This is a genomic window from Citrobacter sp. Cf088 (genome assembly GCF_030334295.1).
Taxonomy (GTDB): domain Bacteria; phylum Pseudomonadota; class Gammaproteobacteria; order Enterobacterales; family Enterobacteriaceae; genus Citrobacter; species Citrobacter freundii.
The window spans coordinates 1-51681 of the sequence record NZ_JAOWEE010000030.1; the positions used below are offsets into that span (position 1 = coordinate 1).

The 51681-nt window shown below is 48.3% G+C and carries 63 protein-coding genes and 4 pseudogenes; 50 read left to right on the top strand and 17 right to left on the bottom strand.

The window, feature by feature from the left end; translation table 11 throughout:
- Positions 1 to 54 precede the first annotated feature (54 nt).
- Both OGV71_RS02460 and OGV71_RS02465 read right to left on the bottom strand, forming a co-directional pair.
- A complete protein-coding gene (locus OGV71_RS02460; protein WP_001067855.1) occupies positions 55 to 759 on the bottom strand; it encodes an IS6-like element IS26 family transposase in 705 nt (234 codons plus the stop codon).
- 66 nt (positions 760 to 825) lie between these two features.
- A pseudogene (locus OGV71_RS02465) lies at positions 826 to 1442 on the bottom strand (transposase); the annotation flags it as partial.
- Between the two features lie 394 nt (positions 1443 to 1836).
- Here OGV71_RS02465 and OGV71_RS02470 point away from each other — a divergent pair.
- Positions 1837 to 2493: a quinolone resistance pentapeptide repeat protein QnrS1 gene (locus OGV71_RS02470; protein ID WP_001516695.1), complete on the top strand. Its 657-nt coding sequence runs from the start codon at positions 1837 to 1839 to the stop codon at positions 2491 to 2493.
- 318 nt (positions 2494 to 2811) lie between these two features.
- On the opposite strand, the pseudogene OGV71_RS02475 reads toward OGV71_RS02470, so the two are convergent.
- The 4 genes and pseudogenes from OGV71_RS02475 to OGV71_RS02490 form a co-directional block, all read right to left on the bottom strand.
- Positions 2812 to 3240: pseudogene (locus tag OGV71_RS02475) on the bottom strand (recombinase family protein); the annotation flags it as partial.
- Positions 3241 to 3272: 32 nt separating this feature from the next.
- Entirely contained in the window at positions 3273 to 4664 is a 1392-nt protein-coding gene (locus OGV71_RS02480; protein WP_001493761.1) for an ISKra4-like element ISKpn19 family transposase, read from the bottom strand.
- Positions 4665 to 4700: 36 nt separating this feature from the next.
- Positions 4701 to 5273 carry a recombinase family protein gene (locus tag OGV71_RS02485; protein WP_001493762.1) on the bottom strand — a complete coding sequence of 191 codons (573 nt, stop codon included), beginning with the start codon at positions 5271 to 5273 and terminating at the stop codon, positions 4701 to 4703.
- Between the two features lie 136 nt (positions 5274 to 5409).
- On the bottom strand, positions 5410 to 6000 hold the full coding sequence (locus OGV71_RS02490; RefSeq protein ID WP_012477564.1) for a plasmid pRiA4b ORF-3 family protein: 591 nt from the start codon (positions 5998 to 6000) through the stop codon (positions 5410 to 5412).
- Positions 6001 to 6084: 84 nt separating this feature from the next.
- Between OGV71_RS02490 and OGV71_RS02495 the strand changes: the two genes are divergently transcribed.
- A complete protein-coding gene (locus tag OGV71_RS02495; RefSeq protein ID WP_152922203.1) occupies positions 6085 to 6360 on the top strand; it encodes a relaxase in 276 nt (91 codons plus the stop codon).
- Between the two features lie 31 nt (positions 6361 to 6391).
- Here OGV71_RS02495 and tetR(A) read toward each other — a convergent pair whose 3' ends face one another.
- Positions 6392 to 7042: a tetracycline resistance transcriptional repressor TetR(A) gene (tetR(A), locus tag OGV71_RS02500; RefSeq protein ID WP_001493764.1), complete on the bottom strand. Its 651-nt coding sequence runs from the start codon at positions 7040 to 7042 to the stop codon at positions 6392 to 6394.
- Between the two features lie 105 nt (positions 7043 to 7147).
- Here tetR(A) and tet(A) point away from each other — a divergent pair, with 105 nt between their 5' ends.
- A complete protein-coding gene (tet(A), locus tag OGV71_RS02505) occupies positions 7148 to 8347 on the top strand; it encodes a tetracycline efflux MFS transporter Tet(A) (RefSeq protein ID WP_001493765.1) in 1200 nt (399 codons plus the stop codon).
- Positions 8348 to 8378: 31 nt separating this feature from the next.
- On the opposite strand, the gene OGV71_RS02510 is transcribed toward tet(A), so the two are convergent.
- Both OGV71_RS02510 and OGV71_RS02515 read right to left on the bottom strand, forming a co-directional pair.
- On the bottom strand, positions 8379 to 9263 hold the full coding sequence (locus OGV71_RS02510; protein ID WP_000058717.1) for a DMT family transporter: 885 nt from the start codon (positions 9261 to 9263) through the stop codon (positions 8379 to 8381).
- 137 nt (positions 9264 to 9400) lie between these two features.
- Positions 9401 to 9793 carry a cysteine hydrolase family protein gene (locus OGV71_RS02515; protein WP_001351729.1) on the bottom strand — a complete coding sequence of 131 codons (393 nt, stop codon included), beginning with the start codon at positions 9791 to 9793 and terminating at the stop codon, positions 9401 to 9403.
- A 3-nt stretch (positions 9794 to 9796) separates the two neighbouring features.
- Between OGV71_RS02515 and OGV71_RS02520 the strand changes: the two are divergent.
- Positions 9797 to 11548, top strand: a pseudogene (locus OGV71_RS02520) (Tn3-like element TnAs1 family transposase); the annotation flags it as partial.
- A gap of 98 nt (positions 11549 to 11646) precedes the next feature.
- Here OGV71_RS02520 and OGV71_RS02525 read toward each other — a convergent pair.
- Positions 11647 to 12285, bottom strand: coding sequence for a recombinase family protein (locus OGV71_RS02525; protein WP_024245155.1), 639 nt, complete (start codon positions 12283 to 12285; stop codon positions 11647 to 11649).
- A gap of 274 nt (positions 12286 to 12559) precedes the next feature.
- On the opposite strand from OGV71_RS02525, the gene OGV71_RS02530 reads away from it, so the two are divergent.
- Entirely contained in the window at positions 12560 to 13222 is a 663-nt protein-coding gene (locus tag OGV71_RS02530; protein WP_015058243.1) for a division plane positioning ATPase MipZ, read from the top strand.
- 79 nt (positions 13223 to 13301) lie between these two features.
- The gene (locus OGV71_RS02535; RefSeq protein ID WP_015058244.1) at positions 13302 to 13586 is read left to right on the top strand and encodes a hypothetical protein; all 285 of its coding nucleotides are present in this window, start codon (positions 13302 to 13304) and stop codon (positions 13584 to 13586) included.
- A 375-nt stretch (positions 13587 to 13961) separates the two neighbouring features.
- Here OGV71_RS02535 and ddp1 read toward each other — a convergent pair whose 3' ends face one another.
- The 3 genes and pseudogenes from ddp1 to OGV71_RS02550 all read right to left on the bottom strand — a co-directional run.
- Positions 13962 to 14315, bottom strand: coding sequence for a DNA distortion polypeptide 3 (ddp1, locus tag OGV71_RS02540; RefSeq protein WP_025755756.1), 354 nt, complete (start codon positions 14313 to 14315; stop codon positions 13962 to 13964).
- Between the two features lie 173 nt (positions 14316 to 14488).
- Positions 14489 to 14944 (bottom strand): hypothetical protein, encoded by a 456-nt coding sequence (locus OGV71_RS02545; RefSeq protein ID WP_025755757.1) that lies wholly within the window; start codon positions 14942 to 14944, stop codon positions 14489 to 14491.
- A gap of 3 nt (positions 14945 to 14947) precedes the next feature.
- Positions 14948 to 15595: pseudogene (locus OGV71_RS02550) on the bottom strand (replication initiation protein PI); the annotation flags it as partial.
- Between the two features lie 245 nt (positions 15596 to 15840).
- Between OGV71_RS02550 and OGV71_RS02555 the strand changes: the two are divergent.
- Both OGV71_RS02555 and OGV71_RS02560 read left to right on the top strand, forming a co-directional pair.
- The gene (locus OGV71_RS02555; RefSeq protein ID WP_070083100.1) at positions 15841 to 18906 is read left to right on the top strand and encodes a Tn3 family transposase; all 3066 of its coding nucleotides are present in this window, start codon (positions 15841 to 15843) and stop codon (positions 18904 to 18906) included.
- Positions 18903 to 19925 (top strand): IS110 family RNA-guided transposase, encoded by a 1023-nt coding sequence (locus OGV71_RS02560; protein ID WP_000156887.1) that lies wholly within the window; start codon positions 18903 to 18905, stop codon positions 19923 to 19925. Before OGV71_RS02555 ends, OGV71_RS02560 begins: the two co-directional genes overlap by 4 nt.
- Before the next feature lie 356 nt (positions 19926 to 20281).
- On the opposite strand, the gene OGV71_RS02565 is transcribed toward OGV71_RS02560, so the two are convergent.
- Positions 20282 to 20785, bottom strand: coding sequence for a hypothetical protein (locus OGV71_RS02565; protein WP_007372141.1), 504 nt, complete (start codon positions 20783 to 20785; stop codon positions 20282 to 20284).
- A 253-nt stretch (positions 20786 to 21038) separates the two neighbouring features.
- On the opposite strand from OGV71_RS02565, the gene umuD reads away from it, so the two are divergent.
- From umuD to OGV71_RS02595, 6 genes are all read left to right on the top strand, one after another.
- A complete protein-coding gene (gene umuD / locus OGV71_RS02570) occupies positions 21039 to 21455 on the top strand; it encodes a translesion error-prone DNA polymerase V autoproteolytic subunit (RefSeq protein WP_008786793.1) in 417 nt (138 codons plus the stop codon).
- Positions 21455 to 22720, top strand: coding sequence for a translesion error-prone DNA polymerase V subunit UmuC (umuC, locus tag OGV71_RS02575; RefSeq protein WP_009652912.1), 1266 nt, complete (start codon positions 21455 to 21457; stop codon positions 22718 to 22720). The genes umuD and umuC overlap by 1 nt, the downstream gene beginning before the upstream one ends.
- 149 nt (positions 22721 to 22869) lie before the next feature.
- Positions 22870 to 23760, top strand: a complete 891-nt coding sequence (locus tag OGV71_RS02580) for a DNA replication terminus site-binding protein (RefSeq protein ID WP_007372144.1) — start codon at positions 22870 to 22872, stop codon at positions 23758 to 23760.
- Positions 23761 to 24072: 312 nt separating this feature from the next.
- The gene (locus OGV71_RS02585; RefSeq protein WP_127649377.1) at positions 24073 to 24453 is read left to right on the top strand and encodes a type I-E CRISPR-associated protein Cas6/Cse3/CasE; all 381 of its coding nucleotides are present in this window, start codon (positions 24073 to 24075) and stop codon (positions 24451 to 24453) included.
- 288 nt (positions 24454 to 24741) lie between these two features.
- Positions 24742 to 24999: a helix-turn-helix domain-containing protein gene (locus OGV71_RS02590; protein WP_001333498.1), complete on the top strand. Its 258-nt coding sequence runs from the start codon at positions 24742 to 24744 to the stop codon at positions 24997 to 24999.
- 170 nt (positions 25000 to 25169) lie between these two features.
- Entirely contained in the window at positions 25170 to 25661 is a 492-nt protein-coding gene (locus OGV71_RS02595) for a GNAT family N-acetyltransferase (protein WP_000217395.1), read from the top strand.
- Positions 25662 to 25746: 85 nt separating this feature from the next.
- On the opposite strand, the gene OGV71_RS02600 is transcribed toward OGV71_RS02595, so the two are convergent.
- Entirely contained in the window at positions 25747 to 26430 is a 684-nt protein-coding gene (locus OGV71_RS02600; protein ID WP_008786796.1) for a hypothetical protein, read from the bottom strand.
- Between the two features lie 356 nt (positions 26431 to 26786).
- Between OGV71_RS02600 and OGV71_RS02605 the strand changes: the two genes are divergently transcribed.
- The 5 genes from OGV71_RS02605 (at position 26787) to OGV71_RS02625 (ending at position 29290) form a co-directional block, all read left to right on the top strand.
- Positions 26787 to 27188, top strand: a complete 402-nt coding sequence (locus OGV71_RS02605; RefSeq protein WP_008786797.1) for a hypothetical protein — start codon at positions 26787 to 26789, stop codon at positions 27186 to 27188.
- A 185-nt stretch (positions 27189 to 27373) separates the two neighbouring features.
- Positions 27374 to 27664: a hypothetical protein gene (locus OGV71_RS02610; protein ID WP_007372147.1), complete on the top strand. Its 291-nt coding sequence runs from the start codon at positions 27374 to 27376 to the stop codon at positions 27662 to 27664.
- A gap of 77 nt (positions 27665 to 27741) precedes the next feature.
- Positions 27742 to 27978: a hypothetical protein gene (locus OGV71_RS02615; RefSeq protein ID WP_007372148.1), complete on the top strand. Its 237-nt coding sequence runs from the start codon at positions 27742 to 27744 to the stop codon at positions 27976 to 27978.
- Between the two features lie 29 nt (positions 27979 to 28007).
- Positions 28008 to 28559, top strand: coding sequence for a LexA family transcriptional regulator (locus OGV71_RS02620; protein WP_007372149.1), 552 nt, complete (start codon positions 28008 to 28010; stop codon positions 28557 to 28559).
- A 326-nt stretch (positions 28560 to 28885) separates the two neighbouring features.
- Entirely contained in the window at positions 28886 to 29290 is a 405-nt protein-coding gene (locus tag OGV71_RS02625) for a hypothetical protein (protein WP_008786799.1), read from the top strand.
- 26 nt (positions 29291 to 29316) lie between these two features.
- Here the strand turns inward: OGV71_RS02625 and OGV71_RS02630 are convergent, their stop codons facing one another.
- Positions 29317 to 30306 (bottom strand): hypothetical protein, encoded by a 990-nt coding sequence (locus OGV71_RS02630; RefSeq protein WP_007372150.1) that lies wholly within the window; start codon positions 30304 to 30306, stop codon positions 29317 to 29319.
- A gap of 122 nt (positions 30307 to 30428) precedes the next feature.
- On the opposite strand from OGV71_RS02630, the gene OGV71_RS02635 reads away from it, so the two are divergent.
- From OGV71_RS02635 to OGV71_RS02705, 15 genes are all read left to right on the top strand, one after another.
- Positions 30429 to 30752: a hypothetical protein gene (locus tag OGV71_RS02635; RefSeq protein WP_020996132.1), complete on the top strand. Its 324-nt coding sequence runs from the start codon at positions 30429 to 30431 to the stop codon at positions 30750 to 30752.
- A complete protein-coding gene (locus OGV71_RS02640) occupies positions 30745 to 31815 on the top strand; it encodes a phosphoadenosine phosphosulfate reductase domain-containing protein (RefSeq protein ID WP_007372151.1) in 1071 nt (356 codons plus the stop codon). Before OGV71_RS02635 ends, OGV71_RS02640 begins: the two co-directional genes overlap by 8 nt.
- Before the next feature lie 109 nt (positions 31816 to 31924).
- Positions 31925 to 32242, top strand: coding sequence for a hypothetical protein (locus OGV71_RS02645; protein ID WP_020996134.1), 318 nt, complete (start codon positions 31925 to 31927; stop codon positions 32240 to 32242).
- An 8-nt stretch (positions 32243 to 32250) separates the two neighbouring features.
- A complete protein-coding gene (locus OGV71_RS02650) occupies positions 32251 to 32586 on the top strand; it encodes a PerC family transcriptional regulator (RefSeq protein ID WP_008786801.1) in 336 nt (111 codons plus the stop codon).
- Between the two features lie 383 nt (positions 32587 to 32969).
- The gene (locus OGV71_RS02655) at positions 32970 to 33431 is read left to right on the top strand and encodes a hypothetical protein (RefSeq protein WP_009653863.1); all 462 of its coding nucleotides are present in this window, start codon (positions 32970 to 32972) and stop codon (positions 33429 to 33431) included.
- A 90-nt stretch (positions 33432 to 33521) separates the two neighbouring features.
- On the top strand, positions 33522 to 33923 hold the full coding sequence (locus OGV71_RS02660) for a hypothetical protein (RefSeq protein WP_020996135.1): 402 nt from the start codon (positions 33522 to 33524) through the stop codon (positions 33921 to 33923).
- Between the two features lie 199 nt (positions 33924 to 34122).
- The gene (locus OGV71_RS02665) at positions 34123 to 35007 is read left to right on the top strand and encodes a hypothetical protein (RefSeq protein WP_007372154.1); all 885 of its coding nucleotides are present in this window, start codon (positions 34123 to 34125) and stop codon (positions 35005 to 35007) included.
- A 79-nt stretch (positions 35008 to 35086) separates the two neighbouring features.
- Complete coding sequence (locus tag OGV71_RS02670; protein WP_007372155.1) at positions 35087 to 35614, top strand: hypothetical protein; 528 nt, start codon at positions 35087 to 35089, stop codon at positions 35612 to 35614.
- A gap of 5 nt (positions 35615 to 35619) precedes the next feature.
- Positions 35620 to 35925 carry a hypothetical protein gene (locus OGV71_RS02675; protein ID WP_032941601.1) on the top strand — a complete coding sequence of 102 codons (306 nt, stop codon included), beginning with the start codon at positions 35620 to 35622 and terminating at the stop codon, positions 35923 to 35925.
- 12 nt (positions 35926 to 35937) lie between these two features.
- A complete protein-coding gene (locus OGV71_RS02680) occupies positions 35938 to 36390 on the top strand; it encodes a hypothetical protein (protein ID WP_007372157.1) in 453 nt (150 codons plus the stop codon).
- Positions 36391 to 36472: 82 nt separating this feature from the next.
- The gene (locus tag OGV71_RS02685) at positions 36473 to 37003 is read left to right on the top strand and encodes a hypothetical protein (RefSeq protein ID WP_007372158.1); all 531 of its coding nucleotides are present in this window, start codon (positions 36473 to 36475) and stop codon (positions 37001 to 37003) included.
- Between the two features lie 322 nt (positions 37004 to 37325).
- Positions 37326 to 37883, top strand: coding sequence for a single-stranded DNA-binding protein (ssb, locus tag OGV71_RS02690; RefSeq protein ID WP_008786804.1), 558 nt, complete (start codon positions 37326 to 37328; stop codon positions 37881 to 37883).
- Between the two features lie 55 nt (positions 37884 to 37938).
- Positions 37939 to 38292: a hypothetical protein gene (locus tag OGV71_RS02695; protein WP_154050669.1), complete on the top strand. Its 354-nt coding sequence runs from the start codon at positions 37939 to 37941 to the stop codon at positions 38290 to 38292.
- A 277-nt stretch (positions 38293 to 38569) separates the two neighbouring features.
- Positions 38570 to 39250, top strand: coding sequence for a hypothetical protein (locus OGV71_RS02700; protein ID WP_007372161.1), 681 nt, complete (start codon positions 38570 to 38572; stop codon positions 39248 to 39250).
- Positions 39251 to 39277: 27 nt separating this feature from the next.
- Complete coding sequence (locus tag OGV71_RS02705; protein WP_127649449.1) at positions 39278 to 39592, top strand: hypothetical protein; 315 nt, start codon at positions 39278 to 39280, stop codon at positions 39590 to 39592.
- Between the two features lie 17 nt (positions 39593 to 39609).
- On the opposite strand, the gene OGV71_RS02710 is transcribed toward OGV71_RS02705, so the two are convergent.
- Positions 39610 to 39957, bottom strand: a complete 348-nt coding sequence (locus OGV71_RS02710; RefSeq protein ID WP_127649446.1) for a hypothetical protein — start codon at positions 39955 to 39957, stop codon at positions 39610 to 39612.
- Between the two features lie 133 nt (positions 39958 to 40090).
- Between OGV71_RS02710 and OGV71_RS02715 the strand changes: the two genes are divergently transcribed.
- From OGV71_RS02715 to OGV71_RS02790, 16 genes are all read left to right on the top strand, one after another.
- Positions 40091 to 40504: a hypothetical protein gene (locus tag OGV71_RS02715; protein WP_007372162.1), complete on the top strand. Its 414-nt coding sequence runs from the start codon at positions 40091 to 40093 to the stop codon at positions 40502 to 40504.
- 62 nt (positions 40505 to 40566) lie between these two features.
- On the top strand, positions 40567 to 40893 hold the full coding sequence (locus OGV71_RS02720; RefSeq protein WP_223227020.1) for a hypothetical protein: 327 nt from the start codon (positions 40567 to 40569) through the stop codon (positions 40891 to 40893).
- Positions 40883 to 41227, top strand: coding sequence for a hypothetical protein (locus OGV71_RS02725; RefSeq protein WP_032951317.1), 345 nt, complete (start codon positions 40883 to 40885; stop codon positions 41225 to 41227). Before OGV71_RS02720 ends, OGV71_RS02725 begins: the two co-directional genes overlap by 11 nt.
- 13 nt (positions 41228 to 41240) lie before the next feature.
- On the top strand, positions 41241 to 41540 hold the full coding sequence (locus tag OGV71_RS02730; RefSeq protein WP_009653866.1) for a hypothetical protein: 300 nt from the start codon (positions 41241 to 41243) through the stop codon (positions 41538 to 41540).
- An 87-nt stretch (positions 41541 to 41627) separates the two neighbouring features.
- The gene (gene dnaN / locus OGV71_RS02735) at positions 41628 to 42896 is read left to right on the top strand and encodes a DNA polymerase III subunit beta (protein WP_223307982.1); all 1269 of its coding nucleotides are present in this window, start codon (positions 41628 to 41630) and stop codon (positions 42894 to 42896) included.
- Between the two features lie 150 nt (positions 42897 to 43046).
- Positions 43047 to 43868, top strand: a complete 822-nt coding sequence (locus tag OGV71_RS02740; RefSeq protein ID WP_007372165.1) for a DNA adenine methylase — start codon at positions 43047 to 43049, stop codon at positions 43866 to 43868.
- Positions 43865 to 44095 carry a hypothetical protein gene (locus OGV71_RS02745; RefSeq protein ID WP_007372166.1) on the top strand — a complete coding sequence of 77 codons (231 nt, stop codon included), beginning with the start codon at positions 43865 to 43867 and terminating at the stop codon, positions 44093 to 44095. The genes OGV71_RS02740 and OGV71_RS02745 overlap by 4 nt, the downstream gene beginning before the upstream one ends.
- The gene (gene rdgC / locus OGV71_RS02750; RefSeq protein ID WP_007372167.1) at positions 44082 to 45065 is read left to right on the top strand and encodes a recombination-associated protein RdgC; all 984 of its coding nucleotides are present in this window, start codon (positions 44082 to 44084) and stop codon (positions 45063 to 45065) included. Before OGV71_RS02745 ends, rdgC begins: the two co-directional genes overlap by 14 nt.
- A gap of 11 nt (positions 45066 to 45076) precedes the next feature.
- The gene (locus tag OGV71_RS02755) at positions 45077 to 45955 is read left to right on the top strand and encodes a hypothetical protein (protein ID WP_009654998.1); all 879 of its coding nucleotides are present in this window, start codon (positions 45077 to 45079) and stop codon (positions 45953 to 45955) included.
- Positions 45952 to 46554: a hypothetical protein gene (locus OGV71_RS02760; RefSeq protein ID WP_223226832.1), complete on the top strand. Its 603-nt coding sequence runs from the start codon at positions 45952 to 45954 to the stop codon at positions 46552 to 46554. The genes OGV71_RS02755 and OGV71_RS02760 overlap by 4 nt, the downstream gene beginning before the upstream one ends.
- 18 nt (positions 46555 to 46572) lie before the next feature.
- A complete protein-coding gene (locus OGV71_RS02765; RefSeq protein ID WP_032951321.1) occupies positions 46573 to 47001 on the top strand; it encodes an HNH endonuclease in 429 nt (142 codons plus the stop codon).
- Positions 47002 to 47098: 97 nt separating this feature from the next.
- Complete coding sequence (locus OGV71_RS02770; protein WP_032951323.1) at positions 47099 to 47581, top strand: hypothetical protein; 483 nt, start codon at positions 47099 to 47101, stop codon at positions 47579 to 47581.
- Positions 47571 to 48011: a hypothetical protein gene (locus OGV71_RS02775; RefSeq protein WP_223226831.1), complete on the top strand. Its 441-nt coding sequence runs from the start codon at positions 47571 to 47573 to the stop codon at positions 48009 to 48011. The genes OGV71_RS02770 and OGV71_RS02775 overlap by 11 nt, the downstream gene beginning before the upstream one ends.
- A gap of 51 nt (positions 48012 to 48062) precedes the next feature.
- The gene (locus OGV71_RS02780; protein WP_032951326.1) at positions 48063 to 48647 is read left to right on the top strand and encodes a hypothetical protein; all 585 of its coding nucleotides are present in this window, start codon (positions 48063 to 48065) and stop codon (positions 48645 to 48647) included.
- A gap of 191 nt (positions 48648 to 48838) precedes the next feature.
- Positions 48839 to 50557, top strand: a complete 1719-nt coding sequence (locus OGV71_RS02785; RefSeq protein ID WP_229233838.1) for a DUF4942 domain-containing protein — start codon at positions 48839 to 48841, stop codon at positions 50555 to 50557.
- Positions 50554 to 51534 (top strand): IS5-like element ISKpn26 family transposase, encoded by a 981-nt coding sequence (locus tag OGV71_RS02790; RefSeq protein WP_000019445.1) that lies wholly within the window; start codon positions 50554 to 50556, stop codon positions 51532 to 51534. The genes OGV71_RS02785 and OGV71_RS02790 overlap by 4 nt, the downstream gene beginning before the upstream one ends.
- Positions 51535 to 51681: the final 147 nt, after the last annotated feature.

The following is a 51681-nucleotide window of genomic DNA, read 5'->3' on the forward strand; positions in this document are numbered from 1 at the left end:
TGGGCACTGTTGCAAAGTTAGCGATGAGGCAGCCTTTTGTCTTATTCAAAGGCCTTACATTTCAAAAACTCTGCTTACCAGGCGCATTTCGCCCAGGGGATCACCATAATAAAATGCTGAGGCCTGGCCTTTGCGTAGTGCACGCATCACCTCAATACCTTTGATGGTGGCGTAAGCCGTCTTCATGGATTTAAATCCCAGCGTGGCGCCGATTATCCGTTTCAGTTTGCCATGATCGCATTCAATCACGTTGTTCCGGTACTTAATCTGTCGGTGTTCAACGTCAGACGGGCACCGGCCTTCGCGTTTGAGCAGAGCAAGCGCGCGACCATAGGCGGGCGCTTTATCCGTGTTGATGAATCGCGGGATCTGCCACTTCTTCACGTTGTTGAGGATTTTACCCAGAAACCGGTATGCAGCTTTGCTGTTACGACGGGAGGAGAGATAAAAATCGACAGTGCGGCCCCGGCTGTCGACGGCCCGGTACAGATACGCCCAGCGGCCATTGACCTTCACGTAGGTTTCATCCATGTGCCACGGGCAAAGATCGGAAGGGTTACGCCAGTACCAGCGCAGCCGTTTTTCCATTTCAGGCGCATAACGCTGAACCCAGCGGTAAATCGTGGAGTGATCGACATTCACTCCGCGTTCAGCCAGCATCTCCTGCAGCTCACGGTAACTGATGCCGTATTTGCAGTACCAGCGTACGGCCCACAGAATGATGTCACGCTGAAAATGCCGGCCTTTGAATGGGTTCATGTGCAGCTCCATCAGCAAAAGGGGATGATAAGTTTATCACCACCGACTATTTGCAACAGTGCCCGTTCTCATAATGCGATACACCCGCTTTGCATTAACCACAGGCAGGCCGTCCCGCTCCGACTCCCGTCGCAGCAGCGCCCACACACGGCGATAACCATACGTCGGCAGGTCAGCCACCGCCATGTTTATCCGGGACAATACGGTGGTATCGTCAGAACGGGGCTGCCGTCTGCGATCCTGTCAGTCAGATGGCCGGTGAACCCGAATGCTCAACTGCGCACGCGACACGCTAAGACTTCTGCAAACGTCGCTTATTCGTCGTTCCCAGGCAACGAGGGCGCATGCGCAATCCATTTTTTTGCCCGGCCGAACTCCACGGCCTCTTTGAGTATCTCGGCTTCCATCGTCTTTTTGCCCAGAAGGCGCTGGAGTTCGCGAATTTGCTTATTGGCGGCAGCGAGTTCGGAGGCCGGCACCACTTCCTCGCCCGATGCAACAGCCGTCAGTGAACCGTCTTAATATTGCTTGCGCCATTTGAATATCTGGTTTGCATTGATGCCATGCAGGCGCGCGACATGAGACACGGTCATACCGGGCTCCATAGTCTGCTGAATAATGGCAATTTTTTCCTGCGGTGTACGACGCCGACGCCGCTCAGGTCCTGATAACACTTCAACCATCTTATCGTTCTGACTGGTATTAAACATAGTTCCAAGACTACCTCTTATTTTAAGAGAGTCGAAGTGTCTGGTGATCTATGGGGCCAGTCTAGCCCTCTTCCAAGTGTAGGGAGATATAGTCAAAGTTTGCTTCTCCGCCGATGAGTCCGCCCTGCGTCGGATAGTCCGATTTTTTACCGGCGAAGCACGGCTCTCCTAACCCTATCTAAAGCGAATAACTTTTTTCAACAGGGCCGCGTGCCAATGCAAGAGCGATAGGCGCTCTACGCGCCAATTTGACCACTTAAAACAGGTAAATTGAGGGGTTGTAATGTGTTGATGTAACAGGCTTTTATTTTAATGTCTTGGCATATGTATAATGGTAGTCTAGCCCTCCTTTCAACAAGGAGTACTCATGGAAACCTACAATCATACATATCGGCACCACAACTTTTCACATAAAGACTTAAGTGATCTCACCTTCACCGCTTGCACATTCATTCGCAGCGACTTTCGACGTGCTAACTTGCGTGATACGACATTCGTCAACTGCAAGTTCATTGAACAGGGTGATATCGAAGGCTGCCACTTTGATGTCGCAGATCTTCGTGATGCAAGTTTCCAACAATGCCAACTTGCGATGGCAAACTTCAGTAATGCCAATTGCTACGGTATAGAGTTCCGTGCGTGTGATTTAAAAGGTGCCAACTTTTCCCGAACAAACTTTGCCCATCAAGTGAGTAATCGTATGTACTTTTGCTCAGCATTTATTTCTGGATGTAATCTTTCCTATGCCAATATGGAGAGGGTTTGTTTAGAAAAATGTGAGTTGTTTGAAAATCGCTGGATAGGAACGAACCTAGCGGGTGCATCACTGAAAGAGTCAGACTTAAGTCGAGGTGTTTTTTCCGAAGATGTCTGGGGGCAATTTAGCCTACAGGGTGCCAATTTATGCCACGCCGAACTCGACGGTTTAGATCCCCGCAAAGTCGATACATCAGGTATCAAAATTGCAGCCTGGCAGCAAGAACTGATTCTCGAAGCACTGGGTATTGTTGTTTATCCTGACTAATTGCTTTGATGTGTGATTTTAAACGCTCAAATTTATAAAACGAATAATATTGTCAACCTTGCAATAATAGACATAGGGACAACCATGTATAAATTTTTACCCTCAGGCGTCTTCACAATAGAGCCATATAGCAGTGGGTCACTTAGTGGGCTTAATTTTTCCATTAAAGATAATATTAATATTGCTCAGTATAAAACATCATATGGTAGCCCATCTTGGCAAGTAAACATAAGGCTGCCATTTATAAGGCACTGTTGCAAAAATGTGGAGGTGATAGGGGTACTACGCCGGAACCCCAGATTTTTCCGTCCGTTCAAATTATCCACGGTTGAGCAGCTTGATCCCGTCCGCCCGCAGTTGACCAACAGGGGAAATATGCCTGTACAAAGTTTGCCGGGTTATCCCAAGTTCCTGGCATAGCGTACTGACCTTTGTTTCTGATTGTCCCATTGATGCCATTGCCAGTCGCAGTTTGACTGGCGTCATTTTATAAGGTCGGCCGCCGTTCCGCCCACGGGCTCTTGCTGATACCAGACCTGCAGTCGTTCTTTCAGCAATCAGTTCGCGCTCAAACTCCGCCAGTGCGGCAAAGATACCGAAGACAAGCTTGCCAGCGGCCGTTGTTGTGTCGATAGTCGCCCCGTGACCGGTCAGCACTTTCAGACCGGTCCCCCTCGCGGTCAGGTCGTGCACTGTATTAATGAGATGACGAAGATCACGACCGAGGCGGTCCAGCTTCCATACGACCGAGAGCATAAAAAATATTGGGGCAGCGTGAGCTATGCTGCCATCGCTGGTCCCTTCCCGTCACTTTGAAAACCCGGATACCAGCAGACAAATTTATCCTGCAGTTCGTTATTCAAAACGGCGGTCCGGGTCTGTAACAAATAATGAGCCCCTTTTCTGCTCCACTGCATCTGCTGCTTTTTGGCCATTCGTCTGGCGATCACTTCATTGATCGTGGATTCCACAAACGCGGTTGATACCGGCTCTCCGTACCGACGCATTTCGCCGTAGTTTGGGATCATCATCTTATTATTCCGGATGTAGGTATACATTTCATCCAGATGTTTTTGCAGGGATTTCAGGCTAGGATAGCTGAGTTCAGGGTCATCGCAATACATAACGCAATTATCAATATGTTCCAGCGCAGCGACAACATTGCCATGCCAGAGATATCGTTTAATGCTTTCCAGCAGTGCCAGAACTTTACTCCCCGCCTCTGGATCTGATACCAGCAGTCCCCGGGCATATTGCATGAGCACCTTCAGCCTCATGGTGATATGAAACCAGTCCAGCACATGCGTTGACTCAGGGTACATACCGAACTGGAGGTCCCTGAGATTATCCGCGCCGTCGGACAGAAAAAATATCTGCTGGTTGGCCTGCATTCCCTGCGCTGAAAGGTGGGTCATGAGCCTGCGTTCCGGATGACAGTCATCCTTCTGAACAAAACCGAAGCGGCGGGTGTCAGCAGGCGCACCAACGGAAAAAGACTTCCCGGCAATAATTTCAAAATTACGCTTTTTGTCATCCCGATCGCGAACATAACCACCATCTATACCCACCACAAGCGGTTTTCCTGGCCTGGGCAGGTTCCCCCAGTCGCGGGGGCAGCCGGAAAGAAAACCTGAATGAGCTTCAGCCTCAGCGTCAAGACGCTGCGCCACCTGGCATAAATGATTCCTCACCGTTGAGGCATTCAGGCTGTGGCCCACCGGCAGAATATCTTTCAGCAGACGAGTCGTCATTTCATAGGAGATCATCGAGGCCCAGCGGGTTTCAATATATTTCAGTGCCGGGTGAGAATAATCGCCGGCCCAGTCGCTGAGCAAACTGACTGTCTTTGTATCACTCTCTTCACAACGGCACCGGTACACCCGAAGCCCGGATACCGGAATAACGCCAAACAGCGTCCGGTACCGTATTTTCTGTTTGCCTTTGATTCTGCGCGCAGCAAGGCAGTGAGGGCACCGGATATGGTGTTGAGTATATTCGTCTGCCTGCAGCTGGACCACCGACTGCTGGACCGTATTCAGCAACAGCTTGGATTCTGACACCGATAATCCGATGTCGTTCCGGGTCTCCCCTGATTTCTGGATTGTCATCAGTTCCTCCGTTCGACTGGAGCCTGATTCATCGGTGATGACTATCTGGAGCGTCAGTTGCATCATTGCCTCCTGCTGTGGTGGATGACTATCTCCCGGCTACTGGTTGTTCATCTGGTGACGAAGCTTATAATATGTGGAAACGCCAAGGCCCGCATGGTCGCAGGCGATCCTGAGCCTGACCCCTCTGCTTCTGAGTGCGTCAATTTCCTGGATCTTTTTGATATCGGCGCCGGGGCGCCCTGTTTTTTCACCCCGTGCTTTTTTCGCGGCGATGCCGTCGGCCTGCCTTTCCTTCAGTAAGGCTCGTTCAAACTGGCTGAATGCCGACATCATGTGCAGCTGCAGTTCCTGCATCGGATTGTTTGTGCCGGCGCTGAACGTCAGCTGCTCTTTCAGAAAAATAAGGGTAACGCCCTGGTCACGAAGCCGGGTGGTGACAGCGCACATATCCGACATATTCCGGCAAAGGCGATCGATGGAATGAACCAGAAGCGTATCACCAGGGCGTAATTGCCCCAGGAGTTCCTGTAACCCCGGGCGGTTTGTGTCCTTCGCGCTGGCATGCTCAACACAAATTTTATCAGGCTGAAAACCCGCCTTTGACAATGCCTCTTCCTGACGGGCCGTATTCTGATCGGCCGAGCTTACCCTGATGTAGGCATATTGCACGCAAAACCTCCGGAAGGTCTTTAAACATCATAGAGATTTAAAGAATAATCCATAAACACTGATTTAGGGAGGTTTATAGACATTTTTTCGGGGATCTGAGAGGCATGCTGAAAACGTATACCTTTATAGACATCAGTCAGCGACGACGGCCCAGCCAGATAACTTCAGGCTCCAGTACCGGAGATGCAAGGTCGAGCCTGCTCAGTTGCCGGTTGATTTTGTGGCGGTTGAACCTGACAGCATCCAGGTCGTCAGCAAAAGGGCGGATCTCGCCGACCGTTGTTTCATCATCCGCATTAACGATAGCTTCAAGAAACGCCAGGGTTTTATCGAACTCATCCGCAGCTGTGGCTCCGGGCATACCATGGCCGCTTATACAAAACGGCGCTTTCAGCGTAGAGTTTTCATAAATGGCCTCAACACGAATGTCATGAAGCCAGTGCTCAAAGAAATTGTATTCATAGGTAAAGCGATCGCCAGCATCAAAAGCAAAATCATCAATCACGACCCGGAACGGATTATCGACAAAACCGATGCCTCCTTCGTAGGAGATACCGTAATCTTTGCCATAAATGTGAAATTGATGGAGATGGTCGTCCCCCCAGCCCTGCACTATCTGGAAAATGAAGTGAAGCGCGGCCAGTGACGTGTCGGCAGCAATTCTCAGCCGACGCCAGACCATCGGACTGACTCCATGAACTGCTATTTTGATGACGTAGATCTTCATAGTCAGCAGGTATTGTTATGAAATGATGGTGGTTATTTTAACCCCTGTAGATGGCATCATTCGATGGCTGCCCCGAGGTTTTTCATGCTCTCCTATCTCATCTGCGCAAGGCAGAACGTGAAGACGGCCGCCCTGGACCTCGCCCGCGAGCGCCAGGCGCACGAGGCCGGCGCGCGGACCCGCGCCACGGCCCACGAGCGGACGCCGCAGCAGGAGCGCCAGAAGGCCGCCAGAGAGGCCGAGCGCGGCCGTGAGGCTTGGACGCTAGGGCAGGGCATGAAAAAGCCCGTAGCGGGCTGCTACGGGCGTCTGACGCGGTGGAAAGGGGGAGGGGATGTTGTCTACATGGCTCTGCTGTAGTGAGTGGGTTGCGCTCCGGCAGCGGTCCTGATCAATCGTCACCCTTTCTCGGTCCTTCAACGTTCCTGACAACGAGCCTCCTTTTCGCCAATCCATCGACAATCACCGCGAGTCCCTGCTCGAACGCTGCGTCCGGATCGGCTTCGTCGAAGGCGTCTATCGCGGCCCGCAACAGCGGCGAGAGCGGAGCCTGTTCAACGGTGCCGCCGCGCTCGCCGGCATCGCTGTCGCCGGCCTGCTCCTCAAGCACGGCCCCAACAGTGAAGTAGCTGATTGTCATCAGCGCATTGACGGCGTCCCCGGCCGAAAAACCCGCCTCGCAGAGGAAGCGAAGCTGCGCGTCGGCCGTTTCCATCTGCGGTGCGCCCGGTCGCGTGCCGGCATGGATGCGCGCGCCATCGCGGTAGGCGAGCAGCGCCTGCCTGAAGCTGCGGGCATTCCCGATCAGAAATGAGCGCCAGTCGTCGTCGGCTCTCGGCACCGAATGCGTATGATTCTCCGCCAGCATGGCTTCGGCCAGTGCGTCGAGCAGCGCCCGCTTGTTCCTGAAGTGCCAGTAAAGCGCCGGCTGCTGAACCCCCAACCGTTCCGCCAGTTTGCGTGTCGTCAGACCGTCTACGCCGACCTCGTTCAACAGGTCCAGGGCGGCACGGATCACTGTATTCGGCTGCAACTTTGTCATGCTTGACACTTTATCACTGATAAACATAATATGTCCACCAACTTATCAGTGATAAAGAATCCGCGCGTTCAATCGGACCAGCGGAGGCTGGTCCGGAGGCCAGACGTGAAACCCAACAGACCCCTGATCGTAATTCTGAGCACTGTCGCGCTCGACGCTGTCGGCATCGGCCTGATTATGCCGGTGCTGCCGGGCCTCCTGCGCGATCTGGTTCACTCGAACGACGTCACCGCCCACTATGGCATTCTGCTGGCGCTGTATGCGTTGATGCAATTTGCCTGCGCACCTGTGCTGGGCGCGCTGTCGGATCGTTTCGGGCGGCGGCCGGTCTTGCTCGTCTCGCTGGCCGGCGCTGCTGTCGACTACGCCATCATGGCGACGACGCCTTTCCTTTGGGTTCTCTATATCGGGCGGATCGTGGCCGGCATCACCGGGGCGACTGGGGCGGTAGCCGGCGCTTATATTGCCGATATCACTGATGGCGATGAGCGCGCGCGGCACTTCGGCTTCATGAGCGCCTGTTTCGGGTTCGGGATGGTCGCGGGACCTGTGCTCGGTGGGCTGATGGGCGGTTTCTCCCCCCACGCTCCGTTCTTCGCCGCGGCAGCCTTGAACGGCCTCAATTTCCTGACGGGCTGTTTCCTTTTGCCGGAGTCGCACAAAGGCGAACGCCGGCCGTTACGCCGGGAGGCTCTCAACCCGCTCGCTTCGTTCCGGTGGGCCCGGGGCATGACCGTCGTCGCCGCCCTGATGGCGGTCTTCTTCATCATGCAACTTGTCGGACAGGTGCCGGCCGCGCTTTGGGTCATTTTCGGCGAGGATCGCTTTCACTGGGACGCGACCACGATCGGCATTTCGCTTGCCGCATTTGGCATTCTGCATTCACTCGCCCAGGCAATGATCACCGGCCCTGTAGCCGCCCGGCTCGGCGAAAGGCGGGCACTCATGCTCGGAATGATTGCCGACGGCACAGGCTACATCCTGCTTGCCTTCGCGACACGGGGATGGATGGCGTTCCCGATCATGGTCCTGCTTGCTTCGGGTGGCATCGGAATGCCGGCGCTGCAAGCAATGTTGTCCAGGCAGGTGGATGAGGAACGTCAGGGGCAGCTGCAAGGCTCACTGGCGGCGCTCACCAGCCTGACCTCGATCGTCGGACCCCTCCTCTTCACGGCGATCTATGCGGCTTCTATAACAACGTGGAACGGGTGGGCATGGATTGCAGGCGCTGCCCTCTACTTGCTCTGCCTGCCGGCGCTGCGTCGCGGGCTTTGGAGCGGCGCAGGGCAACGAGCCGATCGCTGATCGTGGAAACGATAGGCCTATGCCATGCGGGTCAAGGCGACTTCCGGCAAGCTATACGCGCCCTAGGAGTGCGGTTGGAACGTTGGCCCAGCCAGATACTCCCGATCACGAGCAGGACGCCGATGATTTGAAGCGCACTCAGCGTCTGATCCAAGAACAACCATCCTAGCAACACGGCGGTCCCCGGGCTGAGAAAGCCCAGTAAGGAAACAACTGTAGGTTCGAGTCGCGAGATCCCCCGGAACCAAAGGAAGTAGGTTAAACCCGCTCCGATCAGGCCGAGCCACGCCAGGCCGAGAACATTGGTTCCTGTAGGCATCGGGATTGGCGGATCAAACACTAAAGCTACTGGAACGAGCAGAAGTCCTCCGGCCGCCAGTTGCCAGGCGGTAAAGGTGAGCAGAGGCACGGGAGGTTGCCACTTGCGGGTCAGCACGGTTCCGAACGCCATGGAAACCGCCCCCGCCAGGCCCGCTGCGACGCCGACAGGATCTAGCGCTGCGTTTGGTGTCAACACCAACAGCGCCACGCCCGCAGTTCCGCAAATAGCCCCCAGGACCGCCATCAATCGTATCGGGCTACCTAGCAGAGCGGCAGAGATGAACACGACCATCAGCGGCTGCACAGCGCCTACCGTCGCCGCGACCCCGCCCGGCAGGCGGTAGACCGAAATAAACAACAAGCTCCAGAATAGCGAAATATTAAGTGCGCCGAGGATGAAGATGCGCATCCACCAGATTCCCGTTGGAATCTGTCGGACGATCATCACGAGCAATAAACCCGCCGGCAACGCCCGCAGCATCGCGACCGTCATCGGTGAGAAGTTCGGCAGGTATTGGGTGGTGACAATGTAGGTGCTGCCCCAAATGGCAGGTGCTATCGCTGTGAACAATAAATCGGGCGTGCGTAATGACATGCGATTACAAGACCTCCGCTACGGCGATGGGTTTTTGAGAGTTGCAGGCGCCGCGATGACCGCACCCTGACTTGGACTGGCCCTGCCTCGCACCAATCCACCTGCGGCTATGGCCGCGATCATGCGAGGCCCGAAAATTACACGACCTGTACACGTCCGCCGAACCCGGAACGCAACAGAGCTTCGTGGGCATCCCGATCCGGGTCGTAGCAGCAGTCCTGGACCAAACGCACGTCGTAGTCCGCATCACTAGCCCAGGCGACGCTTGAAAGAACAACGCCGGTGGTGCTTATCCCGGCCATGACAAGCGTGCTTACGCCGCGCGTCCGAAGGTCGGCGTCGAGCGCCGTGCCATAAAAGACGCTGGCTCGCGGACATGCATAGAAAAGGTCGCCCCGTTCGATCGCAAGCCCTTCGACGGGCAGACCGGTGCGAAATCGTCCGCTCGGGAGATACGGTGAGATTTGGCGATTCGTCGCCGGCGGCGCATGTTCATACTCTTCGCCGAGCGAAAAGTTGGGGAACAGCACGGGCCGGCCGCGCAAGGCGTGCTGGCAGCCGTGCAGACCCTGCGTGAGATGAACGCCGACAACCTGCGCAAGGTGCCGGCCGATGCACCCACGGCCTTCATCAAGCCGCGCTGGAAGCCGCTGGTGATCACCCCGGAAGGCCTCGACCGGAAATTCTACGAAATCTGCGCCCTGTCCGAGCTGAAGAACGCCCTGCGCTCCGGCGACATCTGGGTCAAGGGCTCGCGGCAGTTCCGCGACTTCGACGACTACCTGCTGCCGGCCGAGAAGTTCGCCGCACTCAAGCGCGAGCAGGCCCTGCCCCTGGCGATCAACCCGAACAGCGACCAGTACCTGGAAGAGCGTTTGCAGCTGCTGGACGAGCAGTTGGCCACCGTCACCCGCCTGGCCAAGGACAACGAGCTGCCCGATGCCATCCTCACCGAGTCAGGGCTGAAAATCACCCCGCTGGATGCGGCGGTGCCGGATCGGGCGCAGGCGCTGATCGACCAAACCAGCCAGTTACTGCCGCGCATCAAGATCACCGAACTGCTGATGGACGTGGACGACTGGACGGGCTTCAGCCGCCACTTCACCCACTTGAAGGACGGGGCCGAGGCCAAAGACAGGACGTTGCTGCTGTCCGCAATCCTCGGTGATGCGATCAACCTCGGGCTGACCAAGATGGCCGAGTCGAGCCCCGGCCTGACCTACGCCAAGCTGTCCTGGCTGCAAGCCTGGCACATCCGCGACGAAACCTATTCGGCGGCCTTGGCCGAGCTGGTCAACCACCAGTATCGCCACGCCTTTGCCGCCCACTGGGGCGACGGCACGACCTCATCCTCCGATGGCCAGCGCTTCCGCGCGGGTGGCCGGGGCGAGAGCACCGGGCACGTCAACCCGAAGTACGGTAGCGAGCCGGGACGGCTGTTCTATACCCATATCTCCGACCAGTACGCGCCGTTCAGCACCCGCGTGGTGAATGTCGGCGTCCGCGATTCCACCTATGTGCTCGACGGCCTGCTGTACCACGAGTCCGACCTGCGGATCGAGGAGCACTACACCGACACGGCCGGCTTCACCGATCACGTCTTTGCCCTGATGCACCTGCTAGGCTTCCGCTTCGCGCCGCGCATCCGCGACCTCGGCGAAACCAAGCTGTACGTGCCGCAGGGCGTGCAAGCCTACCCGACGTTGCGCCCGCTGATCGGCGGCACCCTGAACATCAAGCACGTGCGTGCCCACTGGGACGACATCCTGCGCCTGGCCAGCTCGATCAAGCAGGGCACCGTCACCGCCTCGCTGATGCTGCGCAAGCTCGGCAGCTACCCGCGCCAGAACGGACTGGCCGTGGCCCTGCGCGAGCTGGGCCGGATCGAGCGCACGCTGTTCATCCTGGACTGGCTGCAAAGTGTTGAACTGCGCCGCCGCGTGCATGCCGGCCTGAACAAAGGTGAGGCGCGCAACTCGCTGGCCAGGGCGGTGTTCTTCAACCGCCTTGGGGAAATCAGGGATCGGAGCTTCGAGCAGCAGCGCTACCGGGCCAGCGGCCTCAACCTGGTGACGGCGGCTATCGTGCTGTGGAACACGGTGTACCTGGAACGCGCCACCCAGGGGTTGGTCGAGGCCGGCAAGCCGGTGGACGGCGAGCTGCTGCAATTCCTGTCGCCGCTGGGCTGGGAGCACATCAACCTAACCGGCGATTACGTCTGGCGGCAGAGCCGCAGACTGGAAGACGGGAAGTTTCGGCCCTTACGGATGCCCGGAAAACCTTAGCGTACGATTTTTTCCGAATTCTGCGGGCTCCCCTATTAGCCACACTCGCAAGCCAAGCAGAGTCGGCTTAAATTCTATTGAGTGTTGTAACTACTAGCTTAAATGGCGTTCAACTTCCTCGATTTTACAGCACTACTAATTGTCCCTCGACTACAGGCCATAATTTTCTGTACCTGACTCCAGGAACTACCGCTATCGAGCAACCGATTGATGGCATCGTATCGCTCCTTATTGGCCTGTCGCCCCTTATACCTTCCCTCTTTTTGAGCTTTACTAATCCCCTGTCTTTGACGTTCCCGGCGTTGTTCATAGTCACGACGTGCCACAGCAGCCAGCATGTCGAGCAACATATCGTTAATTGCAGCAAACATGCGGCTATCAAAATCATGGCTTCCTGAAGCTATCCATGTTGTCGGAACGTTGATGGCCATCACTCGTATATCTTTCTGCCTAATCAATTTTTTCAAGCTGTTCCAGTCTTCGCCAGTCAGACGTGAGAGCCGATCTACATCCTCAATTAAGAGAATATCGTTGTGCCGGCAGTCTTTGAGCAACCTGAATAATTCAGGCCGGTCAAGCCTCGAACCAGATTCATTCTCAATGTAGTAATTGCAAATGTTCAGCCCACGTTCCTCGGCAAAACTATCAATCGCAGCCAGAGCGCGAGAAGCATCTTGTTCAGATGTAGAGGCGCGTAAATAAGCCCGGACAAAGCCTTTCGGTACAGTTTGAGTCACAGTGTAGAACCAGTTCGATTTAGGTAGTTAAAGCATAACTATACAGTACCCGTTATGGGTGGTATTTAAAAGGCATACTCAAAAAGAACCAAACATTTTGACTTTATGTGACGATGTAACGTCATATAAAGACGATGTAAAGACAGCATAAAGACACAATAAATACATTTTCCCCGGCACCATCTTTACACGCACCTAGCTTTACGTTATAACCACACTGTAAAGACACATATCAATTTACGTCGTAAAGACACCATAAAGACGGGAGAGGGCTATGGGTATCACATTGTTGGTTTCATCAGATAAAGGCGGTGTAGGTAAAAGCACAACAACTGCAAATCTGGCTGCAATGCTCGTGAACAAGGGAAAATCAGCTATTGTCCTGAAGACAGACAAAAACAACGACATGATGAGCTGGAATGAGAAACGTAAAGAGAATGGCTTATTGCCAGTAAGCGTCCAGGAGGGTTATGGCAATGTCAGTAAAGAGATAAGCCGCCTCAGCAAGCTATGCGATGTACTGATCGTGGATTGCCCCGGACATGATAGCCAAGAGTTTCGTAGCGCACTGACAGTAGCAGATATAATGATCACCCTGACTAAACCGTCTTCTGATTTCGAGAGTGAAACTCTCACCACTGTTACAGAAAAAGTCCGTATTGCACAAAAAACAAACCCAAAACTTCAGCCCTGGGTATTACTGACAAGAATAAATTCCAGTAAGCCTCGACACCGCCAGGCAGCTATAAAACTAGATAAGTTCTTGCGCTCCGATAGCATATGGATTCAGCCACTCAAAACGCGCCTCTCCGATCTAGATGTATTTGAAAGCGCCTGTAATGAAGGGGCAGGTGTACATGATGTAAGCCGCGCAACAAGCCTGACGGCAGCAAAAGCGCAACTAGAATTACTGGCACAGGAACTAGGCATCATATAGAAATAATTGTTGCTTTACGTTGTCTTTACATCGTAAAGCAATTAAACTTATCGGAAATAAGTAGCCCGGAGCAATAAAAATGACCCTTAAACTCAATCGCCCAAAATTGCCAGATACAGAAGGCGCAGCTACGAACGCCGATACAGCGCGCTTTATTTCAGGTGCAAACAGAAGGCCCGCATCGAGAAAGGGAAGGCTGGTTAATTTTCGCCTATCAGACGGATTTGAATCCATTCTCGAAGCCGAGGCGGTAAGAACAGGACAGAATAAAACAACAGTTCTCAAAGCGGCGTTGGCGGCATTCGATAACATGGATGAAGCTGAGAAAAACCGCTGGATTTTGGAATCCGCGAAAATAGGTTAGACATTACAGCTAACAAAAAAACAAAAAAGACAGCTAAAAAAATAAGCCCGCAAGGGCTTTTCTTTCGACCATTTTTAAAATACTGTATATATAAACATATCTTTATAAGCACCGACTATGACCAGTAAAATAAGCAAATATGAAGTAATTCATCGCGGAGAGTGTGTAAACTACATGCCGCCCGGTACTTGGGTTTTCATACAACGCGCACTTTGCTATGGCGGGGGGTTCTGGTTCGGAAGGGTTTACAATGTCTGCTTCTGGCTTGAGTTCGAAAAACCCACCTCGCTATCTATCGGAATAGACTATCTAATGAAACTGAATAGCCTCACAGATAAGGTGCACAGTTTTGATTACGATTTTCAGCTAGATCTGTTACTTGAAGAAGACACCCAATGTTTCATTGGTCAGCAACGCCGATAGATTATCGATTACTAAAACCTTTATACCGGATTTCTCTATAAGAATCGCACCATTTATTTCATCAAAACCAATTACAATCACAGGTTTACGTTCATTTATTTCAAAAACAACTAAAGGCAAGGTAACGTTGTTTATTTCCTCAAACTCCTTAAAAAAATCATCTGTACCATAATCACTTGCAGGAAAAAGAATTTCACTTAACCTTACACCATAAAAAACATAGTAGTTTTCTTTAAGGTTATCATTTAAAATGTTAATAGCCTTTGCATATTTATCACTGATAAAATCCTTTACTATAAACTTCATAAAATCTCCCAACAAGAACCGACTGTAGGTCACCTGGCAAACGCTGAAAAATAACGTCGAATGACGTCATTTTACGGCGTTTGCCCTATCCTGCATCGCAGTATAACCATACTACATTCTCAACATCCATAGATCTACCGCGAGAAGGCGTTAAAGCCGTACAGGGCAGGGCTTTAAGAATCATCTTCGCCCACTTCCTCACGCTTCGTATCAGGCACAAGAAGACGATAAAAGGGCAATTTTTGACTGAAAAAATCTATGAGTGGTGCAGCTACTAAACTTAACACCCAAAGTCCGAAAACAATAGGGATAGTAAGATTGTTAGTACTCCAAATTTGATGGTCATTTGTATACCAGGTTACAAGACATATCGCGCCACCAATCCAGAATATCGTATTGCTTAACGCCGCGAGCACAGCTAAACCACAAATAGTAATGATATGGAAAATGACTGCTACCGAAAGGCGAAAGTAATACCAGCCAGTTGAGATGAATGCTAAAAAAGACCAGCGTTTAACCTCTGGCTTACTCCAGCCATTTTTAGATAATTTTACAGCGTTGTTCCACTGGATTTTGCGGTGCATCCTGCGGCGTTCGGCTCCTTGAGGGAAATCGTAAATTTTAGCCATATATCACCCCTTAGCTTTTTTGGGAGGTACGGTTTCATCAAATACCTTGAGAAAAGCTGCATCAGCTTCAGATAAATTCATAAAAAAAGCTTCATCATCTTTATCGCCAGAAAATTCATCTTCATCAACGACAAATTCGAACTTCAGCTTACTAATTTTTCTTCCTTCTTTTTCATGAACAGTGAAGCCAACAAACGATATTTCTGTTTTCTTTTTAATTTCAGCAATGGCTTTATTTAACACATCCCTTTTAAAAATAGGAAAGTCAGGGTATTTGTACTCAATATTTCCATCTTTATCAAAAGTATAAGCTATTAACTCTTCCTTTAACTCATCAACGGAAATAATAAAATAATTTTTCTTCTTAAAATTAGAGTAATGCTTCCTGATAAGTTGATAAAGAGAAGATGAATACTGGCTACTTAAGCGTAAGCTTGCCGTTAACAATTGCGTTGTGAATTTATTTTTTTTCCCAATAAGGCTAGAGATATATGGTTCTATGGTTCTGGTGAATTTTAAAGACAAGTATCCTTCATCACTTGAATAAGCTATCCACTCAATAATGTTAAGATCTAACTCTTCAGGGGAGTTTTTAGCAGTAAAGGGCAGGTTAAGCTCTTTAGCTAAAGCAATGATATCATCCCCTCTTAGCGGGGTCAGTTTGGAGATCGGAAATTTTTGTACGTTAAGCGCATTATTTAACCAATCTTGGTTCGTAAGGGGTTGATTTTGCGTCAGTGGCTATCGCTTTTAAGTTGTCGCTCTTGCAGTATCGCATTTAGGTTATCCGATTAAGGTCAAACCTCTGAAAATGCCGTATAGCGCGGGAGTACACCCTTATGCGATAACCATTTTTGTTAAAAATACCGCATCGGATAATTTATGAGGGAAACTATATGGCAAGGAGGCAGATTCTTTCTCTGTCGGAAAGAGAATCATTACTGGCATTGCCAGACGATGAGTTAACGCTGACCCGGATGGCCTATTTCAGTGAGCATGATCTGGCGCTTATCTGTGCTCACCGTAAACCCGCCAGCCGTTTTGGTTTTGCCGTCCTTCTTTGCTATCTGAAAAATGTTGGCTTTGCCCCGGATAAAAAAATCCCACCCTCTGATGCACTGCTGAAACATATCGCCAGCAGGCTAAATCTTACCGGTGATCTCTGGCCTGCTTACCTTTCCGGCAGGGATACGACCCGGCGCGAGCATTTAACCGAACTGTACCGCTATCTTGGCGTGAAGGCATTTACCGGCAAAATACAGCAGGACTGTATTACACACCTGCTGTCGATGGCGACGCGTACTGATAAAGGTATTCTCCTGGCCGAAGAGATGCTGGTCTGGCTCCGGCAGAACAACGTAATAATCCCCGCGATTGATGTCGTGGAGCGTACCTGTGCTGAGGCCATGGCAGGCGGCGATAAAATCGTATTTCAGACTCTGAATGCCCCGTTAACTCCGGCTCACAGGGATGCCCTGGATCGTTTACTTGAGTCATCGGATAATCAGTCTTCCAGGCTGACATGGCTTCTGCAACCGCCGGGTAAAATCAATGGTAAGAACGTGCTGCAACATCTTGATCGGCTCAGCAGCGTTGAATCGCTGGCATTACCGGAAGGTATAGATCGTACCATTCACCAGAACCGGTTGCTGAAACTGGCGCGGGAAGGCCGGAAGATGAGTAGCCGTGATTTGACCCGATTTTCAGCAACCCGGCGTCATGCGATCCTGGTGTGCGTGCTGGAAGAAGCCAGAGCCACACTGACAGACGAAGTGATTGAGTTGCATGAGCGAATGCTGAACAGCCTTTTCAGCAAAGCCAAAAGAACACAGGCAGAGCGCCTTCAGCAGACCGGAAAGCTGATCCAGTCAAAACTGAGGCAGTACATCGATGTCGGTCAGGCGCTGTCTGATGCCCGCGATTCCGGTGACGATCCATGGCTCGCAATAGAAAATATACTCCCATGGCCTGAATTTGTCGCCAGTCTGGAGGAAACACGCCATCTCGCCAGAAAAAATAATTTTGACCCGCTGCATATTATTACCGAGAAATACAGCATATTACGGAAATATGCCCCACGCATGTTATCCACTTTACAGTTAGTCGCAACCCCGGCAGCGCAACCTCTGGCTGATGCGCTGGTTGTGATCAAGGATATGTACCTGAAGCACTCACGTAAAGTTCCGGCGACTGCGCCGCTTGAGTTTGTCCCTGAAAGCTGGCACAGGGTGGTGATTACACCTGCGGGTATTGATCGGCAGTATTATGAATTTTGTGCGCTCAGCGAGCTTAAGGGAGCGTTGCGCTCCGGGGACATCTGGGTTAAAGGCTCACGGCGCTACAAAAATTTTGATGATTACCTCATTCCCGAAAAGGACTTTGACAAACTCACTCCGGCGCTGCCACTGCCCGTATCTGCTGATTACCATGAGTACATTACCAGCCGTATGACCCTGCTTCAGTCCAGACTTGAAGAGGTCAATGCCATGGCAGCCCTTGGTGAACTGCCCGATGTGGAAATTTCCGACAGGGGCGTAAAAGTCTCTCCGCTGGATAACTGCGTACCGGCGCAGGTTTCACCGCTGGCAGAGCTGGTTTACAGCATGCTACCGCGCCCTAAAATCACGGAAATTCTCGATGAGGTAAACGGCTGGACGACGTTTACCCGACATTTTTCGCATATAAAAAATGACATTACCCGTCCCGATACCCGCCTGCTTCTCACCACCATTCTTGCGGATGGCATCAATCTTGGCCTGACAAAAATGGCAGAAGCCTGCCCCGGGAGTACCAAATCATCACTTGAAGATATTCAGGCATGGTACATCCGCGACGAAACCTATTCAGCCGCCCTTGCAGAACTGGTAAACGCGCAGGGGAAAAGGCCGCTGGCGGCATTCTGGGGAGACGGGACAACATCATCATCAGATGGACAGAATTTCAGAACAGGCAGCACTGGCCGCTACGCAGGACAGGTTAACCCGAAATATGGGCAGGAGCCCGGACGACAGTTTTATACCCATATTTCGGATCAATACAGCCCGTTTTACACCTGCATAATAAGTCGGGTCAGGGATTCAACCCATGTTCTCGATGGCTTGCTGTACCACGAAAGTGACCTGAAAATCAGGGAGCATTACACCGATACCGCGGGTTTCACCGATCATGTCTTTGCCCTGATGCATCTGCTGGGATTTGCGTTCTGTCCGCGAATCAGGGATCTCCATGACAAGAAGCTGTTTATCAAAGGGAAAGCAGACCAGTACCCGGCGCTTCAGTCACTGATATCAACGACCAGCCTGAACCTGAAAGAGATCGAAATTCACTGGCGTGAAGTGTTGCGTCTGGCAACCTCGATAAAGCAGGGAACAGTGACGGCATCCCTGATGCTGAAAAAGCTTGCCAGCTACTCAAAGCAAAATGGACTTGCCAAAGCACTGAGAGAAATTGGCCGTATTGAACGAACGCTGTTTATGATCGACTGGTTCCGCGATCCGGCACTTCGTCGGCGGGTCCAGGCGGGACTGAATAAAGGAGAAGCCCGTAACGCGCTGGCGCGCGCGGTATTCCTGCACCGTCTGGGTGAAATCAGGGATCGTAAACCGGAAAATCAGAGCTATCGCGCCAGTGGACTGACGCTGCTGACGGCAGCTATCTCGCTGTGGAATACCGTCTATATGGAAAGAGCGGTCGATGCCCTGAAGCGTAAAGGGGTGAAGATCAACGATCAATTGCTGTCGCATTTGTCCCCGCTAGGCTGGGAGCATATCAATCTGACAGGCGATTATATCTGGAAAAGCAACCGGATACCGGCTTCCGGTAAGTTTCGTCGGTTGAGACCCGCTAAAGTCGAAAGGTCAAAAAATAGCCTTAACGAATGGAAGGGACTTCCCCTGATTATGCGCCTGATTAACTCTTGTGCAATCATGGGGTACACATCGTCCCGGAGGAATTCGTTATGACTATCACGACTGTCGGTATCGATCTTGCTAAAAATGTGTTTGCTGTTCACGGTGTTGATCAAAATGGTAGAACTGTTCTGGTTAAGCCTAAAGTATCGCGTGCTGCACTTCCTGAGTTAATTGCAAGTTTGCCTCCCTGTGTTATCGGGATGGAAGCATGCTCCGGGGCTCACTACTGGGCAAGATTGTTTCGGCAGTATGGTCATGAGCCACGTCTGATGGCTGCTAAGTTTGTATCGCCTTATCGTATGGCCGGAAAATCAGGAAAAAATGATGCAGCTGATGCTCAGGCTATCTGTGAAGCTGTTCGTCGTCCGCATATGCGGTTCGTACCAGTGAAAGACGAAAGCCAGCAGGCCATGCAGTGTTTACATCGTACCCGTCAGGGTTTTATCGAAGAGAAAACAGCAACGTATAATCGTCTGCGAGGATTGATATCTGAATTCGGTGTCATCGCGCCACAAAGTGCTGATGCCCTGCGCCACATGGTTTCTGTGCAGAAGAGCTCTTTACCGCTTCAGGTTCAGCAATGTGTTGATGATTTGATGGAACACGTTGATCGCATTGAAGCTAACATCACTGAATATGACCGAATTTTGTCCCACATAGCCAAAACAGATCATCGCAGTCAGCGGCTGATGGAGCTAAAGGGCGTTGGTCCCACAACGGCCTGTGCACTGGTCGCCAGTATCGGTAATGCACATGATTTTAAAAATGGACGTCAACTGGCAGCCTGGCTGGGGCTGACGCCATCACAATACAGCAGCGGGGGAAAGTCGAAACTCGGCAGGATCACAAAAGCCGGTGATTCGTATCTGCGAACGCTTCTGGTTCAGGGGGCTCGTTCAGTGCTTATTGGCGCCGGGAAAAGGACTGACTCATTCAGCCGTTGGGTTTGTATGTTGGTTGAGCGCAGAGGGTACTGGCGGGCTGTTGTGGCCATCGCCGCCAAAAATGCGCGGCTGTGTTGGGCATCACTACATTACGGTGATGATTTCCGGCTGTACTCAGTCAACTAAAGCTCGAAGCTGTATAACCATCTGACCTGCAATTCGTTGATGATAAAGGGTTAGACCCCGTGAGGCCTATCTGGCTATTGTACAGGATATACGTATCCGCTTAACGAACAAGAACCTCACGCGCGTCTTTCATCAGGGCCCGAATCGATGACGATTCATCATGGCCGTTTATAGTACCGCAGTCTCTCCCCTTTATTTTTACTGAAGAGCAGACAGAAACCATAAATACCGGCTTTGACATGCCGGGGAAGTCCTTATAGTACAATAATTTTCGATATCCAAACTGACCCCAAGTAAGGACGGTCGCGCCTGTGGTGGTTTTATCTCCGTGGAGCGCCTGGCCCCGGCCATAATTGTTAGTTCGATACCCCATGAGTCACGCCTCCGGGTATTGCCAGAAAGTCGGGGGCTTCAGCCATACCTTTGCGCGATAACAGCACTAATCTGTCCTGCGGGGTCGAGACAATTTCATCCCCGTTATCCAGTACGCTGCCCACCAGCGCGAGCCCTTTCTCGAAGTGTGTAGCTTTCTGGCCAGCGCTTGAAACAATCCGTGCAGATGAACCATCGGTATAAGTGACTGCATCACCCTCCACTGCGATTTTGACCATTTGACCGTTGCCTAGATCCATAACCCTGGCGCTATCAACAGCGGTTACGACACCACCTCGCGCAGTCAGGCTTCCCTCGACCGCAACACGCCAGATTGCTGTTACCGGGTGTTGGCGATCCCTTTCAGCGTTCTGCTCAATAATTTGTCGAGCATCCACATCCATTGCGGCCAGATCAGCGTCAGAGAAAGGGGATTTGTCAAAGTCGGCCAGCATTTGTTGAGTTGCTTCATTTGTAAACTGCTTCATCGTTATTACTCCTTATAAAATGTACGGATAAATTCCGAATTGTATACGAAGTAAGCACGAGTAAATTCTGAAAATGAACTGAGGAATCATATGGTTGCAATTTGTTATGTGCAGTTACCCACTTCTGGACAAGTGATAAGAAAAACCTGAAGAGTGATAGCGGAAAATAACTTTCGGAAAAGGAGGTGCGAAAATTCCTGGCTCCTGTCTATAATACTGTATGGATATACAGCACCACGAAGAGCAGAGCATTATGAAACTTATCCCAGTGACACAACAATCACCAGGCCAATTCCCGTTGTTCGTTGAGCCTGTCAGCGCAGGTTTCCCTTCAGTCGCTTCCGATTATGTTGATGAATTTATTGATCTAAATACTCACCTCATCAAACATCCATCTGCAACCTACTTCTTACGAGTAACAGGTTCATCGATGGTAGAGGCACGTATTCACGAAGGCGATCTGGTCATCGTGGATAGCTCACTTGAGGCGAAAGAGGGGGATATTGTGATTGCGACCGTTGATGGTGATTTCACCATTAAGCGGTTGCAGCTAAGCCCGGCTCCCGCGCTACTGCCAATGAATAGCCGGATGTCACCGATCTATCTGAAAGAAGGCGAAGAACTGGCCATTTTTGGCGTGGTGACCTTCATCGTGTACAAGGCCTTGTGATGTTCTGCCTGGTGGATTGCAACTCATTTTACGCCTCCTGCGAGAGAGTCTTTCGGCCCGATCTGGTGAACAAGCCAATTGTATGCCTTTCGAACAATGATGGCATGGTCGTGGCACGTTCAGCGGAAGCTAAAAAATTAGGTATCCAGAATGGTGACGTGTACTTCCAGAAGAAAGCATTCTTTGAAGCTAACGGTGTACATGTTTTCAGTTCTAACTATGCCTTGTACGCGGAGATCTCCCGTAGGGTGTGTGAGACATTATTTAAATTCTCCAGTAATACTGAGGTCTACAGTATTGATGAAGTTTTCCTTTCGTTTGAAGGAATGCAGAAAAATTATAATTTTGATGACTATGGAAGAGAAATAAAGAAAACCGTATTAAAGAGCACCCATATACCCGTGGGGGTGGGCATATCGACAACTAAAACTTTGGCAAAACTAGCAAATAAAGCTGCAAAAACATGGACTAAAACAGGCGGAGTGGTTGATCTCAGCAGTCCAGAAAGACAACGTAAATTATTGCCATATATTGACGTAAGCGATGTCTGGGGGGTGGGCCGGAGATATGCCACCAGACTGAACAGCATGGGCATCAGGACTGCTCTCGATCTGGCCAATGCGCCAACATCGCTTATCCGTAACACATTTGGAGTCGTACTGGAGCGAACGCAGCGCGAATTGAATGGCGAGTCCTGCATAGCCCTGGAAGAGGTGAGGAAGGTTAAGCAGCAGATCATCAGCTCGCGTTCATTCGGCCAGAAAATAGAGCACTACGAAGCAATGCACCAGGCGGTGTGTGAGTATGCCGAACGTGCAGGCGAGAAGCTGCGCGAAGAGAAGCAATACTGTCGCTGCATAACGGTTTTTATTGGCACAAGTTACTATTCGAAAACGGCCCCTTACAGTGGCCAGCAGACAGTCAAGCTGGAAAACCCCACCGCCGATACCCGGGAAATCATTGCGGCTGCGGTCGCAGGGCTCCGGCATATCTGGCAGGAGGGATACCGATACCATAAAGCCGGAGTGATGCTATCTGACTTTTATGATAGCGCCACCAGCCAGCTCGATTTGTTTGGTGAGAACCGACTCTTTGCCAATGGTGAAGCGTTGATGGGCGTGATGGATAGAATTAACCGGTCAGGTCGGGGGAAATTATGGTTTGCGGGCCAGGGCATCGACAAAGACTGGACGATGCGGCGGGAGTTATTGTCACCATCCTATCTCACTAACATTAATGAAATCCCTCGCGTCAGGATTGGCTAATCAGCAGTGAAAACTTCATTCGTCATCGATAAAATTCGTCTGTAAACAAAACGAACTTGATATACTCGGTTTCGCTTGTTATGAGTATGTATGTACATACAGTCCTCCGTGCAGCGGAGGGAGTTTAGAGCCCTTTTTCGGGGATAGAAATGAATATCTCAACAACTTTCCAGACGCTGGAGAGCGAGATCACACAACTTCGTGGAGTGCTGGGTTCCCGGCTTCCGCTCAAGGCGAGTGTCTGCGTCCTGCCAGCCGTTGCTGATGGCGAAGAAGATATGGCCATCGAACACATCATGCCTGAGCTGAAACAGGGACACGATGCTGTCCATGCTGCCTGCGCGGCATACGCTGACCTGCATATCAGGGATGGCTATTCGCAGAAGTCCGCTCGGCGCACTACCGGCGTATTATGGTACGACAATACAGATGCGGAATTCTCTCAGCTGGTTACCCGTTTGGTGACATCCATCAACCAGCATAAAGAGAGCATTCAACGCCACATCATCGAAAACTACGGTGGTGATCGCCGACCGGAATACATGCGCTTCAACGCGCTGCATAGCGCCTGCCCTGGTGTCATGACCCTGCATCTCTATCGGCAGCTGCGTATGTTTGATAATGCTAACGTCAATCTGGTCAGTTTCGGCTGGAGGCAAAAGACGCTTTTTAGCAGGGTTAACAAAATCGAGTTGCTCCAGAAGATGGGCAAGGACATCGAGGAAGATGAAGATAAATCAGTCAGACTCAACTCGTTGATTAAGGCTATTGCGCGTGTACCGGAAGAAAAGCTTCGCTTACGCCGTCCGGTTAAAGTGCATCCAGCTGCAAACATCGCGATGGCTGATCCTGAACACCCCGACCAGATACTGCGTCTTTCTGCCGCTTCATCTATGCCGTTCATTATCATTCAGGATGAGCACGTGAAAATTCGGCCATTGCCAGAGTTCGTGGCCAATGAAGTAAAGCCGAGGAGTAACCGCCTCAAGACAGATGTGATCGGTATATTCCACGGCGAAAGTATCGAAATGATTCTCTGACCACACCGGCCAAAGGACTGGCCGTATTCCCCCCTCATAATTTCGTCACTCGCCGTCCATGCCATACCCTGAAACTAATATTGAAAATTCATTATGTTCAGCAAGGAATGTGGCGTGAAATACTTTGAATGTGCGCTCAGGTTCAGAATCGCCCCAGGTGACGTGTATGGGATCCACCAGCAACTGGATAAGGTAGTCCAGGAACGTTCTGGGTCGCGACTCCCATACACCTTCTACTCTCGCAAACAAAGTGCCTCCGACACCCAGGTTGTTCTGAGAACGGCTGTTGCACTCGGGCTCCCTGGCGAAGTCATGAAGGAAATCATGTTTGTGTCTGGCCAGAAAATTCGAATCTGCGGCTCGCTGGCCACTATTCGACGCGAGGAAGCTGGAGGCCGGAAAAGAGAGATTTGTCCACCTGCCCATGAACTCCCGGATTATATCCACTATCACCTGGAACGGGCCGGAGTGATCTGTGGACGGTTACGTATCGTTCGAAGCACCAAGTTCCATATTATTAAGCCCGGGAGCGTTGGCCGTACATCCCACAAGATCATTGTACCGATGAGCCAGTACGATGCTGAATGCGTGATTGAAGATGTCGGCGCACTTGAACAGGCATACGCTTTCGGGATCGGCAGAAAGCGGATATTCGGCTTTGGCTATATGAACAGCATCGAAGTGCTTTCCTGAACAGGCCATTAAGCATAGTTATTATCTGAATTTCAAACCGACTCGCAAACTTACGGCATTAACACTTCTGATACACCCTTTAAATGCTGTAAACTGTTGTAGCCCTTACTAAATCGTAAGAGTGGGGATTTGCAGCCCCGACTAATGACACGCCGTTCATGTACTTGAACGGTTCGCACTCGCTCGCCTGTTTTTTGTCAATGGTGGGTCGGGGCGTGGGAGCCTTACGGCTCGCCAGTCGTCATTAGCTGGTACTGCAAACCATGTTCCGATTCACCACCAAAGGAAATGGAGATGGAAAAACAGGACTGGCATAAGGCAGACATCATAGCTGCGCTACATAAGAAAGGTTTGTCACTTGCCTCACTGAGTAGGGCTAACGGTCTTTCAAGCAGCACTCTGGCAAATGCACTGACACGTGACTGGCCTAGAGGCGAGATCATCATCGCTAATGCAATTGGTGAAGAACCTCAAGAAATATGGCCAACCCGATATTTTGATAAGGCAGGAATGCCGATCAAGAGAATCATAAGAAAACCGGTTTAAATGAAAAAGGCTGGCATTTTTGCTGGCCTTATATACCTCCTGGCTCTGCTACTGAAACCACTAACACCGATCAAATGGTCATCAGCGAAATACCCCGTTCATTTCTATTGACCTCTTTACCTCCATGTAATCAAATTGATGGAATAATAACGGTTACGAGAGACAAACTGATGACGGTGTTATCTGCCCCTGAAATGCGCTTTGGAACCAAACAGGATGTTCCCTTTATCATAGCGGTGATTCGCGACGGTATGCGGGATGGGTATTTTAACTTTGATGATGATGACGGACTGTCTCAGTTCGAAAGTCAGATCTCAGAAGCCATTGCCAGGCGGGAACGGGGAGAGAATTGCGCCGATTTCTTGTTTGTCTTTGATGCTCAACATAATGGCGCAGCGATAGGTTTTGCCCTACTGACGGGCAAAAATGGTGCAAATGGACTTGCTTCACATCTGGAAATCAGGATGTTTGGTGTTACCAGGAGTCAAAGACAAAAAGGATTTGGGCGCTCCATGTTGCAAAGTATTCTGGATGCTACTCCCGGCCATAAAGTGGAGGCATCCTGTCTTCCTGCATCAGTTGTCATGGCCAGGATGCTGACTAATGCGGGTTTTCACGTCAAAGAGATAAGCCCGTTTGGAAAGCGTACTTTCAGACGCTAATGTAAAATTCAGATAAAAAAACCGGCTGACGAATTCAGTCGGTTTAGTAATCCTGCAAAAGGATGCTGGACAGCGACGGACGACTTCAGAGCTGTGGCAATGGCCCCTGGTTATCTTCAGTCGCAGCCTGGTCTTTATCCGGGGTGGCCGTTGCAGTCCGCGAGGCATCAAATGAGACCGTTGGGTCGCTGAGAGTCAGGATGCCAGTGTCTTCAACTTCTCGCGTTGTCAGCGTAAGCTCAGATTTACTGTCATCACACTTATTCGTTTTCTCCGCCAGTGCCTTGCACCAGATATAACGACCTCTCTGGGCATCAGAGACTGAAGGCTCTCCATATTTCTCGATCGCCGACTTCAGTAAGAGATCAGGGTTGCTGAATGAAAAGCGGATTTTGTAAGCCACCGGCTCAATGGGGTCAACTGCCGTATCGGGGATAAAATAGACCACCGTCTCCTGGTGAGCATCTCCCCAGAAAATACTATTCAATGAGTTGTTACTGTAGCGCTTTTGAATTTCTTCACCAGCAGACTGGCCAAGTTTGTCAGTGATAGCAGTGATCGCTTCAGAAGCTGTCATCCGCAGGCTTACCGGCCCTATAGAAAAAGACATAACATCAAAGCTATTCAGGGGGGTAATGGTGCTTTCTGGAGCGGTAGATGAATCGGGTACGTCATCACTGTACAGACTGTCATCCCCCGGAGAAGGCGTTACAGGTGCTGAATTTTGGATGTCAGGTGTGTAGCTGGGATCGGGAGCGTATAGGCCCATTGTATCATTCTGTACAGCAGAATATACCGAAGCGGTCGGCAGGACGGTAAGGAGCGCAAGGGCGCAGTATCCAAGGTATCTGGTCATATTCACCTCGTCAGTAGCAGTTGTCCTACTGTAACAGCGCGAGGTTTGAGAACATCATGGAAATGGGGTCAAAGCGGGGCGAAAAACAAGCCTGATTCACATGGCTTACGTAGCAGCATGGAGATCTCCTGAAGTCGGAGAAAATGAGTCAGATAACGCGAATATCGAAAATGGAACGAAGTACTTAATTACCTAACAGGAGGTACATGTTAACCTGACGAACATTGCTTACTGCCTATTTGTAGATTCAGGCTACAGGGAGAATCCAAGTGCCAAACTGCATACCCCTTAATCCGGTATTACCTAAAAACTTCGACGATACACCTAATGAAAAGCGCTCAAAGTCTCAGCTTGATGCCTGGTGGGATCATCCATATGGCATTACTTGCCCGGACGGGAAAATCACTGTTCGATGCCTGAATGGAGGAGCTTGGGATCGTTCGACAGTGCTGGGAGTAGCGGACAATTACGAAGAAGCCTGCGAGCTCGCAGAGCGCGAGCAATCAGCATGGGTCAAACGCCGTGCGGAGCCAATATTCTACTATAGCGGTGAAGCTCCATTCAGAGCGATAAGGGATGCACAACGTCCTGATCAGGAGCAGACCTTTGTCGCGTCTTTTGACACGCAAGATGAGCTAATCAGCTGGCTTAATAGTCAGAAAACCAGTTAATACCAAGTCTGGAAGTCTGCTTCTCAACAGACTTCCACATTTGATTATCAAGCTCCCCATAATTTGGGTTCAGTATAAACATTCCATTACGTTCTATTCCCCTCATTACATTCATCTATCCGTAAATTTCGTTAGCCAGCACATCGGGGTGATACTGATGTCAGGTAAACAAAACGGATGCAAAAATGCAGACATGTTCGGAAGTCCTGGCGGTTGAAATATTCAATCAAGTTGGACGTGAGGCAGCTATTGCTCAATATAACTTAATTTGTGAAATAGCCCAGCGACGTTACGAAGACAGCCTGGCCAAATATGGTTCCGTGCCAGCTGGTTTCACCGCGCTCAATTTCCTCCATCCGGCAGAACTTCAGGAGCGTTACATCCTGGGGTTGGGAATTCAGCTTTGTATCGATGAGCAGCATGAAGCCAGGGAACGGGTTTTAGCTCGCTGCCTGGCAAGAAAAAGGGCCGCATAAACAGGTGATAAAACAACTCAGCTATAGCTGAACACGCACTAATTGGCTATGTTAACAAAACGAACAAGGTGGCGATTATGTACAGTGAATCTATCGATCGTGCTATCAGTATCCTCAAGGACGCGGGCGAAAAAATCGGTATGGAACTGGGTAGTAATGTGACATCTCAGGAATCAGAACTGCTTGAGGATGCGCTGGTGGGCCTGACTAAAGTTAAAGGGCAACTCTGCGGTAATCACTCCTTAACTGATGTAAAAGCGGACGTCGTGCCTTTTAGTCTCAGTTCGACGAAGAACGTCGATAGCCCGCATTAATTAACAACCACCAACTGGACGGAAGGGATATGACTGAAGACAACGCCGGTAGTGTTTCTGGAAAAGCACAGAACGCCCCAAAAGCAAATGCCCACCTGGACAGGCTCTTTGATTTCATTGTGACAGAAATCAAAGAGCAGGGTGCAGCACCGTCTTACGAGCAGATCTGTTCTTCTCTGGGGTATTCAAAAGGGCTCGTTTCCCGGCGTATCCGGCAGTTGCATGACCAGGGACGAATCATTATCGATGGTGAAAGAAAGTCTATGACGCTGCGCGTAGCGAAAGGACAAGGTCATGATGACATTGCCGAACTCCCGGACATGACCAGTGACAGGAAAGCAATCATCACGTATGTCAAAAAATACATGAACAGAAATGGTGGCCGTGGGCCATCAGTTCACGCAATAGGGAAAGCGCTCGGCTTCTCGAATAACAAGGCGCGTAGACATGTGGACTATCTCGACGAAGTAGAGAGGGTACGTTACAGCCCTCATCTTAATGAAGTAATCGTTATCAATCAGGGTGATTACGTTAAAATTACCCAGGACAACGATGAACCACCGAGCCCGGCAGAAGGTTAGCCATGATTCGCATATGGAGAGAAGTTGTAAACGTAAAGGTTCAGGACGGGAGCCGTAACGGACGAATCTGGTTTCTTGAACTTTCGTGTGGCCATCATGCTGTCAGACGTATACCTCGATTACGTCTGCATAATCTGACGCAATTCGAACGACTTGAGCCACCAGCTAAATGTCACTGTGTATTGTGTGAAATAGATGCTATTGCAGGACAAAAATAGCAATAAACACAACATAAAAGCCCTCAATTTGTCCCCATTGTTTTTAGCCTGACAGCATTGGTACTGATAGCCTAATCATATTTAAACGCATAACCCTATGGTGGACATATGAAAAAAGCTGTTTTTGGCCTTTTAGCACTATTGCCCTTCATAACCAGCGCAGAATCGATCGATCCGAACGATTTCTATGCTCAGCAGCCTTCTCAAAACTACCAACAACCTGCTGCCAGCGAGCAACAGGACGATGCTGACAATTCCAGTGACCAGACAGCTGCGATCGTATTGAACCTGGAAAGTTACAAACCGCTGGGGAATTTTGTAGTCCCCCAGGGAGTAGAACGCCCATTCATTGGTCTTATTAACAGCAAAATTTTCATACTGTCTGAGCAACCAGATAAACGCTTGGCTGGCCTATGGATAGGTCGTAGTCAGGATGGTCGTGAAGCACTTTGTGGTTACCTGAACAACAGTATGCAGGTCAGAAAATGTTATTACATCTTATATCGTGAGTAAAAAATGGGGCCGTAGCCCCATTTATTTTAATGTTTGAATGAGGGTATAAAGGGTATTACTGGATTTGTTCCTAGCGAAGCTAATTCGTTAGGCGCAAGATAACGTCGCAGTTCAGTAATCAATATATCAACTGATTTATCCCAGCCATCTCTCACAATGTTTAGAATGTGCCGAGCTGGATAATGTGTTAGAAAAGGATGGTTGGGGCCAAATTTATTAAGGTGTTCAATAGTACCTATTGCATCGAGATAATCTGTAACAAGATGGTGTTCTGACTCAAAAATAGCGACAAATTTATAACCATCAGCAGCGTTTACCCACTGGCAAGTACAGTCATTAAGCTGAAATTGATTAGAACGTTTTTCCCCCTTGGGTTTAGGATTGACTCCAATACCAAAAGACAAATACAAACCTTTCCTTCCCCAGAAGGCCGGTCTCTTCAAGTCCTGACCATTGTTTCCTTCGACCTCTCCAAGAATGCCAAACAAAGTAGCTGATTCTTGGTTAGGATTCGTTCTCATACGGAAAAGAATGCATAGATCTGCAAACTTTAAGCTATTATAAACTGAATTATAAAAGACATTCTCATGGCCAAGTAGATAAGGATTATGCTCTACCGCAAAATTAGTGCCACTTCTAAAGTCACGGCAGCTAATGAATACACCAAACTGGCTCATATTAGCGAGGATATCGACATTGCGATAATCAGACAAATTAATAAGTATAGTATTTAAGACTTCTCTACCTTCATAACTCATCAGATAGTGGCAGAGCAAATTTTGTAGACCGAAGTTTCTGAACTGATCTTTAATTAAAGAAAAATATCCTTCACCAGCTAATGAAACTAGGTTTCTCATTGTTGGTGTATGTTTCCCCATGAGAGGGGAATTAAAACGTACCTTCATCCGGTTATTATCATAAAGGGTTTCAATAATTGAGCAAAAGTGCATCGCCCAATACGCGTTGTTATCACCAATTAAACCGGGTTTCACTACAGTAGTTTTAGAAAAATCCATTCTGTCTCCAAAGCAGTAATCAGTCACTCATAACACGATATTTGCAGTGAAAGTTATATCTGTAAGCAAATTTCGTCAGCTGTTAGCGTCGTATTAGGCTTAGTAAAAAGCCGGAGGTAGATATGCCTAAAGACGATGTTGCAACAATCATAATCCAGAATGGGTTGACGCATAAAGTAAATGTGATCTGCAAATTCAGCGCACAAATCGACAATCAAATGTTCTCATTCATCATCCATCGCACATTAAGCGTATGTCGATATGCGCTTGTCTGTAAGGCAACAGGCCAAAGAATTGCAGTTCTTGATACCAGTCGAGTAAAGGCACTTGGTATGGAAGCAGCAGGTAAACTAGCGCTATCAGATCTGGCCTCATCATTAGGCGAGACTAGACTTGCTGCGATTCTGACAAATTCACTTCAGAGCAGGAGCGCGGCAAGTGAGTGATTTAATCGACGATAACTTTATTATTCCTGCACTGAGTAGCATAGCAGGCATCACCACGCCACTATCAGGACAAACGTACAGGAACGCTCCAGATATCGACATATCTTGCTATGACGTGATAATCATTTGCCTTAGCGGCGGAAAAGACTCCATAGCCTGCCTTCTCCACTTAATTGACATCGGGGTCGATCTGTCCAGGGTGGAACTCTGGCATCACGATGTTGATGGCCGCGAGGGAAGTACTTTAATGGACTGGCCATTTATGGCCGACTACAACCGCAAAATAGCTTCAACATTTCAGATACCGTTGATGTTCTCCTGGCTTCAGGGAGGAATGGAAGGTGAGATGCTGAAAGAGAATGGCTACAGTCGCCCGCAATGTATCGAAACCCCAGATGGATTAATAATCGCGGAACGTGATATCCAGCGAAGCACTCCCGCCACGCGACTTCGGTTCCCTCAGCAATCACCAAGCCTTAAAACACGTTGGTGCTCATCAGCACTAAAAATTGATGTTGGTCGGCGAGCACTCACAAATCAGAGACGCTTTGACGGAAAAAAGGTGCTTTTTATTACGGGGGAAAGGAGAGCGGAAAGCTCTAATAGATTCAATTACTTACAACTGGAGCCACATACCAGCAGTTGCAAAAAAAGACAAGTTGATGCCTGGAGGCCAGTACTTGAATGGTCTGAAGAACAAGTCTGGGAGATTTTAGCAAAACATCGTGTTACAGCCCCAGTACCGTATCGTCTTGGATGGGGTCGCAGTTCATGCTTAACGTGTATATACAACAGTGCTCGCATATGGGCAACCATCAAACATTATTTCCCCGAGCGTATTCACGCAATGGCCAACTATGAAAACCGCTTTGGGGTCACTATCAGTCGTAAACGAATAAATGTTCTGGATCTAAGCCAGAATATTTCTCCTATTAATATCACGGATGAGGAAGCGCTGCTGCAAGCGGTAAATCCGGTCTATACATTGCCCGTCATTAACATGTCAAAAGAATGGGTGCTACCTGGTGGGGCGTACAACCGGGAGAAATGCGGGTCAGACTAATTAGCCATCAGCGATTTATAGCTGAGATTTCGTCACCTGAATATTACGTGGAAAATAGATATCAAATAGCAACATTGATACAGGCTTAACCGCCTCTGAAGGAAATATTATGACGATGGTAACGGCCAGAAATTGTACTGAAACACGGTTCAACCAGTTATGGGATGCTCTGCATGAAAAAAGCAGTGCGGAAAACGAATCCTTGTTTCAGCAAGAATTGCATCGCTGCCGCAGTAAACGTCAGCGAAGTAAACTGGCCGGGCGATTCGCCGGTGCCTGGCAAACCTTATTCGATGCCTTCTGTGAAGGTCGGGTCTTCTGCTCACTTCTGGACTCGGTTATCCACCAGGAGAGTATCAGCGAATGGCAGGTTGAAGAGTTAATCTCATTCACTTCTGCCCAGATGTCGACTCTATACAAAGGGTAGAGGTAGATATGGGACAAAGAAAATGTGCAGCAGCGTTCCTGCTCGCTGAAGAAATGTACCAGATACCAGCGACCAAATCGGTGATACTTGCCCGGGACCTGGAAGAAAGAGGGTTGTATCTCCGCGCTGCCAGGCAATGGGGAGAGGTCATGTTTGAACATACCCAGTGTACTGAGTACATTGTTGAACAACGGGAACGTTGCATTCGGTTATCCAATTCTCGCCATGAAGACCGTATCAGACAGCATGAGCAGGCAAGTGATCTTCAATATATTCACAAGCATATTAATGATGTATACACACGGATGGGACTAAAAGACGATGGTGTCTTTAATACCGCCTGATTTGTCGACCTTTTCCGTTCATTAAAAAATGAAACTGAGGAGAATGAGCGCACTCTTGACTGATTTTGACGGAGGATTACGTAAGTGGTTAAACAAAGTTTATTTGACCTTATAGGAGCTACCACGGGCCCAGAGCGAGATCTGTTGATCGTAAGCCTTCAGTCTCTACATCGTGAACGAGTAAGCTCATACAATGCATTGTGTACAGCCTGCTCAATCTCTGGAGATAAAGTCCCGCCAATGTCTTTATTCGGCATAGACGAGGTTACTGATGCACTACGCCGGTTAGGTGCATTACCGATCAGATAGTTCTTCAAGTAGTCAGGGTGAACAGGTTTGAATTGATACAAACGGCCTATGCTGAAGAGGAACAGAGATAACTGATGAAAACAAACGAAAACCTGCTGAACAGCATTGGAAAAAGTATTCGAATGTGGCGAGATAACTGCTTCCCTCCATTTCAGCGAGCGTATGGAACATGGTTATTGGTTCTGGTTTCGGTTAATGCCGGGATATGGTTTTACATAACCTCTGACTGGTCTGTACAGTTCGTCGGCAATATAGCAGGGCTCTTGGTTTTCCCAATGCTGGGTCGAAAGGTTTTTACAAAACGCGCCAGATCTTGGCAAGAAGAACTGGATATTAAGCTGGCAAAATACAAACCGCATAACATAGCTGCATGGAGGGAGTTGCAGGCTTATGCCTTGGAATCCAATACGCTATCTTCACAAATTGTTGAACGGTGGTATTTCAAAGAGCGGGAATTTATCAAGACGGCCCAAAAAGGGAAGCCGGGTAGTTCTGAACTCAAATTTCTCAAGAATAATACTGGATCAAAGCCTTAAGGAATCTGAGAGCCGGTGCGTAATGCAGAACCCACAGCCGAAGGGTTTTGGGAGTTAAACTGATACAGCTTTTACCGTGAGGTGGGATTTATGTCGAATGTCTTGCAGAAAGAAAACATCATCATGTCTCTGCCTCATCGTGACTGGAGTTGTGAAGTCATCGAGTGCCGATTAAAAGTGTGCCCCGTACCTGACGAACTCGACAGGGGGAATAACATCTTTTTCATCGTGGAAGACCTTTACCAGCTACGCGAGAACAGTGAATCACTTAACGTGCTTGGACAAATTCTGGCGAAACGTTTCCCACACATACCACCAAAAAGAATGCACCTTGTGCTGCACCGACGTGATGTGCAGAAAGCTCATGGAGTAGCCATCCACCTCTACCGCTTCATGCGTAGCGAGAAAGAAAATAACCGTAGTATTTTCATTGGTCGTAACCCTACTGAAGTTTCCCAGAAGACGGCATACGCCTCGATGTGCATTTTCTGACCACCAGCTGTTGAATCGTCACAATAGCCGACATAGTCGGCTATTTTTTTACGCTAAGAAAAACCATTTATGCCCACAAATTGCGGTTGAAAAAGCTATTTATTTTTGGGTGCAAAACGTCCTCATTCTCACTGTAACAATAAATTTCAACATGTGATTATAGTGAGAGTCGAAGCTGAAACATGAATGGTGGCTACATATGCATGATCTCCAGAATTCGTTAACTAGCAAAAATACCAACATTATCCGTGCTGAATTTGAAAATATGCTTTCTGCGCGTGGAACATCTATCGTGCGTTTTGATACCAACGCAGGGGCGAACAGCGGCGAGTATATAGGAAAAGGAATTCAACGTGAGTGGGTTGGGTATTTGCTAAACCATACGAGTTCTGGCCATACGGTCAAGGCATTTGAACCGGTGTATTCTATTCCTTTAAAAATCAGGCCAGACCTTCAATCCAGAAATATTGCAGACCACCAGACTAAAGTAAAAAAGTTATTTGAAAGTTATGATGAAGCGTATCTTACAGCCGCTATAGACTCAGAAGAGTATTGCAAGCCATTCTGGGTTTATCAGAATGCAGATGACGGTCATTACTCGATCAGTACTCGCGGTTTCAAAAATGCAAATGCACCTGCAAGCATTCCGAGCGATAATCGCATTGATATCGCTCAGATGAAAATGGGATATCCCATGCTCGATTATTGCCATAACATTATACCGTCCTCAGTCGTGCGATTAGGATTTAATGGGCGAGTGTTTACGCAAGGTAAGTATTATTACACCAATGAAGAGGTTTTCAGTTGGTTGTCCCGGAACCCGGATAGCGCAGTTTTCATTACGTTCCCAAAAGTTAACCAGACTGATAGATCTGAATTGATGTCAATTATGAAACGAGAATTCCTGAATTCGTGGGGTTTATTCTCATATTATCGCTGGCTGGGACGCAGCACCGCATTACTGGCATTGAGCCCGGTCAGTTCTAATGCTTCTGTTAAGTTAAGAAGTAGCAATGCACACTTCTTCAAAAATGCAATGCTGGCTGTTAACACGATCATTCCTAAAGGTAACGGAATTTCGTAATCGGAATAGTTACCGTTAGAGTGATTTAAAGATCGATTCATTCTGGAAATTGAACGAAGAAAATTTAATGGGAGTAACTATGACTGCACTACGCCGTATCTCAACAGAACCAAGCTGGACTCCAGTTGGCATCCGGGGCGAAGGGTTACCGACTAAAGCAGGTGTATACCGTTTTATTGTTCCCCGGGAAGCCGATAGCTCAGAACATATTGAGTTTCTGGCGTTAGTGCGCTGGCGTAAACACGGTGTTCATCAACTGTTATTTCCCACCTTTGAATACATCGTATGCGACGAGAATATCGTGCTCCCAGAAGGCACATGCTGGCGTGAACGCGAACCGTGGGATCCAGATACGCTGGGGGAAACCGAGTTCATCATCGTTCCTGAAATGAGCGCGGGTGCTCAACGCTGTCCGTTCTGCAAAGAAGTTCCGCGCATCGTTGGTGATAAATACAACTTTGAGTATAAGGAAAACTACATCACGAAAATGCCTCACCGGTTTAACCGCCTGTGGTTCAGCTGCTGTAAATGGGTTGCTCCTGTGCCCACTTCTGGGATTCAGTCACTGATTACGGCCTGGAACAAAATGCTCGGGTCATCCCGGTAGGAGTAATGATGAAATGTGCGTACCTACGAAAGTTTCTGATCATTGCTTTCATAACCGGCATTAGCGGATGCCAGAGTCTCGGAATAGGGTTAAGCCTGGATGAGCGCTACCAGAAGGCTTATCAGAAAGTACTGGCTGACCCTAATGACGATAACATTAAGACTTTCATGAAACTCAGCCAGGAAAAAGGCGAAAGAGACATGCAAGAGGCAAATTCAAAAGCCGCAGCCGACACTCGTGAAAGCGATAAGGGGTTTACTGAGTATTTTAAATCATATGGCAACGATGGATTTAAGCGGGCCAGACAATAAGAAAGAGGTCATATGTCATTACAGCAATCGCATGAAAATCTGGAGTTCCTGAAGGGGGCGGTCTGGTGCGCCGCAAAACTCGTTCAGGAAATTGGCGATTCAAAAGGTGCAGCTATTCTTATCACAAACTTGCCGGTTGGAATTTTCCCTCAATGTAGCGAAAGGGATTTATTTGTTCTGAGGCAATATGTCAGGAAAGATCTGCCACTTGGTATTGATGCCGAATATAGCGATATCAGGCCGGTCTTAATTGATTATCTGGGAGAGCCAGTAGACCTTCCTGAGTGTGAACTGGATAATTATGAACCGGCTCCTGGTGAAATGCTCCGCTGGGGAGTAACTGGAGATCTCAGTTCCGGGACACGATGTGTGCTGGTGGATAATCTTGCTTATCTCGCTGAAGCAATTGGTATCAGCAACGCACTAAGGCAACAGGCCGCAGAGTCAATCCAGCGCACCCTGTGATTAGTGAGTCGCCCCGAATTTCGTAAGCAGCATAAATGCCCTTAATCTTTATCCTACATATTTCAGGTTGTTGGGGTTTACCATGTACAAAGACCATTTTCCACAAGCGTGTCCTTCATCGATAAAAGAGGGCCAGTCATGCTGGCGGGTATTTATTGATATGGACGTAGACAACCCGTCGAAAATAAAAACCAGCGTCGAATTAATAGAAGTTGGCGTAAAAACAATTCGAATGAAAAAGAATGCGGCAGAAGGCAGTGAAAAAACTGTTTTTCTTGTGGATAAAATCCCTGGAATCACATTTATCAAAATTCGGCCTAGCGACAAAAAGCCAAGCGTCTGGAATACAAGCATCAGCAGTTTCTATAAACATGACGTGGAAATCGGGAAAACATTCCCCGTTGGTATCAGAACGACTAAAAGCGCTGCGTTTCGTACAGCAACAAAAAAAGTTGAACAGAGTATGCAAGAATACACTGATACTATAGCTAAGCTTGAAAACGACTATGTTAAGAATGAGACGGAGATTGCTGAGTACAAAAATGAACTCGCTGCTTACCAAACAATACTCCAAACCCTAAAACGTATGGCAAAAAGGCATCTCAAGCAATAATACATTTCGTCTCTTTTCAGGTAAACAAAATGGAAACACAATGTATTTTCATTGCAGGTTTCAAAAATTGTTTCACTCTGGGCCATACATGTTTAGTATGGGGACATAACAAAGAGAACGCTGGCGAGTACGCTGGCATAAAGATCACCTTTCCCGGCCTGGCCGGGATTTTTTTTGTCTGATGTGCCGTCCTTCTCACCACAAACTTAATATCCTGACTATTTTTATGGATGTGCAGTGCAATTATTTAACGAATTACCATTCGTCACCAGACCGGACAGGCTGATAATAATGTCATCCGATACAGAGCTGGGGAGGGTGTATGACTAATCGTGGCTATAGCAAAGTAATTATCGAAGGTACTGTAGGCCGTGAGCCTGAAATCCGACAACACCCTACCCACGGCATCTACGCAAAGATTTATGTAACAACATCTGAGTCCTCAATGGAGGATAAATCTGGTCTGGAGAAAATTACGGAAGAACACTATCAGATCATTTTGCTTGGTCAATTTGCTGATGTGGCCCGCAATCATCTTCATGTCGGGACAGGAGTGTACCTGGAGGCCCAATTGCGTACCCGCCTAATCAAGGAGGATGGTAAAGAACGCTTCTTTATGGACGTACTTGTCAACCCCGTGAAGGGGCATGTTCTTCGCAAAGTCAATGTAGGCGGTAATAAACTGGTGAGTCGTCACCTCCAGCAGAACCGTGGGCAGGATCACCGGCAGAATACCAGTTATAGCCGCAGGCCACAAAACACGAACGCGAGGCCAGCAACACCACGCAACTCGCCCCCAACAATGGAAAATTATTATTTGGGAAATCAGGATGAAGTTCCAGGAAGCACTGGTGCTTATGGAACTGAGATAGCCTTTTAATGATTAGCAGCATATCTGTTTTAATTTGTATCATAACTAATGGGGAATTATTGCCGTGAATGAATTCAATAACGCACTCCAGACGATACTGGAAAATGGGTCTATGTCATATGGCCAGGCTGCTATTTATGCCGGTGGTGCAATTTGCGTTGCGGCCCTTTTTTCGGCGATACTCAGAAGTGGACTACTGGTAATTTTGGGAATTGTCTCAGGCTTTTATCTGTTCAGTCTCAACACTCCAGACAGTACACTGGCGTATACTGCTGCTGCCTCAGACCGTCTCATCGAGCAGGTTAAAGCTGTCGGTGGATGCGCCACTAGACACATTGAGGATGCGCAAACTCTGGGTATCATCATAAAAAATGGCGATGTTATCGAGATAGCAAAGCAGTGCGGTATTATAAAATAATAACCGTAGCATATTATGATTGATGAATGCCTGAATGGTAATCTGCTCGCGGATTACCATTATTTTTTGAGATGTCTTATAGAACTTATCTAAAATTACATACGACTGTCATGACAGTATAAGGTCTTTATGAAAAACGTCGTCAAAACTTTACTACCCTCAGTGAACACTGGTGATCAAGACGAAAGCGTAAAATCGGATACGCTGACTGGCACTACTAAACCCTGCGACCACGGACTGGTTCATAATCATCTTTTAGGGCAGGAGGCCTGTTACTATGCCAAACACTAACGACTCGCTGACAGGACTCAACGTCGAGCTCGTTGGTGCATCGAAACAAGAGTTTACTCTCCTCACTGAAAACCATCTGATGCGCCGCATCATAGTGGCTTTATCTGAGTTAATGCGTAACGCGGAAGGCGTGATGATTGATTCTCATGTTTACCCGTGGGATCAAGTTCTCCCTGCTGCGATGGACATTCCATCATCCAACGCTTCTGATGAAGAGATACAGAACTGGATGATCAGTGCCTGTAAGGAGTGGCAGTGCGAATACAATCGCCGGGTTCAGTCGTTTACCGCATCAGAAGTAAAAAGCAAAAGCGACACCGAGAACGATAACCTATTCCTGCTGAATATCACCAACCTAGCCCATATGCTGATTGACCGGTTACTGCCGTTTGTCAGTATCGAGGAGATTAATCATGAGGATCCAGATTTACTCCCCCAAGTTATTGATATCGTGAATTATATGGTTGGTGTTATAAATGGTACAACCAGCACACAACAAGTCAGACAAGAATTGTTTACTGCCGGTGCTGATGACGCAGTATTTGCACTCAAACTAAAGCACAAAGAGCTAACCAGCCGGGGTGAAGATGCTGGATGGCTTGAAGAGGCAATGAAGATAATCGAAGAAAACAAACGCCAATCCATCGACTTTATGCAGCGCAGCTAATCGTTCCCATAATAAAAGGGTAATGCTATGAGTAAACATCTGTACTGTATTAAGGGTGTTTTAAAACCCAGGAAATTTTCTGTAAGTCTGATAAGAAATAAACTTAGCTCATTTGGTTTAAGGGGAAGTACTCTTCGTAGCGAAACCGCTCGCATTCTTGCCGGGCCAATAGATGGTATTAAGGGTACGTATCCCTTCGGCTGGTCAGAAGAACATTTTGACCGCAGGATGAAACGCATATTCATTCGCGCCGGTAATGCTTCCAGACTTTCTGATAATCGTCCATTTGCATTAAAACGACGCAGCGCTTTAACTATCAGTAAAAAGTATCTTTCTGTGTAACCACCAGCAGACGAGTTTTACTCGTCTGCCTGGCCCCATGCCTCTAATCTTCGCACCCGAAATGAAGTTGCCTGGAGTTCTCCTGATGAAGTTAACTCAAATGAAACTGTAAGATCGTTTTTGTTCCGGTACTTCCATACATAGCCATTTTGCTGCAATGTTTTGAGTGACTTACGTAGGTTGGGCTCAGCTACATCCTGGCTGTCTGGAACAGAGTTAATAAACCCCAGCAACCTGGTGAATGGCACTATCGCAGTGCCTTTTTCTTTGCACAAAAGAAGAAGTACCAACGCATCCTTCTGAATACGGGAAAAGCGCTCCAGGCGATGTTCAGTACCATCTCCCTGCATATTGGCATTGTTCATAATCAACCTAATCATATGGGATATGATTAAGGTTAAAAAACACCCCCCGTTTTGTCACCCTTTTTTTTTCTTACTCACCACTTAAAGCAGTAAGCTCAGTTCGATAAATCTGAATTAAATAAGGCGAGGTTATATGAAAACGAAATTATTGCTGGCGCTAATTGCGGGATCGACTTTCTGCATCAATATTGCTGAAGCCAATATTCCTCTTAGAGCAGATGGAAGTCCGGCAGCGGGGCAGACACCAACTCAGTTCATTCAGCTTAAAAATGAATGTCCTGAATGCGTCATGGTCGCAACTGATGTAGTAAAGATGCGTAGCGATAGCTGTAAACAGCAGGCATCCATCGATTCTACAATCCTACAGGATCCTGTTTACGCATATCTCAACAGTATCCGTCTGGTAGTTGCCGGGAATGGTGGTTATGCAAGTCCAATCTATACATCCGCCCGTCAGGTCGTAGCGTCAAACATCAATTGCAGTGATGCAAACGACTGGGTAGCGAGAAGTAAAACGGTAATGGATAACACCTTCAAAACGCCGTAAACAATCCCTGAATATTTCGTTGCAGTAATGCTATCCCGTAGTATGACGTTAAAGGCGGAGCTTTGAATCGGGAAAAAATAACTACTGCACTTAGAGGTATTTATATGGGTCGTCACTTTACTGGTCTGATTGATAGTTCGCAGCAAAATTTTACAATGCCAATCCGTCCGTATGGACGGAGCCGCATGGCTGCAAAATTAAAAGGAATCTCCCGATTGAAAAAATCTGAAAAGCATGACGATGAATATCCTGATGAACTCTGGAAATTTATGAGTCCTTCAGAGAAAGCTAAATTTCTGGTCGCGGATGTATTTTCACGCAGTAGTAAAGACTCTTCCGCCATTCAACCGGGAGAACATAAGCAAAAGGAGCATGATAATGAGCACTGATAATTTACTAGCAGAACTCACTTCAAAAACAGGCCTGACAGAAACGGAACTTAATCGGCAGGCATTGATTATCGGTTTGATGGCATTGTGCCACCCGGATGCTATTGCCGGTGATTTGGTGAGCGCGGCACTTACGGGGTCATACTCAGATAGTACTGATAAACTACTTACCCGTGGTGATAACGCATCAGACAGTGTGTTGATGTCCATGCGTATCTTACTTCACCGGTTGAGTAAGTATGAAGGGTCTGATGGCAAAGTAGGTCAGATCAATAAAATGATGCACCGACTCGGCTACTTTAAGGCATCCGATGTGTTACGCGAGGCTCAATAAAGAGGCTCAATTTATGTTCACCATGACGAATTTCGCGTCCAATATTCTTGACATGGTTTTTCTATCAGAAATGGAAGGGGAACTCATTTATATAAAAGCGCTTAGCGGCGTTACTGGTTACGTTCCTCAGATCCATCTTTTCCGCCTCCAGCTTATCGCATTTGATATAGGTTGGTACTACGAGTACAGATTGAATTCAGGCAACCTCATTATAAAGGAAATTGTTGAGGCCATCACATCTCTTGGATGTGCTTTAAATGAATACCAATGGCAGTTCGCGTTTGAATTAGGTTATCGCCGTCACCACAAATAAACTTCATTTTTTCATAATTTGCTATTCGTCACTTGATTGACCGGGGGTACGATTAATTTAACACGGATAATTATGGGAGACAGTAAAATGACAGACGCATCTACAATAGACGCAGTTCAACCAAAGGCAAGACGCTTATCATTTAAAGAGCTTCCAGGGTTTGATATTTCTGCTGAAGCACTTCTCAAAATTATCGAAATGCCGTGTATGGTTATTCGCCGGTCTCCTGCAATGAAAGTACTGGAGATGATCACGCTGCGGTTACGTGGGGATTGTCTTTCTGCCCTTGGCATTGACTTAAACTCTGCCCAAATTACCAGTAAAGGGACGGTATCGGGGGGCAATGGTGATATGGACGTATCAGTACCTGCAACACAACTCTTTTCTTTAATCCGCAACATGCGCGGCGAAGATGAAATTAACGTCCGCTTCCATGCGGCAAAAAACCATCTTGTCATTCGCACCGACAAAAACTCCTATAACATCCCGGTTTGCTTAGACCATATACCCGAAATTCAGGCTGAGACGCTGGAACATAATTACAGCGTTTACTTTCCAACGCAGATGCTGAGTCAGATTATCAAGCGTGTCAGCCACGCTGCGGCTCAGAACGATGTCCGCTTTTATATGAATGGGGTCTACCTCGGTATCGATAATGGCCAATTTATTGCTGTAGCCACTGATGGACATCGTATGGCCGTCAGTTCTCATGATATCGACTTCAGCGATGACGTGGGCGATGAGATTCAATCTCCGACAGCTCCTACCTCTATCAGTAACACGAATGCAGGTGTGATTTTACCCAACGGGGTTTTCCCCGTGCTCCATAAAATCCTGAGCGGTAGCCAGGGTCAATTCAAAATTGACTACAGCAACCGTAACCTGACATTTACGCTCGGAAGCCATACAGTCATTTCAAATCTTGTCGATGGCCGTTACCCGGACTGGAAGCGCGTGGCCAGCACGGTAGCCAAAAATACTGAACTGTTTAAGGTTGATCCTTCTGAACTCACCACCGCACTAAAACGCGCAACCCCATTGCTTAAAGAGGGCTCGCCAAACAACACCAGTGTTTGTGTGATGTCATTCAAAGACAACGCCCTACAGCTTAAGTCGCCCGGCTCAAATGCAATCAGTTGCAAAGAGGTGATGGACATTGCGAAAGAGGCAGGCGAGCCCGAAACAATTGTTGATATCGGTATGAATGCCGATTACCTCCTGGAATCACTGGCAAGCCTGGGGGCGTGTTCGGAAGAAGGAGAAGCCGCACAGATTGCTTTGCGTGATACAACGACCGGCATATTGATTTCAGTAAACAAAAACAATTACGACATCATCATGCCTGTCCGTGTCTGACAAAACGCTCTCGTTTTGTCGGCCTTTTCGAAATAGCCAATTTCATGGGCGTGATAACGTTAAAACAAGCTTCCTGACGGGATGGCTATATGCCATCTCGCTCCCATTGGTCGCGATCACTGCGTCCTAATATTCTGGAGCCAGAATGAAATGAAAAGCGTTCTGAAGTGGGTAGGAGCCAAACACAACATTATGGCAAGTCTTAAGCATGTACTACCGAAAGGTGGTCGGCTTATTGAGCCCTTTGGCGGTTCAGGCGCTGTAATGATGAATACGAATTACCCAGAATACATTTTGGCCGATATTAATAGCGACCTGATCGATACATACCAGAGTATTTTTAAGTCGCCTGAAAAGGTACTTTCTGAGCTTAAACGCCTTTACTGTCTCGGGCGTTCTGAGGACGCCTATTATGAGCTGCGAAGCCAGTTCAATAATCATGATAGTGCAAGTGACACTCAAGCTGCTCTGTTTATCTATCTGAATAGGTTTGGCCATCGCGGACTATGCCGATACAACCGGAAAGGCATCTTTAACGTCCCCTGGGGTTATTACGCCAACCCCTATCTCCCAGAGACAGAGTTATACGCAATGGCTGAGAAAATGTCCTCAGCAACTTTACTTTGCGCCAGCTTCCAGACCACGCTATCAATGGCCCGCCCGGGTGATGTGGTGTATTGCGACCCACCATATGTTAATCCCGGCAGATTCACGGCTTACCATGCCAGCGGTTTTACACCCGCTATGCAGATTGAGCTTACCAAACTGCTCCAGTTGCTGCCTGAACGCGGGGTTCATGTCATCGCATCATGCCACGATGCGCCTGATATTCGTGAGCTTTATCAAGCCTTCGCTATTCATGGTGTGACTGCCCGGAGAAGCATATTTAAAGGCAGCGGGGATGGGAAAAAAGCTTCAGAAATCTTCGCGGTCAAATTAGCGGATAACTCGAAAAAGGGAGCTGCGGCATGAAACGCTTCCATTGTTCTGAAAAGCTGCATAACCCAGAGACTGAGAAATTTTGTCAGGATATCGCCGAACAATATCGGACAGCACCTGATATTGCCGTGGCGCAGTTTAAACAAGTGCTGAGCTCTAAGCCTCTAACTTACTGGGAGTGTGTCGTGATCCGCGAGCGTGTCTCTGACCTTATTAAAATTAATCAAGCAACAGCTGAGGGCCACGATGAGCCAATTTAAACCCAAAAGCCTTGTAGTCTACCGCATCCAAAAAGCTCTGGAATTAGACAAGCTGGATGAACAGTTAAGTGAGTTGAAATACACTCCCTGCGGGCCTAATGATATGGCACGGTCAGGATGGATCCCGCCATTGGGTGAAGATGTCGAGCTGTTAAAGCATGAGTCGAATAATCTCATTCTTCTGACTGTTAAGCACGAATCGAAAATACTTCCTCCCGCGACCATCAAAGAAATTGTGCGAACCCGGGTTCAGAAACTGGAGAAAGAGCAAAACCGCAGGCTAAAGAAAATGGAGATCCAGGCCGTCAACGATGCCGTGCTCGCTGAGCTCATACCAAAGGCTTTCAGCAAATACAGCACTACAAACATTTGGGTGGATACTAAATCACGTCTACTGCTTGTTGAGACCACCAGCCATAAAAAAGCAGATGATGTAACAGCTTTGCTACGTAAAACTATTGGCTCACTTCCAATTATCCCATTCACGCTGGAAACGCCGGTAGAACTGACGTTAACAGAGTGGGTCAAAACAGGAAGTCTGCCGCCTGGCCTAGCTTTATGCGACGAAGCCACGCTCAAAGATGTGCTCGAAAACGGGGGGGTCGTTACAACAAAACGCCAGGATTTGATATGTGATGAGATCGCTCATCACATCGAGGCCGGAAAGCTTGTGACAAAGGTTGCACTGGGCTGGATGAACCAGATGTTTTTCATCCTGAATGACAATTTCATCTTTTCACGACTGACCTTTACGGAAGAACTTATTGAACAGAACGATGACATTTCGCCAGAAGATCACGCCCAAAGATTTGATGCCGATTTCGTTTTGTTTACCTCTGTTGTTATGGAGGTTCTGGACACAATGATAAAAGCCCTCGGGGGTGAAAGCCCAGGACTCATCACAACGCCGTCAGACGAACAACAAGGTGTCGCGGCAGAAGCCAAACAACCAGAAAAAACCTTCCATTAAAGGGCTGAGAGATGATTACAGCTACAGAACTCCAAGAGTTATCACGCCAGGTTGAAAATGCTAACATTGCCCGAGCCCTGGCAGTTAAAGAGTTGGTTAAAGAGACAAGAGATCGTCAGTTTTCATTGTGGGCGCTATTTATTGGTCTCTTCAGAGAGACACCGGCGCGAAAAAAGCTGAACGAATGTGAATTGCATCTTAACCTGCTGCTGCCAAAATGCAGGAGCATCTTTCTTCAATACGTAGTTATGTCCTCGTTGGAAGAAATTTCGAAATCACCAGATTGTGAGATTTATCAGCATCTAGTCAACTGCTGGAAAGAAGCTCAGATAAAATATAACGAGTCAGGCAGACGACTCAAACTTGCAGAAAATGCCCGTGAACTATTAAAAACAGCAAAGGATGAATGTAATAGTGCTTCCACAACTGAATTTCTGGATATGGTTACTACCAGTAAAGCAATATCCATACTTTCAGCAATAGACACATCCTCTGCGAGTAGTTCGTTAAAGAGAGCTATGGGTGCGCTTAAGCGATTAGCAGATGAAATGCCTGCCCGGCAATCACCTATTGATTCAAATTTACCAGATGACACGCTTGATCTGTTTGTCGATCTGACTATAAATCCTGTTATCGATATTCTCTCCTGGTTAAATATTGAAAAGCTGGATAATGCCGAAGTGCAGTGCAGCAAAGCCTTAAAGAAACTTCAGACGTTATTAGGACAACTGGGTGCTGAGCATGATTTGAGAACTAAGGATTATCAATCTCAATTAGATACGCTTAAGAGAATTGAACAACCATACATCAAAAAGGTGATGCGGCATATACCCGAAAATATGAAGTTCAAGGAGCCTGAGTATCTCCAGACTATAGGAATGAACCCATGACTCTAAAATATATAATCGCTCTCGCAATATTTCTGACATTTGTGTGCTTTGCAGCTTTCATACTTATCTACGCGAGTCGAACAAAACGAGAACAACAACAAACTCAGCAACCTTTGGACGAGCATGATCAGCAGGCAGATATTAATGCCGATGCCGACGAGAACGCCGCACTTGATGGGTTGAGCGAGTACTTCATCAAAAAAAATTCGATATTGCCAAAAGTCCTGATGGATCTTTATGTGCGCTTGAGTGCGGTGTTCAATGGTCAGTACATTATCGCACCCCAGGTGCTTGCCCGGGACTTAGTAGAGCTGGAGCTCGAAGATGAACCGGTTGCCCCGGTTGACGTACTTCAGGCGCAACAGTACGCAGATGAATTCGTGTTCGATTTTGTTCTCTCCGATGCGCATACCGGGGAACTAGTGCTAGCAATGATCAATGAAGATGCTATCAGCGCTCAGCCTGAAGGAGAGTTCATTATTGCCCTTTTTAAAAGAACTCACATTCCTGTCTTTCGCTATGAAACGTTGTCAGGCTTGGACGATAACGCCCTGGCAGTCAACATCGCTGAATCAATAGACGATGGCCGATTCTCTTAGTTCCACAAGGAATTTATTATGTCTCTGTCAAAAAAACAAAGAATAGTACTGAGGGCTAAATTTGGTGGTCGATGTGCATATTGTGGCGAGGTACTGAAAGAAAAAGGTTGGCACGCTGATCACGTAGAACCTGTGCTAAGGAAATCCGTCCAGGATATGCAAGCTGCGGCCAGAGGGAAATTTAAGCTTAAGGCTACCGGTGAAGTGTTTAATGAAAGTGCCAACTGCTTAGAAAATCTTTTCCCAGCCTGTGCGCCCTGCAATCTGCTCAAAACAACATATTCACTGGAAATGTTCCGCAAACAAATAAGTTTACAGGTTGAAAGGGCACGGAAGAGTAGTATGAATTTCAGAACGGCAGAAAGATTCGGCCAGATAAGCATTGTAGAGAAACCCATTGTTTTCTGGTTTGAACAGTATTCAGAGAAAAATGGTGCTATCAAATAAACGACTAATTTAACATTATCATGGCGCGTATCGCGCACTGCTTCGTCAAATATTCAGCCGTGATAATATTGTTTAGTAGGCCCATTACGGAGCGTATATGACTAATCATACAAACTGGACTGGAGACCTGACCGAAGGCGCAACTATATTTGTAGCCACACCAGATGGCCAGCTCAGCAAATGTAGAGTCGAGTCCGTTCGAGACCGACATTTCTCGGTCGAGGGTATTGAACGTGAATTCGATAAGTTGAATGCCTGCTCAGTTGATGGGTTACTACACTCTTACCCCGACGATTTCGAGTCGAGGGAGTTATTTGGTCTGTGCCAGCAAAAAAACAGGCTCAAGTCTCTGCAAATTGATTCATTATCGTTACAGCAAGTCCAGTACATGCTGGCTGGCCTGGAACTTGCCAGGAAGAGATATGGATACCAGTACCGAGGCAGCAAAGCCGTAGATACCAATCAGAAGGGTAGACTGGCCATGAGCATTGATGATTCGCTTCACCCAATTCAGATCGCTTATATACTGGCAGGTTTAAAATTATCTCTCCTTCAAACAGAGGTGAACCATGACTGCTAACCAACGTAAACGTCCTTCGCGTAACAATCGAGCTGTCCAGTTAACGTCCGAGCAGCTGGTAGAAGCGAAGACGCTTGACCTGAAAGCCCACCATTCGTTTAAAAACCTTATGGGTCTTGCTGCAATCAGTGTCGTGGTGTTTGTCTGTCTTGGCTCCTTGATCCATAAACAACGCTCAGTAATGAACGAATGGGACCTGGGTGAAGTGATCAGAGGCGTTGATTTGAAAGCCGGAACCCTCGCAAAAAACAACTTTTTCATCACCAACAAAGGGCAGTTTGAAGCAAGTGGCGTTACAGTGTCACTTACGGGTACAAAACTGAAATTACAGCAGCATCAGGACGGAAAATATTACGTTTGTAATTCTGCAACAGGTGATTGTGTTCTGGTATCCGATGTACAAGCTGAAAAAATTCGTGACCAGCTGTAGCGAGGGGAAAATATCGGTTACTGTCACCGGTAACCGAAGGAACCTTCGTATATGTCACGACAAGAAGCCGCAACGCAGTTATTTATGTCTGCACCACCAGCAAGTATTGATGTCGTTATTGAGCAGCTGGAAAGGGACGCTCAAGCAGCCGGTATCGATATCCATACAATCTCTGTAATGGCCAGCCTGTTACGTGATCGAATAGAAGCATACAGTGACGTGCTTAAAATCGAGCCTGAGCGGGTGATACACGCACTTGAGGTACTGCGAGGTACGGAAGTGCCGTGGGCTTTTTACACTCCGTCCAGGCTACCTGAGCTTGAAGATGTTCATTGCTGGGAAACTCCTCACGATTTTGACCAAGACCTAGGTGAACACCAGCTGCGGCGCTATATTTGCCCTAAATGCGAGCATGAATCAACCGACCCAATGCGCTGCACGGCTGGCCATGCTCCTGGAGTTAACCAGTATCCTGAAAGCTGTGATGCCACTATCTGGAATTCGCCCGATTCTTGGGATAGTATTAACCCTATAATAAAATTAATTATCAAATCTACGTTCCTGGCTGACCTGACTGTTCATACAATCTTCTATCCGAAAGGGTTGAAGCTTCCTGAAATTCAGGACGTTGAGTAGTCTGCTTCGGGCTCTGTGATCTGATAGTTATATATACCTCATTTAAGACCCCTTACTGGGGTCTCTTTTTTTGGACTTCCGCCGTGCTATGTACTTCACGGTATCCCCAAATATCCCGGCTTATGTAGTTCGTCGATTTGCTTCGTCACCTGCCATACCTGTCTCATAATTTCTCTATTTGGAGAAATCTGATGAACCTACCGACAGCTGTATTAGCGAATAACGATGAAAATGAATCAGACGTCCTCAGCCTTTATGCTAATCCCGTAGACAGTCAAAGTGGCCTCATTGAACATGACGGCTTTCAAAAACTAAATGCCATGCGCGATCTGCTGGTGGAATACAACACAACACTGAAGCACATGCAGGCCATGTATGATGCAGTGATGCGGAACCGGCATGATGAAGCATGGCGCATGTTCTGTGATTCTTGTGACAATTCCATCAAATATACGCTGGCTGTAGAAAATTTGTTCTGTATAGAACGGGCCCGCTGTGCTCTCGATGAAAAGTACTGGCAAAAGCTGCTCGATCTGACCGGCGTAAAACCATTTATGCCCACCGAAAGATACGATGACTGGAACGAAGGATTAAGGGCATGGCGAAAATCATCAGAATCAAATTTTGAGAAGCTTAAGCCTGTACCCTTCAACGAAGAAAGTATCTTTTCTACCGCATTCGCATTGAATGAAGAGAAAAAAGACTACTTCGCCCAGATGGTTCATGGTGTGTTTGAAAAGCTCTCCGCTCTGCATAAGACTAACCGTGCCCAGGGCTTCAGCAACAAACTCATCATAGCCAGCTGCTTACCAAGTAGAGATAACCGCAGATCCTATGACTATCTCAACTATTTTAATGACCTTCGTAAGGTTATTGGACTGATGTATGGACGAAGCGGTGCTGAGGATGTGAATTCGGCTGCGGTCAAAGAGTACATGATGAGTAACCCTGGCGAATGGGTAAGTATTGATAACGATAGTCTTAAAGTGAAGGGGTTTATTAACGGCAATGTGCATATCCTGATTGAGGAGGAAACTTGTGACAATCTCAATCTGGTACTATCCCATTTAATGCCAGGCTGCATTCCTCTCGATCGCCGATACACCACCGGCCATAACTCCGCAAGAACTGTAAAAACCAATGAATATCGGTCGCAGTTGATATCATTCTCTGCTGTTAACTCCTTAATATCATATGCCACTGACCATTTGAACGCGGGCAAACACCTGTCACCGGGGCCGCACACTTTTATCCTGCGGGACAACCAGTCTGTTAGTGAGAAAAAAGAACTGGTGAACATATGGGAGTCATTGGGTGCTGTCAGAAGATATAGAGAAGTATATGACTTTGACTTTAGCCCCGTTGAAGCATTCAAACTTCTGGCATTACATGGTTCTATACCTGACCGCTATACGCACCAGTTCTATGCAACGGTCGGAGAACTCCAGAAACGAGCAATTGATGAATGTATGGTGGCTTCAGGTATGCGTTTGCTGGAACCGAATATCGGTCTTGGTGCGCTACTGAAAGGGTTACCAGAGGGGGTGGATGTTACTGGTTTTGATATACACCCCGCAGCTGTTGCAATTACTGGCCTGCGCTGGAACGTCACCCTTAATGATTTTCTATTGGTCAAGCCTGAAAATACCGGCTTGTTTGAAAGAATTCTGATGAATCCTCCATTTAGTGACTCACGCTGGATTGCACATTTTCAACATGCGATGAGATTCCTGAAACCGGGAGGACGCTTGATAGCAATACTGCCAGGGAGCGCAAAGGAGCATCTTTTAACCCGAGAAGCTGGGCCCGGTTACGACATCAATATTCTGGGTTGCTATGGAAGGTGCGAACAAGTTCCTGATATGAGATCATCATATTCATCCGGAGCGCATCCCAGAGGGACATCATGAGCCATCAACTCACCTTCGCCGATAGTGAATTCAGCACTAAGCGCCGTCAGACCCGAAAAGAGATTTTCCTCTCCCGCATGGAGCAGATTCTGCCATGGCAGAATATGACCGCTGTCATCGAGCCGTTTTATCCCAAGGCGGGCAATGGCCGACGGCCCTATCCGCTGGAGACCATGCTGCGTATTCACTGCATGCAGCATTGGTACAACCTGAGCGACGGTGCCATGGAAGATGCCCTGTACGAAATCGCCTCCATGCGCCTGTTTGCCCGATTATCCCTGGATAGCGCCCTGCCGGATCGCACCACCATCATGAATTTCCGCCACCTGCTCGAGCAGCATCAACTGGCCCGTCAATTGTTCAAGACCATCAATCGCTGGCTGGCCGAAGCAGGCGTCATGATGACCCAAGGCACTTTGGTGGATGCCACCATCATTGAGGCACCCAGCTCTACCAAGAACAAAGAGCAGCAACGCGATCCGGAGATGCATCAGACCAAGAAAGGCAATCAGTGGCACTTTGGCATGAAGGCCCACATTGGTGTCGATGCCAAGAGTGGCCTGACCCACAGCCTAGTCACCACCGCGGCCAACGAGCATGACCTCAATCAGCTGGGTAATCTGCTTCATGGAGAGGAGCAATTTGTCTCAGCCGATGCCGGCTACCAAGGAGCGCCACAGCGCGAGGAGCTGGCCGAGGTGGATGTGGACTGGCTGATCGCCGAGCGTCCCGGCAAGGTAAAAACCTTGAAGCAGCATCCGCGCAAGAACAAAACGGCCATCAACATCGAATACATGAAAGCCAGCATCCGTGCCAGGGTGGAGCACCCGTTTCGCATCATCAAGCGGCAGTTCGGCTTCGTGAAAGCCAGATACAAGGGGCTGCTGAAAAACGATAACCAACTGGCGATGTTATTCACCCTGGCCAACCTGTTTCGGGTGGACCAAATGATACGTCAGTGGGAGAGATCTCAGTAAAAACCGGAAATAACGCCAGAAATGGTGGAAAAAATAGCCTAAATAGGCTGATTCGATGTGTTTGCGGGAAAAAAATCGGCCCAGATCCGCGAAATTTTAATCAGCGAGTCAGCTTGGGAAGAAATGACCTGCTTATTCGCACCTTCC

Bases quoted from the DNA above. Each gene is read 5' to 3' on its own strand.
- OGV71_RS02785 (WP_229233838.1), top strand. From the start codon at position 48,839: ATGAACCTACCGACAGCTGTATTAGCGAATAACGATGAAAATGAATCA.
- OGV71_RS02470 (WP_001516695.1), top strand. From the start codon at position 1,837: ATGGAAACCTACAATCATACATATCGGCACCACAACTTTTCACATAAA.
- OGV71_RS02555 (WP_070083100.1), top strand. From the start codon at position 15,841: ATGGCAAGGAGGCAGATTCTTTCTCTGTCGGAAAGAGAATCATTACTG.
- OGV71_RS02480 (WP_001493761.1), bottom strand. From the start codon at position 4,664: ATGCAACTGACGCTCCAGATAGTCATCACCGATGAATCAGGCTCCAGT.
- OGV71_RS02510 (WP_000058717.1), bottom strand. From the start codon at position 9,263: ATGTCATTACGCACGCCCGATTTATTGTTCACAGCGATAGCACCTGCC.
- OGV71_RS02565 (WP_007372141.1), bottom strand. From the start codon at position 20,785: ATGAAGCAGTTTACAAATGAAGCAACTCAACAAATGCTGGCCGACTTT.
- OGV71_RS02670 (WP_007372155.1), top strand. From the start codon at position 35,087: ATGACTGCACTACGCCGTATCTCAACAGAACCAAGCTGGACTCCAGTT.
- OGV71_RS02765 (WP_032951321.1), top strand. From the start codon at position 46,573: ATGTCTCTGTCAAAAAAACAAAGAATAGTACTGAGGGCTAAATTTGGT.
- OGV71_RS02460 (WP_001067855.1), bottom strand. From the start codon at position 759: ATGAACCCATTCAAAGGCCGGCATTTTCAGCGTGACATCATTCTGTGG.
- OGV71_RS02760 (WP_223226832.1), top strand. From the start codon at position 45,952: ATGACTCTAAAATATATAATCGCTCTCGCAATATTTCTGACATTTGTG.
- OGV71_RS02775 (WP_223226831.1), top strand. From the start codon at position 47,571: ATGACTGCTAACCAACGTAAACGTCCTTCGCGTAACAATCGAGCTGTC.
- rdgC (WP_007372167.1), top strand. From the start codon at position 44,082: ATGAGCCAATTTAAACCCAAAAGCCTTGTAGTCTACCGCATCCAAAAA.
- OGV71_RS02560 (WP_000156887.1), top strand. From the start codon at position 18,903: ATGACTATCACGACTGTCGGTATCGATCTTGCTAAAAATGTGTTTGCT.
- ddp1 (WP_025755756.1), bottom strand. From the start codon at position 14,315: ATGAAGTTTATAGTAAAGGATTTTATCAGTGATAAATATGCAAAGGCT.
- OGV71_RS02490 (WP_012477564.1), bottom strand. From the start codon at position 6,000: ATGAAGATCTACGTCATCAAAATAGCAGTTCATGGAGTCAGTCCGATG.
- OGV71_RS02615 (WP_007372148.1), top strand. From the start codon at position 27,742: ATGTACAGTGAATCTATCGATCGTGCTATCAGTATCCTCAAGGACGCG.
- OGV71_RS02745 (WP_007372166.1), top strand. From the start codon at position 43,865: ATGAAACGCTTCCATTGTTCTGAAAAGCTGCATAACCCAGAGACTGAG.
- OGV71_RS02650 (WP_008786801.1), top strand. From the start codon at position 32,251: ATGGGACAAAGAAAATGTGCAGCAGCGTTCCTGCTCGCTGAAGAAATG.
- OGV71_RS02705 (WP_127649449.1), top strand. From the start codon at position 39,278: ATGAGTAAACATCTGTACTGTATTAAGGGTGTTTTAAAACCCAGGAAA.
- OGV71_RS02625 (WP_008786799.1), top strand. From the start codon at position 28,886: ATGAAAAAAGCTGTTTTTGGCCTTTTAGCACTATTGCCCTTCATAACC.
- OGV71_RS02580 (WP_007372144.1), top strand. From the start codon at position 22,870: ATGAATATCTCAACAACTTTCCAGACGCTGGAGAGCGAGATCACACAA.
- OGV71_RS02680 (WP_007372157.1), top strand. From the start codon at position 35,938: ATGTCATTACAGCAATCGCATGAAAATCTGGAGTTCCTGAAGGGGGCG.
- umuC (WP_009652912.1), top strand. From the start codon at position 21,455: ATGTTCTGCCTGGTGGATTGCAACTCATTTTACGCCTCCTGCGAGAGA.
- OGV71_RS02585 (WP_127649377.1), top strand. From the start codon at position 24,073: ATGAAGGAAATCATGTTTGTGTCTGGCCAGAAAATTCGAATCTGCGGC.
- OGV71_RS02685 (WP_007372158.1), top strand. From the start codon at position 36,473: ATGTACAAAGACCATTTTCCACAAGCGTGTCCTTCATCGATAAAAGAG.
- OGV71_RS02790 (WP_000019445.1), top strand. From the start codon at position 50,554: ATGAGCCATCAACTCACCTTCGCCGATAGTGAATTCAGCACTAAGCGC.
- OGV71_RS02630 (WP_007372150.1), bottom strand. From the start codon at position 30,306: ATGGATTTTTCTAAAACTACTGTAGTGAAACCCGGTTTAATTGGTGAT.
- OGV71_RS02675 (WP_032941601.1), top strand. From the start codon at position 35,620: ATGATGAAATGTGCGTACCTACGAAAGTTTCTGATCATTGCTTTCATA.
- OGV71_RS02600 (WP_008786796.1), bottom strand. From the start codon at position 26,430: ATGGGCCTATACGCTCCCGATCCCAGCTACACACCTGACATCCAAAAT.
- OGV71_RS02545 (WP_025755757.1), bottom strand. From the start codon at position 14,944: ATGGCTAAAATTTACGATTTCCCTCAAGGAGCCGAACGCCGCAGGATG.
- OGV71_RS02610 (WP_007372147.1), top strand. From the start codon at position 27,374: ATGCAGACATGTTCGGAAGTCCTGGCGGTTGAAATATTCAATCAAGTT.
- OGV71_RS02710 (WP_127649446.1), bottom strand. From the start codon at position 39,957: ATGAACAATGCCAATATGCAGGGAGATGGTACTGAACATCGCCTGGAG.
- OGV71_RS02530 (WP_015058243.1), top strand. From the start codon at position 12,560: ATGGGTATCACATTGTTGGTTTCATCAGATAAAGGCGGTGTAGGTAAA.
- OGV71_RS02595 (WP_000217395.1), top strand. From the start codon at position 25,170: ATGACGGTGTTATCTGCCCCTGAAATGCGCTTTGGAACCAAACAGGAT.
- OGV71_RS02715 (WP_007372162.1), top strand. From the start codon at position 40,091: ATGAAAACGAAATTATTGCTGGCGCTAATTGCGGGATCGACTTTCTGC.
- OGV71_RS02645 (WP_020996134.1), top strand. From the start codon at position 31,925: ATGACGATGGTAACGGCCAGAAATTGTACTGAAACACGGTTCAACCAG.
- OGV71_RS02780 (WP_032951326.1), top strand. From the start codon at position 48,063: ATGTCACGACAAGAAGCCGCAACGCAGTTATTTATGTCTGCACCACCA.
- umuD (WP_008786793.1), top strand. From the start codon at position 21,039: ATGAAACTTATCCCAGTGACACAACAATCACCAGGCCAATTCCCGTTG.
- OGV71_RS02740 (WP_007372165.1), top strand. From the start codon at position 43,047: ATGAAAAGCGTTCTGAAGTGGGTAGGAGCCAAACACAACATTATGGCA.
- OGV71_RS02700 (WP_007372161.1), top strand. From the start codon at position 38,570: ATGCCAAACACTAACGACTCGCTGACAGGACTCAACGTCGAGCTCGTT.
- OGV71_RS02660 (WP_020996135.1), top strand. From the start codon at position 33,522: ATGTCGAATGTCTTGCAGAAAGAAAACATCATCATGTCTCTGCCTCAT.
- OGV71_RS02730 (WP_009653866.1), top strand. From the start codon at position 41,241: ATGTTCACCATGACGAATTTCGCGTCCAATATTCTTGACATGGTTTTT.
- OGV71_RS02770 (WP_032951323.1), top strand. From the start codon at position 47,099: ATGACTAATCATACAAACTGGACTGGAGACCTGACCGAAGGCGCAACT.
- OGV71_RS02635 (WP_020996132.1), top strand. From the start codon at position 30,429: ATGCCTAAAGACGATGTTGCAACAATCATAATCCAGAATGGGTTGACG.
- OGV71_RS02655 (WP_009653863.1), top strand. From the start codon at position 32,970: ATGAAAACAAACGAAAACCTGCTGAACAGCATTGGAAAAAGTATTCGA.
- OGV71_RS02755 (WP_009654998.1), top strand. From the start codon at position 45,077: ATGATTACAGCTACAGAACTCCAAGAGTTATCACGCCAGGTTGAAAAT.
- OGV71_RS02590 (WP_001333498.1), top strand. From the start codon at position 24,742: ATGGAGATGGAAAAACAGGACTGGCATAAGGCAGACATCATAGCTGCG.
- OGV71_RS02535 (WP_015058244.1), top strand. From the start codon at position 13,302: ATGACCCTTAAACTCAATCGCCCAAAATTGCCAGATACAGAAGGCGCA.
- OGV71_RS02495 (WP_152922203.1), top strand. From the start codon at position 6,085: ATGCTCTCCTATCTCATCTGCGCAAGGCAGAACGTGAAGACGGCCGCC.
- OGV71_RS02665 (WP_007372154.1), top strand. From the start codon at position 34,123: ATGCATGATCTCCAGAATTCGTTAACTAGCAAAAATACCAACATTATC.
- dnaN (WP_223307982.1), top strand. From the start codon at position 41,628: ATGACAGACGCATCTACAATAGACGCAGTTCAACCAAAGGCAAGACGC.
- OGV71_RS02725 (WP_032951317.1), top strand. From the start codon at position 40,883: ATGAGCACTGATAATTTACTAGCAGAACTCACTTCAAAAACAGGCCTG.
- OGV71_RS02620 (WP_007372149.1), top strand. From the start codon at position 28,008: ATGACTGAAGACAACGCCGGTAGTGTTTCTGGAAAAGCACAGAACGCC.
- ssb (WP_008786804.1), top strand. From the start codon at position 37,326: ATGACTAATCGTGGCTATAGCAAAGTAATTATCGAAGGTACTGTAGGC.